The sequence below is a fragment of the Viridibacillus sp. NPDC093762 genome (genome assembly GCF_050279675.1).
GTDB lineage: Bacteria > Bacillota > Bacilli > Bacillales_A > Planococcaceae > Viridibacillus.
On record NZ_JBNNUK010000001.1, the window covers coordinates 534,371 to 592,041 of the forward strand.

At 37.4% G+C, this 57,671-nt stretch carries 62 protein-coding genes (2 of these 62 running past the window's edge); 61 read left to right on the forward strand and 1 reads right to left on the reverse strand.

The features are described from left to right. The 10 genes in view from def to spoVM are tightly spaced (at most 14 nt apart) and all read left to right on the forward strand, a layout consistent with a single transcriptional unit that may run on beyond the window. Window positions 1-124 carry the end of a peptide deformylase gene (def, locus tag ACQKM9_RS02530; RefSeq protein WP_427732362.1) on the forward strand. 377 nt of this gene lie to the left of the window's left edge, so the window shows 124 of its 501 coding nt (coding positions 378-501); its start codon lies off the left edge, out of view; it ends in the stop codon at window positions 122-124. Then, window positions 121-1,062, forward strand: coding sequence for a methionyl-tRNA formyltransferase (gene fmt / locus ACQKM9_RS02535; protein WP_427732364.1), 942 nt, complete (start codon window positions 121-123; stop codon window positions 1,060-1,062). The genes def and fmt overlap by 4 nt, the downstream gene beginning before the upstream one ends. After that, a complete protein-coding gene (rsmB, locus tag ACQKM9_RS02540; protein WP_427732366.1) occupies window positions 1,059-2,426 on the forward strand; it encodes a 16S rRNA (cytosine(967)-C(5))-methyltransferase RsmB in 1,368 nt (455 codons plus the stop codon). Before fmt ends, rsmB begins: the two co-directional genes overlap by 4 nt. After that, window positions 2,426-3,526 (forward strand): 23S rRNA (adenine(2503)-C(2))-methyltransferase RlmN, encoded by a 1,101-nt coding sequence (gene rlmN, locus ACQKM9_RS02545; protein ID WP_427732368.1) that lies wholly within the window; start codon window positions 2,426-2,428, stop codon window positions 3,524-3,526. The genes rsmB and rlmN overlap by 1 nt, the downstream gene beginning before the upstream one ends. A gap of 14 nt (window positions 3,527-3,540) precedes the next feature. Further along, window positions 3,541-4,290, forward strand: a complete 750-nt coding sequence (locus tag ACQKM9_RS02550) for a Stp1/IreP family PP2C-type Ser/Thr phosphatase (protein ID WP_427732370.1) — start codon at window positions 3,541-3,543, stop codon at window positions 4,288-4,290. A gap of 2 nt (window positions 4,291-4,292) precedes the next feature. After that, the gene (pknB, locus tag ACQKM9_RS02555; protein WP_427732372.1) at window positions 4,293-6,275 is read left to right on the forward strand and encodes a Stk1 family PASTA domain-containing Ser/Thr kinase; all 1,983 of its coding nucleotides are present in this window, start codon (window positions 4,293-4,295) and stop codon (window positions 6,273-6,275) included. Between the two features lie 11 nt (window positions 6,276-6,286). Next, window positions 6,287-7,168, forward strand: coding sequence for a ribosome small subunit-dependent GTPase A (rsgA, locus tag ACQKM9_RS02560; RefSeq protein ID WP_427732374.1), 882 nt, complete (start codon window positions 6,287-6,289; stop codon window positions 7,166-7,168). A gap of 2 nt (window positions 7,169-7,170) precedes the next feature. Then, on the forward strand, window positions 7,171-7,836 hold the full coding sequence (gene rpe / locus ACQKM9_RS02565; RefSeq protein ID WP_427732376.1) for a ribulose-phosphate 3-epimerase: 666 nt from the start codon (window positions 7,171-7,173) through the stop codon (window positions 7,834-7,836). Beyond that, window positions 7,833-8,489 carry a thiamine diphosphokinase gene (locus ACQKM9_RS02570; protein ID WP_038183976.1) on the forward strand — a complete coding sequence of 219 codons (657 nt, stop codon included), beginning with the start codon at window positions 7,833-7,835 and terminating at the stop codon, window positions 8,487-8,489. The genes rpe and ACQKM9_RS02570 overlap by 4 nt, the downstream gene beginning before the upstream one ends. A 14-nt stretch (window positions 8,490-8,503) precedes the next feature. Further along, window positions 8,504-8,656 carry a stage V sporulation protein SpoVM gene (gene spoVM / locus ACQKM9_RS02575; protein WP_427732378.1) on the forward strand — a complete coding sequence of 51 codons (153 nt, stop codon included), beginning with the start codon at window positions 8,504-8,506 and terminating at the stop codon, window positions 8,654-8,656. Between the two features lie 33 nt (window positions 8,657-8,689). Here the strand turns inward: spoVM and rpmB are convergent, their stop codons facing one another. Then, window positions 8,690-8,878, reverse strand: coding sequence for a 50S ribosomal protein L28 (gene rpmB / locus ACQKM9_RS02580; RefSeq protein WP_038183978.1), 189 nt, complete (start codon window positions 8,876-8,878; stop codon window positions 8,690-8,692). Window positions 8,879-9,108: 230 nt separating this feature from the next. On the opposite strand from rpmB, the gene ACQKM9_RS02585 reads away from it, so the two are divergent. From ACQKM9_RS02585 to fliY, 51 genes are all read left to right on the forward strand, one after another. After that, entirely contained in the window at window positions 9,109-9,471 is a 363-nt protein-coding gene (locus ACQKM9_RS02585; protein ID WP_427732380.1) for an Asp23/Gls24 family envelope stress response protein, read from the forward strand. 18 nt (window positions 9,472-9,489) lie between these two features. After that, window positions 9,490-11,151, forward strand: coding sequence for a DAK2 domain-containing protein (locus tag ACQKM9_RS02590; RefSeq protein ID WP_427732381.1), 1,662 nt, complete (start codon window positions 9,490-9,492; stop codon window positions 11,149-11,151). A 178-nt stretch (window positions 11,152-11,329) separates the two neighbouring features. Beyond that, window positions 11,330-11,992, forward strand: coding sequence for an L-serine ammonia-lyase, iron-sulfur-dependent subunit beta (gene sdaAB, locus ACQKM9_RS02595; RefSeq protein ID WP_427732382.1), 663 nt, complete (start codon window positions 11,330-11,332; stop codon window positions 11,990-11,992). A gap of 11 nt (window positions 11,993-12,003) precedes the next feature. Continuing rightward, window positions 12,004-12,900, forward strand: coding sequence for an L-serine ammonia-lyase, iron-sulfur-dependent, subunit alpha (gene sdaAA / locus ACQKM9_RS02600; protein WP_053417496.1), 897 nt, complete (start codon window positions 12,004-12,006; stop codon window positions 12,898-12,900). A 46-nt stretch (window positions 12,901-12,946) separates the two neighbouring features. Then, window positions 12,947-14,941: an ATP-dependent DNA helicase RecG gene (gene recG / locus ACQKM9_RS02605; protein ID WP_427732795.1), complete on the forward strand. Its 1,995-nt coding sequence runs from the start codon at window positions 12,947-12,949 to the stop codon at window positions 14,939-14,941. Between the two features lie 128 nt (window positions 14,942-15,069). Further along, window positions 15,070-15,645, forward strand: a complete 576-nt coding sequence (gene fapR, locus ACQKM9_RS02610) for a transcription factor FapR (protein WP_038183987.1) — start codon at window positions 15,070-15,072, stop codon at window positions 15,643-15,645. Beyond that, window positions 15,646-16,632, forward strand: a complete 987-nt coding sequence (plsX, locus tag ACQKM9_RS02615; protein WP_427732384.1) for a phosphate acyltransferase PlsX — start codon at window positions 15,646-15,648, stop codon at window positions 16,630-16,632. A gap of 2 nt (window positions 16,633-16,634) precedes the next feature. Then, a complete protein-coding gene (gene fabD, locus ACQKM9_RS02620) occupies window positions 16,635-17,597 on the forward strand; it encodes an ACP S-malonyltransferase (RefSeq protein ID WP_427732386.1) in 963 nt (320 codons plus the stop codon). Beyond that, a complete protein-coding gene (gene fabG / locus ACQKM9_RS02625; protein ID WP_427732388.1) occupies window positions 17,578-18,324 on the forward strand; it encodes a 3-oxoacyl-[acyl-carrier-protein] reductase in 747 nt (248 codons plus the stop codon). Before fabD ends, fabG begins: the two co-directional genes overlap by 20 nt. A 58-nt stretch (window positions 18,325-18,382) precedes the next feature. Beyond that, on the forward strand, window positions 18,383-18,619 hold the full coding sequence (locus ACQKM9_RS02630) for an acyl carrier protein (RefSeq protein ID WP_038183995.1): 237 nt from the start codon (window positions 18,383-18,385) through the stop codon (window positions 18,617-18,619). 130 nt (window positions 18,620-18,749) lie between these two features. After that, window positions 18,750-19,511 carry a ribonuclease III gene (rnc, locus tag ACQKM9_RS02635; RefSeq protein WP_370588372.1) on the forward strand — a complete coding sequence of 254 codons (762 nt, stop codon included), beginning with the start codon at window positions 18,750-18,752 and terminating at the stop codon, window positions 19,509-19,511. A 2-nt stretch (window positions 19,512-19,513) separates the two neighbouring features. Beyond that, window positions 19,514-23,092: a chromosome segregation protein SMC gene (smc, locus tag ACQKM9_RS02640; protein ID WP_427732390.1), complete on the forward strand. Its 3,579-nt coding sequence runs from the start codon at window positions 19,514-19,516 to the stop codon at window positions 23,090-23,092. A 2-nt stretch (window positions 23,093-23,094) separates the two neighbouring features. Continuing rightward, window positions 23,095-24,369 carry a signal recognition particle-docking protein FtsY gene (ftsY, locus tag ACQKM9_RS02645; RefSeq protein ID WP_427732391.1) on the forward strand — a complete coding sequence of 425 codons (1,275 nt, stop codon included), beginning with the start codon at window positions 23,095-23,097 and terminating at the stop codon, window positions 24,367-24,369. A 167-nt stretch (window positions 24,370-24,536) separates the two neighbouring features. Next, the gene (locus ACQKM9_RS02650; RefSeq protein WP_427732393.1) at window positions 24,537-24,872 is read left to right on the forward strand and encodes a putative DNA-binding protein; all 336 of its coding nucleotides are present in this window, start codon (window positions 24,537-24,539) and stop codon (window positions 24,870-24,872) included. Between the two features lie 12 nt (window positions 24,873-24,884). Next, window positions 24,885-26,240, forward strand: a complete 1,356-nt coding sequence (ffh, locus tag ACQKM9_RS02655; RefSeq protein ID WP_038184008.1) for a signal recognition particle protein — start codon at window positions 24,885-24,887, stop codon at window positions 26,238-26,240. Window positions 26,241-26,345: 105 nt separating this feature from the next. After that, window positions 26,346-26,618, forward strand: a complete 273-nt coding sequence (rpsP, locus tag ACQKM9_RS02660; RefSeq protein ID WP_038184010.1) for a 30S ribosomal protein S16 — start codon at window positions 26,346-26,348, stop codon at window positions 26,616-26,618. A 14-nt stretch (window positions 26,619-26,632) separates the two neighbouring features. Further along, window positions 26,633-26,866, forward strand: a complete 234-nt coding sequence (locus ACQKM9_RS02665) for a KH domain-containing protein (RefSeq protein ID WP_427732394.1) — start codon at window positions 26,633-26,635, stop codon at window positions 26,864-26,866. A gap of 109 nt (window positions 26,867-26,975) precedes the next feature. Then, window positions 26,976-27,491, forward strand: a complete 516-nt coding sequence (gene rimM, locus ACQKM9_RS02670; protein WP_193738700.1) for a ribosome maturation factor RimM — start codon at window positions 26,976-26,978, stop codon at window positions 27,489-27,491. Beyond that, the gene (gene trmD / locus ACQKM9_RS02675; protein ID WP_427732797.1) at window positions 27,491-28,222 is read left to right on the forward strand and encodes a tRNA (guanosine(37)-N1)-methyltransferase TrmD; all 732 of its coding nucleotides are present in this window, start codon (window positions 27,491-27,493) and stop codon (window positions 28,220-28,222) included. Before rimM ends, trmD begins: the two co-directional genes overlap by 1 nt. A 125-nt stretch (window positions 28,223-28,347) precedes the next feature. After that, window positions 28,348-28,692, forward strand: coding sequence for a 50S ribosomal protein L19 (gene rplS / locus ACQKM9_RS02680; protein WP_038184017.1), 345 nt, complete (start codon window positions 28,348-28,350; stop codon window positions 28,690-28,692). 108 nt (window positions 28,693-28,800) lie between these two features. Continuing rightward, window positions 28,801-29,364 (forward strand): signal peptidase I, encoded by a 564-nt coding sequence (gene lepB, locus ACQKM9_RS02685; RefSeq protein ID WP_427732396.1) that lies wholly within the window; start codon window positions 28,801-28,803, stop codon window positions 29,362-29,364. An 18-nt stretch (window positions 29,365-29,382) separates the two neighbouring features. Next, on the forward strand, window positions 29,383-30,243 hold the full coding sequence (gene ylqF / locus ACQKM9_RS02690; protein ID WP_427732398.1) for a ribosome biogenesis GTPase YlqF: 861 nt from the start codon (window positions 29,383-29,385) through the stop codon (window positions 30,241-30,243). Between the two features lie 98 nt (window positions 30,244-30,341). Further along, window positions 30,342-31,115: a ribonuclease HII gene (locus tag ACQKM9_RS02695; RefSeq protein WP_427732399.1), complete on the forward strand. Its 774-nt coding sequence runs from the start codon at window positions 30,342-30,344 to the stop codon at window positions 31,113-31,115. A gap of 36 nt (window positions 31,116-31,151) precedes the next feature. Beyond that, a complete protein-coding gene (locus ACQKM9_RS02700; protein ID WP_427732401.1) occupies window positions 31,152-33,254 on the forward strand; it encodes a hypothetical protein in 2,103 nt (700 codons plus the stop codon). Continuing rightward, complete coding sequence (locus ACQKM9_RS02705) at window positions 33,251-33,538, forward strand: EscU/YscU/HrcU family type III secretion system export apparatus switch protein (protein WP_427732403.1); 288 nt, start codon at window positions 33,251-33,253, stop codon at window positions 33,536-33,538. Before ACQKM9_RS02700 ends, ACQKM9_RS02705 begins: the two co-directional genes overlap by 4 nt. A 180-nt stretch (window positions 33,539-33,718) precedes the next feature. Continuing rightward, window positions 33,719-34,879, forward strand: a complete 1,161-nt coding sequence (gene sucC / locus ACQKM9_RS02710) for an ADP-forming succinate--CoA ligase subunit beta (protein ID WP_427732405.1) — start codon at window positions 33,719-33,721, stop codon at window positions 34,877-34,879. Between the two features lie 18 nt (window positions 34,880-34,897). After that, a complete protein-coding gene (sucD, locus tag ACQKM9_RS02715) occupies window positions 34,898-35,800 on the forward strand; it encodes a succinate--CoA ligase subunit alpha (protein WP_427732407.1) in 903 nt (300 codons plus the stop codon). 72 nt (window positions 35,801-35,872) lie between these two features. Continuing rightward, window positions 35,873-36,763: a DNA-processing protein DprA gene (dprA, locus tag ACQKM9_RS02720; RefSeq protein WP_427732409.1), complete on the forward strand. Its 891-nt coding sequence runs from the start codon at window positions 35,873-35,875 to the stop codon at window positions 36,761-36,763. 188 nt (window positions 36,764-36,951) lie between these two features. Then, entirely contained in the window at window positions 36,952-39,027 is a 2,076-nt protein-coding gene (topA, locus tag ACQKM9_RS02725; RefSeq protein WP_053417478.1) for a type I DNA topoisomerase, read from the forward strand. A gap of 28 nt (window positions 39,028-39,055) precedes the next feature. Continuing rightward, window positions 39,056-40,369: an FADH(2)-oxidizing methylenetetrahydrofolate--tRNA-(uracil(54)-C(5))-methyltransferase TrmFO gene (gene trmFO / locus ACQKM9_RS02730; RefSeq protein ID WP_427732411.1), complete on the forward strand. Its 1,314-nt coding sequence runs from the start codon at window positions 39,056-39,058 to the stop codon at window positions 40,367-40,369. Between the two features lie 346 nt (window positions 40,370-40,715). Then, window positions 40,716-41,615 (forward strand): tyrosine recombinase XerC, encoded by a 900-nt coding sequence (gene xerC, locus ACQKM9_RS02735; protein WP_427732413.1) that lies wholly within the window; start codon window positions 40,716-40,718, stop codon window positions 41,613-41,615. Between the two features lie 20 nt (window positions 41,616-41,635). Next, window positions 41,636-42,178 (forward strand): ATP-dependent protease subunit HslV, encoded by a 543-nt coding sequence (hslV, locus tag ACQKM9_RS02740; protein ID WP_427732415.1) that lies wholly within the window; start codon window positions 41,636-41,638, stop codon window positions 42,176-42,178. A 2-nt stretch (window positions 42,179-42,180) separates the two neighbouring features. Beyond that, window positions 42,181-43,575: an ATP-dependent protease ATPase subunit HslU gene (gene hslU / locus ACQKM9_RS02745; protein ID WP_427732417.1), complete on the forward strand. Its 1,395-nt coding sequence runs from the start codon at window positions 42,181-42,183 to the stop codon at window positions 43,573-43,575. Window positions 43,576-43,663: 88 nt separating this feature from the next. Next, on the forward strand, window positions 43,664-44,443 hold the full coding sequence (gene codY / locus ACQKM9_RS02750; protein ID WP_427732419.1) for a GTP-sensing pleiotropic transcriptional regulator CodY: 780 nt from the start codon (window positions 43,664-43,666) through the stop codon (window positions 44,441-44,443). A gap of 712 nt (window positions 44,444-45,155) precedes the next feature. Continuing rightward, on the forward strand, window positions 45,156-45,548 hold the full coding sequence (flgB, locus tag ACQKM9_RS02755; RefSeq protein WP_427732421.1) for a flagellar basal body rod protein FlgB: 393 nt from the start codon (window positions 45,156-45,158) through the stop codon (window positions 45,546-45,548). Window positions 45,549-45,550: 2 nt separating this feature from the next. Beyond that, a complete protein-coding gene (gene flgC / locus ACQKM9_RS02760; protein ID WP_427732423.1) occupies window positions 45,551-46,012 on the forward strand; it encodes a flagellar basal body rod protein FlgC in 462 nt (153 codons plus the stop codon). Between the two features lie 24 nt (window positions 46,013-46,036). Beyond that, window positions 46,037-46,342 (forward strand): flagellar hook-basal body complex protein FliE, encoded by a 306-nt coding sequence (gene fliE, locus ACQKM9_RS02765; protein ID WP_427732425.1) that lies wholly within the window; start codon window positions 46,037-46,039, stop codon window positions 46,340-46,342. Between the two features lie 62 nt (window positions 46,343-46,404). Further along, entirely contained in the window at window positions 46,405-48,006 is a 1,602-nt protein-coding gene (fliF, locus tag ACQKM9_RS02770; protein WP_427732427.1) for a flagellar basal-body MS-ring/collar protein FliF, read from the forward strand. A 14-nt stretch (window positions 48,007-48,020) separates the two neighbouring features. Continuing rightward, window positions 48,021-49,034: a flagellar motor switch protein FliG gene (fliG, locus tag ACQKM9_RS02775; RefSeq protein WP_427732429.1), complete on the forward strand. Its 1,014-nt coding sequence runs from the start codon at window positions 48,021-48,023 to the stop codon at window positions 49,032-49,034. Beyond that, a complete protein-coding gene (gene fliH, locus ACQKM9_RS02780; protein ID WP_427732430.1) occupies window positions 49,018-49,806 on the forward strand; it encodes a flagellar assembly protein FliH in 789 nt (262 codons plus the stop codon). The genes fliG and fliH overlap by 17 nt, the downstream gene beginning before the upstream one ends. After that, window positions 49,806-51,131, forward strand: a complete 1,326-nt coding sequence (fliI, locus tag ACQKM9_RS02785; RefSeq protein WP_427732799.1) for a flagellar protein export ATPase FliI — start codon at window positions 49,806-49,808, stop codon at window positions 51,129-51,131. The genes fliH and fliI overlap by 1 nt, the downstream gene beginning before the upstream one ends. Then, window positions 51,132-51,581 carry a flagellar export protein FliJ gene (gene fliJ / locus ACQKM9_RS02790; protein ID WP_427732432.1) on the forward strand — a complete coding sequence of 150 codons (450 nt, stop codon included), beginning with the start codon at window positions 51,132-51,134 and terminating at the stop codon, window positions 51,579-51,581. Further along, complete coding sequence (locus ACQKM9_RS02795) at window positions 51,538-52,179, forward strand: MotE family protein (RefSeq protein WP_427732434.1); 642 nt, start codon at window positions 51,538-51,540, stop codon at window positions 52,177-52,179. Before fliJ ends, ACQKM9_RS02795 begins: the two co-directional genes overlap by 44 nt. Window positions 52,180-52,209: 30 nt before the next feature. After that, complete coding sequence (locus ACQKM9_RS02800) at window positions 52,210-53,556, forward strand: flagellar hook-length control protein FliK (RefSeq protein WP_427732436.1); 1,347 nt, start codon at window positions 52,210-52,212, stop codon at window positions 53,554-53,556. Window positions 53,557-53,560: 4 nt separating this feature from the next. Continuing rightward, complete coding sequence (gene flgD / locus ACQKM9_RS02805) at window positions 53,561-54,271, forward strand: flagellar hook assembly protein FlgD (protein ID WP_427732438.1); 711 nt, start codon at window positions 53,561-53,563, stop codon at window positions 54,269-54,271. Window positions 54,272-54,289: 18 nt separating this feature from the next. After that, window positions 54,290-54,679: a TIGR02530 family flagellar biosynthesis protein gene (locus ACQKM9_RS02810; RefSeq protein ID WP_427732440.1), complete on the forward strand. Its 390-nt coding sequence runs from the start codon at window positions 54,290-54,292 to the stop codon at window positions 54,677-54,679. Between the two features lie 81 nt (window positions 54,680-54,760). Then, window positions 54,761-55,555 carry a flagellar basal body rod protein FlgG gene (flgG, locus tag ACQKM9_RS02815; protein WP_427732442.1) on the forward strand — a complete coding sequence of 265 codons (795 nt, stop codon included), beginning with the start codon at window positions 54,761-54,763 and terminating at the stop codon, window positions 55,553-55,555. A 70-nt stretch (window positions 55,556-55,625) separates the two neighbouring features. Next, a complete protein-coding gene (locus ACQKM9_RS02820) occupies window positions 55,626-55,847 on the forward strand; it encodes a flagellar FlbD family protein (RefSeq protein WP_427732444.1) in 222 nt (73 codons plus the stop codon). Then, entirely contained in the window at window positions 55,837-56,262 is a 426-nt protein-coding gene (gene fliL / locus ACQKM9_RS02825; protein ID WP_427732446.1) for a flagellar basal body-associated protein FliL, read from the forward strand. Before ACQKM9_RS02820 ends, fliL begins: the two co-directional genes overlap by 11 nt. Before the next feature lie 30 nt (window positions 56,263-56,292). After that, window positions 56,293-57,291, forward strand: coding sequence for a flagellar motor switch protein FliM (fliM, locus tag ACQKM9_RS02830; RefSeq protein ID WP_427732448.1), 999 nt, complete (start codon window positions 56,293-56,295; stop codon window positions 57,289-57,291). Beyond that, on the forward strand, window positions 57,284-57,671 hold the start of the coding sequence (gene fliY / locus ACQKM9_RS02835; RefSeq protein ID WP_427732450.1) for a flagellar motor switch phosphatase FliY. It continues 794 nt past the right edge of the window; the window shows 388 of its 1,182 coding nt (coding positions 1-388); the start codon lies at window positions 57,284-57,286; its stop codon lies off the right edge, out of view. Before fliM ends, fliY begins: the two co-directional genes overlap by 8 nt.

Below are 57,671 nucleotides of genomic sequence, written 5' to 3' on the forward strand. Positions count from 1 at the left end.
CGCACGTGTGATTCAACATGAAATTGACCATTTGTTTGGTGTGTTATTTGATAAAAAAATTACGCGTATTTATACGCTTGAAGAATTAGATGCCATGGCCGAAGCAGAGGAGGAACAGGAATGATTTCCATTGTCTTTATGGGGACGCCTGCCTTTTCGGTACCAGTTTTACGTATGCTTCATGAAGAAGGGTACGATATTAAAGCAGTCGTAACACAACCGGATCGTCCTGTTGGTCGTAAACGTGTGTTAACGCCACCACCTGTCAAAGAAGAGGCCGTTCGTTTAGGGTTACCGGTAATTCAACCAGAGAAACTTCGTGGGTCTGAAGAGTTGCAAGAAATCATAGCTTTAAATCCTGATTTGATCGTGACAGCGGCTTTTGGTCAAATTTTACCGAAGGAATTATTAGATACACCGAGACTTGGTTGTGTGAATGTTCATGCTTCATTACTACCAGCTTATCGAGGTGGTGCACCTATTCATCAATGCTTAATCGATGGGCAAGAAAAAACGGGTGTTACGATAATGTATATGGCAGTTAAACTTGATGCAGGTGATATTATTTCACAAGCAGAACTCACTATTGACGAGCAAGATCATACAGGTCTATTGTTTGATAAATTAAGTATTATCGGTCGCGACCTACTAAAAGAAACGTTACCCTCTATTATCGAAGGTACTAATGATCGCATCCCGCAAGAAGAAGCAAAAGTGACTTTTGCTCATAATATTTCACGTGATCAGGAGCTAGTCAATTGGCAGCAAAATAGCACAGAAATTTATAACCAAGTAAGAGGTTTACATCCATGGCCGGTAGCTTATACGAAATTGAATAGTGATAATGTTAAAATTTGGTGGGCGCAAAAGTCGGATAAAAAACATAGTGAAGATCCTGGTACTGTTATTGCAATTGATAAAGAATATTTTACAGTGGCAACAGGTAACGGAGAAGCAATAAATATTTTAGATTTACAGCCAGCTGGCAAAAAGCGTATGACTGCGATGGATTACTTAAGAGGTACCGGGTCAAAATTACAGATTGGGGACCGTTTTGAATGACAAAAAAGAAAGATAAAATTTGGGATGGTAATGTTCGCGACGCAGCATTAACTATTCTTCTTGCAGTAGATAAACAGCAAGCATATAGTAATTTACTTCTTCATCAAACAATTGAAAAATATAATATTAAGCCGAAAGACCGTGCTCTTTTAACGGAAATTACTTACGGTACACTTCAATACAAAATGACTTTAGATTATTATTTAGAGCCTTTTGTTCGCGGGAAATTGGATGATTGGGTGAGATGGTTACTACGCTTGTCTTTATATCAAATTGCATACCTATCTAAAATTCCTGACCATGCAGCAGTAAATGAAGCCGTTGAGATTGCAAAACACCGAGCACGCCATCAAGGTGTCTCTAAAACGGTAAACGGCATTTTACGATCAGTCTTACGTGACGGAATTAGAGATACGACGAATATTAAAGATCCCATTGAACGGCTTTCTATTGAAACGAGTCACCCGATCTGGTTAGTACGCCGTTATGTAGAAGCTTACGGCATTCAAAAAACATCTGATATGTTATTTGAAAATAATCTACCTCCACAACAAACTATTCGAGTAAATACAGCAAAAGTAACGACAGATCAAGCGCTTGAAAGCTTATGGGGCGAGAAATTTGAAGTTGTGCGTAGTAAAGTTTTGCCGGAATGCTTGCATTTATTAACTGGTCAAGCTGCTCGTACAGAATCGTACAAAAATGGTCTAATTACCATACAAGATGAAAGCTCTATGATTCCGGCTTACGCTTTGCAAGTAGAGCCAGGAATGAGAGTATTAGACATGTGTGCTGCACCGGGTGGGAAAACAACACATATTGCTGAGAAAATGAAAAACGAAGGCGAGTTAATCGCAACTGATTTACATGCTCATAAACTTAAGCTTATTAAGAGCAATGCAGAACGACTAGGTCTAACTCTTATTGACGCACAAGTATTAGATGGTAGAAAAGCAACTGAGCAATTTGAAAAGCAATCATTTGATCGTATTTTAGTCGATGCACCGTGTAGTGGATTAGGTGTTATTAGACGTAAACCGGATATTAAATATACAAAAAAAGAAGAAGATTTCTCATCACTACAACCAATACAATTACAATTACTGGATTCAGCTTACGAATTATTAAAAAATGAAGGCAAAATGGTTTACAGTACTTGTACAGTTGATAAAATTGAGAACGATGGAACTGTTTCTACATTTTTAGAAAAACATCCGGATATGGAACTTGAACCTGTACCAAATGTGCCAGACGTACTAAAAGAGCTTCAAACAAACGGAATGATGCAAGTCTTTCCACAAGACTTTAGCAGTGATGGCTTTTTCGTTGCTGCCTTTAGGAAAAAAGGAGAATTTACAAACTAATGGATCAAGAAATACAAAAACCAGTAAGAGTAAAAAAAGAAAAACCACAGTTACGCCAATCGATCTATTCATTATTACCAGAAGAAATGCAAACCTGGTTAAAGGACAACGGTGAAAAACCGTTCCGTGCTGGCCAAATTTTTGACTGGTTATATATAAAACGTGTAACAACATTCGATGAAATGTCTAACTTATCAAAAGAATTACGTGATAAATTAGCTGCCGACTTTGAACTTAGTACATTAAGTACTTTAATCAAACAAGAATCTAAAGATGGTACCATCAAGTTCTTGTTCCAATTACAAGATGGCTATTCAATTGAAACGGTGTTAATGCGTCACGAATATGGGAACTCTGTTTGTGTAACGACACAAGTGGGCTGTCGTATCGGATGTTCATTCTGTGCATCTACTTTAGGAGGATTAAAACGTCATTTATTAGCTGGTGAAATTGTTGAACAAGTTGTCAACGTTCAAAAAGCATTAGATGAAGTTGGCGAACGTGTAAGTCATGTCGTGATTATGGGAATCGGTGAACCGTTTGATAACTACGATGCCATGATGAGCTTCTTAAAAGTCATTAATCATGAAAAAGGATTGAACATTGGTGCGCGCCATATCACAGTATCAACTAGTGGTATTATTCCTTCAATTTATAAATTTGCAGATGAACAATTACAAATTAATTTTGCCTTGTCATTACACGCACCTAACCAAGAATTACGTCTACGTTTGATGCCAATAGCAAAAGCGTACAAATTGCCAGATCTAATTGAAGCAATTCGTTATTACACTGAGAAAACAGGTCGTCGAGTTAGTTTTGAGTATGGTCTATTTGGCGGAGTCAATGACCAAGTAGAACATGCTGAAGAATTAGCAAGATTAATCAAAGGTATTAAATGTCACGTGAACTTGATTCCAGTAAACTATGTTCCAGAACGTGACTATGTACGTACACCAAAAAATGATATTTTCTCTTTTGAAAAAACATTAAAAAATCATGGTATTAATGTAACGATTCGACGCGAGCACGGTTCAGATATTGATGCTGCATGTGGTCAATTACGTGCGAAGGAGAGAAAGCAAGAAACGACGAATTAATGGGGTGACTGGCTGTGGAATATATAGTAGCGAGTGATATTGGAAGGAAAAGGACGGTAAATGAGGACCGGGCTATATTCATTGAACGCGAAGATGCATATAAAATTGCCATTGTCGCTGATGGTATGGGTGGACACAATGCTGGAGATATAGCTAGTGGTATGGCAGTTTCTGGATTTGAACAGTTATTTTTGCAAGCAGATGCAGAGGCATTTCAATCAACTGAATTGAAAAAAGAATGGCTATTAGCTTCTGTTCAAGAACTCAATGAATCGATTTATCAATATTCTTTATCACACGAAAATTGTCACGGCATGGGAACAACTTTAATAGCCGTTTTGATTGATGCAGGCGAATGTATTATTTGTCACATCGGAGATAGTCGTGTGTATTTCAGCACTGCAACTAATTTGCAACTTATTACAAGAGATCACTCTTATGTGAATGTACTCGTCGATAATGGGGAAATTAGTGAAGAAGAAGCCGAAAGTCATCCTAAGAAAAACTACATCATTAAATCTTTAGGAACAGAAGCGACGATTGCACCAGATTTTTATTCGGTGCAATTCGTTTCTGATTCATATTTATTAGTTTGTTCAGATGGTCTAAGTAACAAATTAACTAAACAAGAAATGCAAGCAATTATTCATCTGCCATTACCTATTCAGGAAAAGGGTGACCAACTGATACAACTGGCAAATGAACATGGCGGAGAAGATAATATCTCGCTTATTTTGTTTGCAGATAATATGAAGGAGGTGTAAGAATGCTTGTTGGAAAAAGATTAAGTGGCCGTTATAAAGTTCTTGAATGGATTGGCGGCGGCGGTATGTCCAATGTTTATCTTGCACACGATATGATTTTAGATAGAGATGTAGCAATTAAAGTACTACGATATAGCTTTTCCGATGAAGAGGAGCTTCATCGACGTTTCCAAAGAGAGGCATTATCTGCCACAAGCCTTACACACCCTAATATTGTAAGTATTTACGATGTTGGTGAAGATGCTGATATGCATTATTTGGTTATGGAATACGTTGAAGGCAAAACTTTAAAGCAATACATACAGGAATTTGCGCCGTTATCACCGGTGAAATGTGTCATGATAATGGAGCAATTAACGTCAGCTATTGCACATGCTCACCAAAATCAAATTGTTCATCGTGATATTAAGCCACAGAATATTTTAATGGATCAAGAAGGTAATGTGAAAATTACGGATTTTGGTATTGCTATTGCATTAACAGCAACATCTTTTACACAAACAAATTCGGTTTTAGGCACAGTCCATTATTTGTCACCTGAGCAAGCACGTGGAGGTACAGCAACTAAAAAATCGGATATTTACGCTTTGGGAATTGTGCTTTATGAATTATTAACAGGCAAGCTACCGTTTATGGGTGAATCAGCAGTGGCAATTGCACTGAAGCATTTACAATCTGAAACGCCTTCAGTACGTGCTATTGTACCCTCTATCCCACAAAGCTTAGAAAACGTAGTCTTTAAGGCAACTGCAAAAGACCCTGCACACCGCTATTCTACTGTTGAGGAACTACAGGAAGATTTATCTACAGTTCTTGAAGAGAATCGAAGTCATGAATCCAAATTTATGCCTCCTGTTGACCATGATGAGACAAAAGCAATGCCGGCCATTACGAAGTCCCAAATGATTCAAAATGCGGACATAGAAAAGACAAAGGCAATACCAGTGGTAGAAGATAATAAAAAGAAGGAAAAAAAGGGCGGTAAAAAGAAATCCAAGAAAAGAAAATTACTACTACTTGTTAGTGGTATTATTACTTTTCTTTTATTGTTTATCTTAGTCCTAGTCCTATTCCCTAATCTATTCCAAGAAAAGAAAGTAGAAGTTCCAGATGTTGCTGGACAAGAGTTAGTTAAGGCCATTGATTTACTTGAAGAGAAGGGCTTTGAGATAGGTAGACAAACTGAAGAAACTTCTGAAGATATTGAGGAAGGGCATGTTATTTCAACGAATCCGGCTGCTAGTAGAGAGCTGAAAAAAGGTTCAGAAATCGATATCATGGTAAGTTCAGGACAGAAAAAAATCTCATTGATCGATTATAGAGGCCGTGACATAGAACAAGTAAAAAAAATACTAGCCAAGTATAAGTTTAAAGACATTGAAACAAAACCTAAGCACTCTGATCAAGCACCGGGAACTATTTTAGATCAGACACCTGATGCGAGTGATGAGGTCGTACCAGCAGACACTATTCTCGTTTTTACTGTTAGTGAGGGGCTTGAGCAGGCACAAGTTGGAAATTTAGAAAGATATGATAGAGCAGCTCTAGATAGTTATGCGAAATCATCTGGTTTTAACGTCCATATTGCAAAAGAGGATTACTCAGAAACCATTCCAAAAGGACAAGTTATTTCTCAAACTCCTCAAGCGGGTAATATGGCTAGTGTTGGCTCTAGAATAAATGTAGTTATTTCAAAAGGACCACAACAAAAACAAGTAAAACTTTATAATGCTACAATTGATATTCCATACGACCCTGAAGAAGAGGGTAAGGAGCAAGAAATCCGGATTTACATCCAAGATCGTACACGCTCAATTGCAGATGTTGATCAGCAGTTTAACATTTATGATTCAAAAAAAATACGACTTCCATTAGAAGTTGAAGAAGGACAAAAAGCAATTTATCGTATTGTCCGTGATGATAAAATAATTATTGATGAGACAATAACTTATGAACAATTAGAAAAAATGGAAAAATCACGATAAGGAGGAATCGCATGGCGAAAGGTCAAATCCGAAAAGCGTTAAGTGGATTTTATTATGTTCACTCAGATGGTGAACTGATTCAATGTCGCGGTCGCGGTGTATTCCGAAATAGAGGTATTTCACCACTTGTTGGTGACTTTGTGGACTTTGTAGTTGAAGGAGACAATGATGGTACGATCACCGCCGTTCATGATCGGCATAATGAGCTAGTACGCCCACCGGTGTCAAATATTGACCAAGCAATTCTTGTCTTCTCAGCCAAGGAACCAGCTTTTAATACAATATTATTGGATAAATTCTTAGTAGCATTAGAGTCTTTCCATATCCACCCGATTATTTGCTTAACAAAAACAGATTTATTAACTTCTGAAGAAAATGATGGTATTCAACAGTATATTAAAGATTATCAAGAAATAGGTTATGAAATGATTCAAACCTATAAAGGAGATCCAGAAATACTGGTGAAAATTCAACAGGTTTTAGAAGGTAAAACAACTGTATTAGCAGGACAATCTGGTGTTGGGAAATCCACTTTGTTGAATACAATTATGCCATCATTAGAATTAAAAACCGGGGTAATATCAGAAGCGCTAGGACGAGGGAAGCATACGACAAGACATGTTGAATTAATCCCACTAGCTGGCGGATTAATTGCTGATACACCTGGATTTAGCTCTTTTGATTTCGATACACTTGAAAAAGAAGAATTAACATCTTGTTTCCCGGAATTACAACGTTTATCAGAGGATTGTAAATTTCGTGGATGTTTACATTTAAAAGAACCAAAATGTGCTGTGAAAGCTGCAGTAGAGAACAAAGAAATTAAGCAGTATCGCTATGATCATTACCTGCAGTTTTTGCAAGAAATAATTGATAGAAAGCCGAGGTACTAACGATGATTAAAATCGCACCATCTATTTTAGCTGCTAATTTTTCAAAATTAGCTGATGAAGTAAAAGAAGTTGAAGCAGCAGGCGCAAAATTAATTCATATCGATGTAATGGACGGACATTTTGTACCGAATATTACAATGGGCCCAATCGTAGTGGAAGCGCTACGTCCGGTAACAGATCTACCACTTGATGTACATTTAATGATTGAAAATCCAGACCAATATATCGAAGACTTTGCAAAAGCCGGTGCAGACTATATTACAGTACATGTAGAAGCATGCCGTCATTTACATCGTACAATCCAATTAATTCGTTCACATGGTGTGAAACCAGGTGTCGTATTAAATCCTCATACACCTATCGAAACAATTCAACATGTTTTAGAAGATATTGATATGGTGTTATTCATGACAGTTAATCCAGGCTTTGGTGGACAAAAATTCATCCATTCGGTAGTGCCTAAAATTGAACAACTTTCAACAATTATTAAAGAAAAAGGCTTGAATGTGGAAATTGAAATCGATGGTGGTATTAATACAGAAACAATTATTCCATGCGCAAAAGCCGGTGCAACAATATTCGTAGCAGGATCGGCGATTTACGGTAAAGAAGATCGTTCAAAAGCTTTACAAGAGATTCAATTAGCTGGAGAACAAGCAATCCAATGAAAACTATTGTGATTTGCGCTGGAGGTCCTGAGCAAGAGATCGTGTCCAACGATTTCTTGCTTTCGTTTTCTGATGCTTTTTTCATTGGAACAGACCATGGGACGATGTATTTATTAAACAGAGGAATTGTTCCAGATATGGCTGTTGGCGACTTTGATTCGATAACAAATGAAGAATGGCAAGAAATTTCCGAGCGAGTACCTCATATTGAACGTTACTCACCTGAAAAGAATGAGACAGATACTGAACTCGCAATTATTAAAGCGCTATCATTGGAGCCAACTACAGTATATATTACTGGCGTAACAGGTGGACGTTTAGATCATTACGAAGCAAATTTACACACAGTATACCGCTTACAATTAGCATATCCACAACTACATATTAAAATAGTAAATCGTTCAAATGAACTACAATTTTTACTCCCTGGTGAACATACAATGGTACAGGATGATCATTATAAATATATGTCCTTCTTTGCATTCAAAGGCCCTGTAGAGAATATGACGTTGCGCGGTGTTTTATATGAAACCACCAATGAAGTAATTGAAGTAGGAACCTCTCGTTTTACGAGTAATGAAATATCTGACGGAATCGCGTCTATTTCATTCACAGCAGGCATATGCTTAATGATAAGAAGTATAGATGACTAGCGAGGAGTGGAGAGTTGAAGGTATACACGTTCCAATTGCCAAAATTCGTCAGTGGATTTGCAAGGGTTTGTTTACAAGCATTTCAAAAAGAAACATCAGCATCAGCATCAGCAACTGCTACAGCTAAATCTAAACAGAGAAAGAAAAAAGAAAAAATGCCAGGGTGACGATAAGTCAACCTGGCATTTATTATGAGTGCATTATACGCGCTCAACTTTTCCTGATTTCAAAGCTCGTGCAGAAACCCATACACGTTTCGGTTTACCGTCAACTAGAATACGGACCTTTTGTAGGTTTGCACCCCATGTACGCTTGTTAGCGTTCATTGCGTGGGAACGAGCGTTGCCGGAACGAGTTCTACGTCCAGTAATTACGCATTTTTTTGGCATTTTTATATTCCCTCCTCACAAAAAGAAGCTGAAAGATTATAATTTCAGTTCGGTATTTCACATACTTTAATAATTTAACATACACTTTTATGCATTGCAACTGATTTCGATAGACTTTCAAGAAAAAAACCTTTACAGTCTATACTAGACGAATGTATAGGTTTTCTTTTATAATCGAATTTTGTATAGTACAATAAGAGTTAGTCAAAATGGAGTCAGGAGGCATTTTTATGTCAGTTGAATTAAAAAACGAATTCGGAAGCATTGATATTTCTAATGATGTTGTCGCACAAATGGCTGGTGGAGCCGCTCTTGAATGTTACGGCATTGTAGGTATGGCAAGTAAACACCAAATTCGTGATGGACTAACAGACATTTTACGCAAAGAGAATTTTGCGAAAGGTGTTCTTGTACGCCAACAGGGCGAAGATTTACATATTGATATGTATGTAATTGTTAGCTACGGCACTAAAATCTCTGAAGTAGCATATCAAGTCCAATCAAAAGTAAAATATACACTAGATAAAACACTCGGAATGGCAGTGAAATCAGTCAATATCTATGTGCAAGGTGTTCGCGTAGCGAACGTGTAAGAGGAGGAACTCATTCAAATGAAGTCATTAGACGGGATTAAATTTGCCGAAATGGTGCAAATGGGATCACATCACCTATTCCAAAATGCAGATTATGTGGATTCTTTAAACGTATTCCCTGTGCCAGATGGCGATACAGGTACAAATATGAATTTATCGATGACATCAGGTGCAAAGGAAACTGAAGCAAATGCTGTGGAACATATCGGTAAAACAGCCCAAGCCTTATCAAAAGGATTATTAATGGGAGCGCGTGGTAACTCAGGTGTTATCCTATCTCAACTATTCCGAGGCTTTGGTAAAGCAATCGAAAAAGAAGCTACAGTCGATGCCATCCAATTCGCGCAAGCATTCCAATACGGCGTGGATACTGCATATAAAGCAGTTATGAAACCTGTAGAAGGTACTATTTTAACGGTTGCAAGAGAAGCTGCAGCTCATGCTGTGGAAGTAGCCAAAACAGAACAAGATATCATCGTTGTGATGGAAGAGTTAGTCAAAGCAGCGCAAGCATCACTAGCTAACACACCTGAATTACTACCAGTGCTGAAAGAAGTTGGAGTAGTCGATAGTGGTGGACAAGGCTTAGTATTTGTTTATGAAGGCTTTATAGCATCACTTAAAGGTGAAGCACTTCCAGAAAAAACTGTAGCATCTTCAATGGACGATTTAGTAAATGCTGAACATCATAAAGTACAAGACTTCATGGATACATCAGAAATTGTGTACGGTTACTGTACTGAATTTATGGTTCGTTTCGAAGACGAGAAATTAGGTGGTAAATCTTTTGATGAAGCAAAATTCCGTGAAGATTTAAGTCATTATGGAGATTCTTTACTGGTCATTTCAGATGATGAAGTCGTGAAAATTCACATTCACTCTGAACAACCAGGTGAAGTAATTGCATACGGACACCAATTTGGTAGCTTGATTAAAGTGAAAGTCGACAATATGCGTCAGCAACATACAGACATCGTTGGCGAAGGTCACACTAATGAATCAGCTAAAAAAGTACAGAAAAAACATCCATATGCAATTGTTACAGTGGCAATGGGATCGGGTGTTGCTGAGCTTCTTGAAAGTGTTGGCGCTTCTTATGTTATCGAGGGAGGACAAACAATGAATCCTTCAACTGAAGATATCGTTAACGCCATTAAAGCAGTAGGTGCAGAACGCGTACTAATTTTACCGAATAATAAAAACATCGTAATGGCAGCAGAGCAAGCAGCTGAAGTGTTAGACATTGAAGCTGCGGTCGTACCGACAAAATCAGTGCCTCAAGGAATGGCAGCAGTTCTTGCGTTTAATCCTGATGCTTCAGTTGAAGAGAATAAAGCAAATATGACATCGGCTTTTGCTCATGTGAAAACTGGACAAGTGACATTTGCTGTTCGTGATACTTCTATTGATGGCGTTGAAATTCATAAAGGCGACTTTATGGCTATTTCTGAAGGTAAAATTGTGGAAGCAACAACTTCACTAGCATCAGCTTCAGAAACTTTAATTCAATCAATGATTGATGAGGATTCGGAAATCGTAACAGTTCTTTATGGACAAGATGCAGCTGAATCAGAAGTTAATACATTTACAAGCTTTATCGAAGAAAACTATCCAGATGTTGAAGTGGAAGTTCATAACGGTAAACAACCATTATATCCATTTATTCTTTCTGTTGAATAAAGAGTACCGTAAAGCTTTTTCGGGAATTGTGGTATTTAAATTAAACAGTTATTCAAAAGTAGCGCGCTATTAGAGTGTGCTACTTTTTTGCGCTGTATCAAATACTTGGTATAGTCTTAAATTATCATGTAGAATGGTGTTACGACTAACAACGATTAAGCAAGGGGGCAGTTTTTTTATGAAATACACATCGGTATTCGATATTATAGGCCCGGTTATGATTGGGCCATCCTCATCACATACAGCCGGTGCAGCACGAATTGGTCGCGTCGCACGTGACTTGTTTGGGGGCCAACCAAAATGGGCGAAAATACATTTATATGGCTCTTTTGCAGAAACTTATAAAGGGCATGGGACAGATGTTGCAATTATCGGAGGTCTACTAGACTACGATACGTTTGATGAACGCATAAAAACGGCTTTTGCTGATGCAGAAAAAGCTAACTTAACATTTGAATTTATTCCAGAAACAGCGCATACAGAACATCCAAATACAGCGCGCCTAGTAATTGGAAACGATGAATCAGAAATGTCGATGGTAGGTATTTCGATAGGCGGGGGAAGTATTGAAATTATAGAATTAAATGGTTTCCCACTTCGGTTATCTGGGGGTATGCCGGCAATTCTAGTTGTGCATGATGACCGAGCAGGCTGTATAGCGGCGGTTGCAAACTGTTTAGCAGGTTATAATATTAATATTGGTCATATGGAAGTTTCACGAAAAGAACGTGGCAATATGGCATTAATGGTTATTGAAGTTGACCAAAATATCGACAAATCCATTTTAGATGAAATGTCAACTCTACCGAATATTACTAAAGTAACACGCATTAAAAACTAGGAGGTAGAAAAATGGAAGTTTTATTTCATAATGTTAGAGAATTAGTGGCATTAGCTGAAAGTGAAAATAAACAAATTTCAGAGATTATGATAGAGCAAGAGATGTTAATAACTGAACGTACACGTGAAGAAATTATGACTCAAATGACTCGTAATTTAACTGTTATGGAAGAAGCAGTTGAACGCGGTCTAAAAGGTGTGCATTCTGTAACTGGCTTAACGGGAGGGGATGCGGTCTTACTTCAGAAATACATTGCAACAGGAAAATCTTTAGCGGGAGATCTTTTATTAGACGCTGTAAGTAAAGCTGTTGCAACAAACGAAGTGAATGCAGCGATGGGTACTATTTGTGCAACGCCAACAGCAGGTTCGGCAGGTGTAGTACCAGGTACACTTTTTGCGGTGAAAAATAAACTAAATCCAACGAAGGAACAAATGATTCGTTATTTATTCACTTCAGGAGCATTTGGATTTGTTGTAGCAAATAATGCATCCATCTCAGGTGCAGCAGGTGGATGTCAAGCTGAAGTAGGTTCTGCTGCTGCAATGGCTGCTGCTGCAATCGTTGAAATGGCAGGAGGTACTCCTCAACAAAGTGCGCACGCTTTTTCGATTTCATTGAAAAACATGCTTGGACTTGTTTGTGATCCTGTAGCGGGATTAGTAGAAGTACCATGTGTTAAACGTAACGCTATGGGAGCAGCGAATGCGATTGTGGCTGCTGATATGGCCTTAGCAGGTGTGACTAGTAGAATTCCCACAGATGAAGTCATTGATGCTATGTATCGTATTGGACGTACAATGCCTTCTGCACTAAGAGAAACTGGACAAGGTGGCCTAGCAGCTACGCCGACAGGTAGAGCATTGGAGGCTAAAATCTTTGGAGGGGCAGTGCTGCAAAGTGAATGATCTTTTGCTCCAGCCTGTCACGAATTTAAAAGGTGTCGGAAAAGGAATGGGAGAAGCGCTTCATAGTATGGGTATTGAAACTTTCAATGACTTACTTTGGACCTTTCCTTATCGACATGAAGATTTTCGATTAAAGGATTTAGCAGAAACACCACATAATGAACGTGTTACGGTTGAAGGGCGTATTGAAAGTGAACCAGTTGCCCTCTTTTTAGGGAAAAATAAATCGCGTCTACAAGTTCAAATGCTTGTAGGGCGCCATTTAATAAAAGTCGTTTTCTTCAACCAATTATACTTAAAGAATAAAATGATACCTGGTTCTATAGCGACAGTAACGGGGAAGTGGGATCGCGGCCGTCAAGTCATTAATGGCACCCAAATTACATTTGGCCCGAAAGTAGATCATGCTGACTTTGAGCCAGTTTATAGCTTGAAGAGCGGTATGCATCAAAAAAAATTCCGTAATTATATGCGTCAAGTACTAGATGAATCGAAATTAGAAATTGTAGAATCTTTGCCTAGTCAATTAAGAACTGCATATAAATTATTACCTGTTGCAGATGCGCTAGAAGGTGTTCATTTTCCAATAGATGCAAACCATGCCAAGCAAGCAAGAAGGCGTTTCGTATATGAAGAGTTGCTGCAATTCCAATTACGAATACAGGCCTTACGAAAAATTCGCAAAGAACAAGAGCAGGGTTTATCCATTCATTATGATTTAGAGAAATTAAAAAAGTTTTTTCTAACTTTGCCATATGAATTAACGAATGCGCAAAAGCGTGTCGTCAATGAAATATGTCGAGATTTACTAGAACCTCATCGTATGAATCGTCTGTTACAAGGGGATGTTGGTTCTGGGAAAACTGTTGTAGCAGCCATTGCATTATACGCCGCTGTGACTGCGGGTTTTCAAGGTGCACTAATGGCTCCAACTGAGATTTTGGCTGAGCAACATGGAGAGTCACTTGATGAATGGCTAAGGCCATTAGGAGTGGAAGTGGCTCTTCTATCGGGCTCAACCAAAACAAAGGCTCGTCGTATACTTCTGGAACGATTAAAAAACGGTGATATTGATATTTTAATTGGAACACATGCATTAATTCAGCCAGATGTGGAATTTCATAAACTTGGTCTTGTGATTACAGATGAACAACATCGATTTGGTGTAGAACAGCGTCGTATTTTGCGTGATAAAGGAGAAAGTCCAGATGTGCTATTCATGACAGCGACACCAATTCCTCGAACTTTGTCGATTACAGCTTTCGGCGAAATGGATGTGTCAATTATTGATGAATTACCTGCTGGGCGAAAAGAAATTCAGACAAATTGGGCTAAAAAGGAACAATTTAATCAAGTGTTAACCCAAATGACAAATGAACTAGCAATGGGTCGACAAGCATATGTAATTTGTCCTTTAATCGAAGAATCGGATAAACTAGATGTGCAGAATGCAGTCGATGTTTACACACAACTGACTACATTATTCGGAGAGAAATATAAAGTCGGGCTCATGCATGGTCGCTTACCTGCAGAAGAAAAGGATGCGGTAATGCGTGAATTTAGTGAAGGGCAGTTGCATGTTCTTGTTTCAACAACTGTTGTAGAAGTTGGAGTGAATGTGCCAAATGCAACATTTATGATTGTCTATGATGCAGAACGTTTTGGTTTGGCTCAGCTCCACCAATTGCGAGGTCGTGTGGGGCGGGGTGAGCATCAATCCTATTGTGTATTATTGGCAGATCCAAAATCAGAAGATGGCAAAGAGCGGATGATTTCAATGACGGAAACAAATGACGGTTTTCGTTTAGCGGAAAAAGATTTAGAACTACGTGGACCAGGGGATTTCTTTGGTAAAAAACAAAGTGGTTTGCCTGAATTTAAAATGGCTGATCTCGTACATGATTATAGAGCGCTAGAAGTGGCGAGACAAGATGCAGAGAAGCTCCTATCAACTGAAGAATTTTGGCAAGCAGATGACTGTGAGCAGCTACGTAATATGTTAGCAGAGTCTGGTGTATTAAATGGCGATCGTATCGATTGATATGAATTATTTTTGTTGAAAAAGGAGAGAATGCGAAAAAGAGTTAAAAACAACTCTTGCATTCTCTTTTTTTAATTTATATACTGATATTAGTACCAAGTGCTAATTTTTGAAAGGTGGCGAAAAAAATGAAGTACTCTAAAAAAGAACGACAAAAATTATTGCAGCAAACAATAATCGATAATCCATTCGTCACCGATGAACAGCTAGCCAGTCAATTTAATGTGAGCGTACAAACGATTCGATTAGATCGAATGGAGTTATCGATACCAGAATTACGTGAACGAATTAAAGGTGTGGCTGCTCATAATTTTGAAAATGATGTAAAATCTTTACCAATTGATGAAGTGATTGGTGACATTATAGATATTGAATTAGACGAAAGAGCCCTTTCCATTTTTGACGTGAAAGAAGAGCATGTCTTCCAGCGTAATGGTATCGCGAGGGGGCATCATCTATTTGCTCAAGCAAATTCACTCGCTGTAGCAGTGATTGATGATGACTTAGCGCTAACTGTACATTCAGAGATCCATTTTGTGAAACCAGTACGAGCAGGTGACAGAGTAATTTCAAAAGCACTTGTCACTGGCAAGGATGACAGCAAAAGTCGAACATTTATCGAGTTAACCTCTACTGTTGAAAATGAAGTTGTTTTCGCTGGTAAGTTCGAAATGTACCGTACGAAAGGAAAAGGTGAAAAGTAAATGAAAATAGCAATTGACGGTATGGGTGGAGACAATGCACCGCAAGCCATTATCGAAGGTGTATATAGAGCGTTAGAAGCTTCTGCAGATATCGAAATCCAATTATTTGGCCAACAACAGGCAATGCAACCATATTTAAAAGAACATGAGCGCTTAACTGTGATTAATTGTGAAGAAGTAATAGAAGGTGACGACGAACCGGTTCGTGCAGTACGTCGAAAGAAAGATGCTTCAATGGTGAAAATGGCAGAAGCTGTTAAGAATGGTGAAGCAGACGCTTGCGTATCAGCAGGGAATACAGGTGCATTAATGGCCGCAGGATTATTTGTAGTAGGACGCATTAAAGGTATTGATCGACCTGCATTATCAACTACATTGCCAACTTTAGATGGTAAAGGTTTTGATATGTTAGATCTTGGATCAAATGCCGATGCAAAACCAGAGAATTTGGCTCAATTTGCAATTATGGCTAGCATTTATGCACAACAAGTACGCAATATTCAAAATCCAACAGTCGGATTATTGAATATCGGGACAGAAGATAAAAAAGGAAATGAGCTTACAAAAGCTGCTTTTGGTTTATTGCAAGAAGCGCCAATTAACTTTATCGGTAATGTTGAAGCACGTGAATTATTAAATAGTGCTGCAGATGTTGTCGTGACTGATGGGTTTACAGGTAATATGGTGTTAAAAACAATTGAAGGTACAGCTGGTAGCATCTTTTCAATGTTAAAAGGAGCATTTATGGCTTCAGGGAAAACAAAAGTTGCAGCGTTAATGATGAAGAGTAATTTAAAAGAAATTAAAACAAAAATGGACTACACAGAGTATGGTGGAGCCGCTTTATTTGGTTTAAAAGCACCAGTAGTAAAAGCACATGGTTCGTCAAATGCAAATGCTTTTGCTAGTGCTATTCGCCAAGCAAATATTATGGTTAAACACAACGTATGTGCAACGATTGATTCTACAATTTCAAAGGAGAACTAATCATGACGAAAATCGCTTTTATCTTTCCAGGACAAGGTTCACAATCAGTTGGTATGGGAGCAGAATTTGTGGCTGAGCACCAAGCGTGCAAAGCCTACTATAATAAGGCTGATGAATTATTAGGTTATTCATTATCAAAGTTAATGCTTGAAGGTCCGGCTGAAGATTTGACATTGACTTACAACGCGCAGCCTGCATTGTTAACGACAAGTGCAATGATTGCTGATAAACTGACAAAAGCAGGTATTACACCAGATTATACTGCAGGACATAGCTTAGGTGAATACACAGCGTTAGTGGCATCAGGTGTAATGTCATTCGAAGATGGCGTACAAGCCGTACATAGTCGAGGAATGTTTATGAACGAAGCAGTACCAGCAGGTGAAGGAGCTATGGCTGCTATTTTAGGATTGGACCGCGATGCGTTGAAAGCTGTGACGGATGAAGTAACAGCATTAGGAGAAGTTGTGCAGCTCGCTAACTTAAATTGCCCAGGTCAAATTGTGATTTCGGGTACAAAGGCTGGAGTAGACAAGGCGAGTGTTAAGGCGAAGGAAGCAGGAGCAAAGCGTGCACTTCCTTTAGTAGTGAGCGGGCCTTTCCATTCTGAATTAATGCGTCCAGCTGCTAGCAAATTGCAGGAGAATTTACAGCAAAAAGCAATGCAAGATGCTAAAATTCCAGTTATCTCAAATGTTACTTCTAAACCTGTAACTGAACAAACTGAAATCCAGCAACTATTAGTCGAACAATTGTACTCACCTGTATTGTGGGAAGATTCTGTTCGAAAAATGATTGACCTGGGTGTGGACGTATTTATTGAATGTGGTCCTGGAAAAGTATTAAGTGGACTTGTAAAAAAAGTAGATCGTCAAGTGAAAACGTATTGTGTATATGATGAATCAACGTTTGAACAAGTTATAGAAGCGTCGAAGGAGTGGTCTCATGAAGAAACTAGAGGGTAAAACAGCTGTTGTAACAGGTGCTTCAAGAGGAATCGGACGTGCCATAGCATTAACATTAGCAGAACAAGGTGCACGTGTTGTTGTCAATTATAGCGGTAGCCAATCTAAAGCTGAAGAAGTCGTAGCAGAAATTACTGAAAATGGTGGCGAGGCGATTGCAGTCCAAGCCAATGTAGCTGATGCTGATGAAGTAACAGCTTTAATGAAAGCTGCAACAGATATTTTTGGTAGTCTTGATATTTTAGTAAATAATGCCGGGATAACACGTGATAATCTATTAATGCGTATGAAAGAACAGGACTGGGATGACGTAATGAATACAAACCTAAAAGGTGTATTCCTATGTACGAAGGCTGTCTCACGCCAAATGATGAAACAACGCGCGGGTCGTATTATTAATGTTGCATCGATTGTTGGTGTTTCTGGTAATGCCGGTCAAGCTAACTATGTTGCGGCAAAAGCAGGTGTTATTGGTTTAACAAAAACAACTGCAAAAGAATTAGCAGCGCGTAATATTTATGTTAATGCTGTAGCACCTGGGTTTATTGCGACAGAAATGACAGATGAACTGCCTGCTGAAGTAAAAGATCAAATGCTTGGACAAATTCCATTAGCGAAGCTAGGAGATCCAAAAGACGTTGCAAAAGTTGTACTATTTTTAGCGTCGGATGATGCAAGTTATATTACAGGACAAACAATCCATGTAGATGGAGGAATGGTCATGTAATTTATGTCTATGAACAAACGGGCTTTTTATGTATAATCATTGAGGGGAGGTGACAGATTTGGCAACTGTTATAGAACGTGTAACTAAAGTTGTTGTTGACCGTTTAGGTGTCGACGAGAGCGAAGTGAAATTAGAAGCTTCTTTCCGTGATGATTTAGGTGCGGATTCACTAGATGTAGTAGAACTAGTAATGGAACTTGAAGAAGAATTCGATATGCAAATTGACGACGAGGATGCAGAGAAAATTGCAACTGTTGGAAACGCGGTATCATTCATCGAAAGCAAAATTGGCTAATTATACATTGCTAGGGGCACTTCTTTCATAATTTTGAAGGAAGTGTCTCTTTTTGCTTTTGCACATTGTAAGAGAAAAAGGTAAACTAAACAGGAGTATCAAAAGGAAGATAAGAAGGTTGATGACGATGATGAAAAAAAAGGGACTCTCACAAAAAAATGGTGCAATTTCTGAGAAAGCACGCCTCCAATTTGAGGAATTATTAAATAATTTAGGACTGCATTTTGATAATGCAAGTTTACTTTACAATGCATTTACGCATTCATCATATGTGAATGAGCATCGTCGTAAACTATTTGAAGATAACGAACGACTAGAGTTTTTAGGAGATGCTGTGTTAGAACTATCTGTCTCTAAATTTCTTTTCCTTAAATTCCCGAAAATGAGCGAAGGTGAGCTTACAAAATTGCGTGCAGCAATCGTTTGCGAACCATCATTAGTCATTTTTGCAAATGAACTAAACTTTGGGAAATACGTTCTACTAGGAAAAGGTGAAGAATTAACAGGTGGTCGGGAACGTCCAGCCCTTCTTGCAGACTGTTTTGAAGCATTTGTTGGTGCACTATATTTAGACCAAGGATTAGAAACAGTCGTTGGATTTTTAGAACGCGTCGTTTATCCAAAAGTAGAAATCGGTGCTTTTTCGCATGTGATGGATTTTAAAAGTCAGCTACAAGAAATGGTGCAACAAGCCAATTCTGGTGTGCTCCAATATGAGATTATTAATGAAAACGGACCAGCACATAATCGTACATTCGTGTCACATGTATTATTGAATGAACGCGAATTAGGCGTTGGTCACGGAAAATCGAAGAAAGAAGCTGAACAAAGAGCTGCTCAAAGTGCAATGATTGAATTGCAAAAACAGTCAGCTGACAATCAGGAGGTATAATTTTGTTTCTTAAACGGCTTGAAGTGATTGGTTTTAAATCTTTCGCCGATCGTATTGGTATTGACTTTGTACCGGGAGTTACTGCTGTCGTTGGTCCAAATGGCAGTGGAAAAAGTAACGTAACGGATGCAATTCGATGGGTACTCGGAGAACAATCCGCAAAATCTCTTCGTGGTGCAAAAATGGAAGATGTCATTTTTGCTGGAAGTGACTCGCGCAAACCGCTTAACTTTGCAGAAGTATCATTGATATTAGACAACGAGGATGAACGATTACCAATCCCGTATAACGAAGTAAGTGTCACTCGTCGAGTATACCGCTCGGGCGATAGCGAATATCTATTAAACAAACAACAATGTAGATTAAAAGATATAACGGATTTGTTCTTAGACTCTGGTCTAGGAAAAGAAGCTTTCTCGATTATTTCACAAGGTCGAGTAGATGAAATATTAAACAGTCGTCCGGATGATAGACGCTCTATTTTCGAAGAAGCTGCCGGTGTATTGAAATATAAGCAACGTAAGAAAAAAGCTGAGCATAAATTATTTGAAACAGAGGATAACTTACATCGAGTGCTTGATATATTGCACGAATTAGACAATCGTATCGAGCCTTTGAAAATACAAGCGTCTGCTGCTGCAGATTATTTAAAGATGTCCAAAGAATTAAAGGACATTGATATTGCGGTTATCGTCCATGATTTAAGTGTGTTGCAACAAACACTTGAAACAATTATGCAGGATAAAAAGCAATTTACGGTGACTGAGCAAGAACATATACACAATATGGAAAATAAAGAGTCACAAGTAGCTTCTATTCGAAAACAAATTACTAAGCTAGATAATTTACTAGACCAATCGCAACATCAGCTTGTGGAAGCAAGTTCAGAAGTTGAGAGGTGGGAGGGGCGTAAAGTATTAATGGCTGAAAAACGCCATAATGCCAGTGCGCAACTAGAAAAATTACAACAATCACTTGAAAAAGCCCAAATCGCTGAGCGAGAGTGGCACTTACAACAAGTAGATAAACAAGAACAATTAAAGATAAGACAAAATACGTTTCAATTATTGAAAAAAAGTGTGAAACAGCTAGAAGATAACTTAAATCGTTCATCAACGGACATCGAAAAAGATATCGAAAACTGGAAAAACACTTATATTGATCGTCTCAATGAGGAAGCAACGGTTAAAAATGAATACAAAAATATTACACAACAGCTAGAACAACAAGAACAAGCTTCGTTCAAAATCACTAACCAATCGTCAGAAATGGCAGAGGAATTAGCTCAGTTAACGAAGGAACAACAGGTTGTTGAAAGTAAATTAAACGATGTGAAGCAACAGCTAGAAGAAAAACTGGCTGCTTATTCAGCTTGTCAATCAGAGCTAGCGAGTGCGACGAAACAATTTGAAAGTAAACAAGATTTGCTGTTTAAAGGCTATCAACATTTACAACAATTAAAGTCTCGAAAAGAAACTTTGGAAGAACTTGAGGCAGACTTCTCAGGCTTTTTCCATGGTGTAAAAGAGATTTTAGTGGCTAGAGAAAATAAAAAACTTTCTGGAATTCACGGTGCTGTTGCAGAGTTAATTCAAGTAAGTGGAGAATATACAAAAGCACTTGAAACAGCATTAGGTGCAGCTTCTCAACATATTGTGACTGAAACACAGCAGGATGCTCAAAAAGCAATTGCATGGCTAAAAGAAAAAAGAGCAGGTCGTGCAACGTTTTTACCGAAAAATGTTATGAAATCACGAAAAATATCACTTGATGCACTTGGAGCAGCTGCAACTCATCCATCGTTTATTAATACAGCAGATGAGTTAGCGACATTTGACCCTACCTTTAAAACGATTGCAGAAAATTTATTGGGTAATGTATTAGTTGCAAAAGATTTACAGAGTGCAACACAAATCGCCAAATCATGCAATTATCGTTATCGTGTAGTAACGTTAGATGGGGACATAGTAAATGCCGGCGGTTCTCTAACGGGTGGTTCTACTAAACAACAAACATCGTTATTTACTCGTAAAGCTGAACTTGAAGACTTAACTGGTCAGCTTGTTCAAATGCAACAAACAATTGAACAAGCTGAAAAAGTTGTTGCAGAGCAGAAAAACTTTGTTTCTGCTAAAACGCTTCTTCTAGAGGACTTACGTAAGCAAGGTGAAGTGTTACGTGATGAAGAATTTGAACTAAGTGGGCATTTCCGTGAATTAGAAGCAACGACAAAACGACTTGCCTTACGCGTTACTTTAGTAGCTACTGAAAAAGAAGATGCCACCGATCGCTCTTCAAACTTACAAGAAAATCAGGTTTCTGCTAAAAAACGTTTGCAAGAGTTAACGGAAGAACTTTCAGAAATTAATACGACAATAGAACAATTAAACGTACTTAAAGTACAGAGTGAAACAGCTCAAGATGCATTGAAAGAACAATATGCAGAGAAGCGTTCAGAGCTTGCTGTAATTCAAGAACAGGTAACGCAACTAAAACAAGCTTCTGAAGAAGTAACCGTCCAATACGACAAGGCGAAGTTGGAAGTCAATAACATTAGTCAAGAAATCAAATGGCTAACGAATGACGAAAGTCGAAATGGACCGTCTGATGAAGAAATAACTGCAAACATTACTACTTGGCAATTGAAAAAGACGGACCTAATTTCGACCATTGCTACAAGTAAGGAAGAAAGAACGCAGCTACAAGTTACTTTGGATAGCTGTGAAGTGGAACTGAAGGAATTACAACGAGTGCATAAAGGTTTATTAGACGGCTTGCGCAATTATGAGGTAAAACTGTCTCAACTGGAGTTTTCTAAGCAAGCTTTACTAGACCAACTTGCTGAAGACTATGAGTTTTCTTTAGACGAAGCCATACGGGAAGTAAATGAAGATATAGATGTTGAGATATCAAGAAGAAAAGTAAAATTATTAAAACAATCTATTATAGAATTAGGTCCCGTTAACTTAAATGCAATTGAAGAATTCGAAACAGTTTCAGAACGACATACTTTTTTAACGGAGCAAAGATCAGATCTCATGGAAGCAAAAGAAACATTACATGAAGCAATTCGTGAAATGGATGAAGAAATGTCAACACGCTTTAATGAAACATTCTTGAAAATCCGTGAACACTTCCAAATTGTTTTCCGAGAATTATTTGGTGGCGGGCATGCAGATTTACAACTAGTTGAGCCTGACGATATACTTGAAACAGGGATTGAAATTGTCGCTCAACCACCAGGTAAGAAATTACAAAGTTTAAGCTTACTATCAGGTGGAGAACGTGCTTTAACGGCAATTGCATTACTGTTTTCTATTCTAAAAACGCGCCCTGTACCATTCTGTATACTAGATGAAGTAGAAGCTGCTCTTGATGAATCGAATGTTACTCGTTATAGTCAGTATTTGAAAAAATTTAGCCAAGAAACACAATTCATCGTTATCACACATCGTAAAGGTACGATGGAAGGTGCGGATGTATTGTACGGTATTACGATGCAAGAATCAGGTGTATCGAAACTAGTATCAGTGAAATTAGAACAAGAAGAACCTGTTCTAGTAGGACAAAGGAGCGAATAACAATGAGCTTTTTAAAGCGTATGAAAGAAAAACTAATGGGCGCGAAGCCTGAAGAGCTTGAAGTACAATCGGTAGAGACGATCGTTGAAAAACAGGTTGACGATGTAATAGAACCTACAGAGCGAGAAGTAGCTGATCAAACTGTAGTTAATCCAGAAGTTGGAGAAGAACCTATAGTATCTGAACAAGCTCATCAAGAGGGGGAATCACAACCTAAAGAAGAAATCGTTGTTGAAGACCCCACTACTGAAGTTGTAAAAGTGGAAGAATCTCAAGAAGAGAAAAAATCAAAATGGGGATTCTCAGCATTTTCTATTACAGAAAAATTCAAAGCGGGTTTAGAGAAAACACGTGATTCATTTACATCGAAAGTGAACGATTTAGTAGCTCGTTACCGTACAGTAGATGAAGATTTCTTTGAAGAATTGGAAGACTTATTACTACAAGCGGACGTTGGTTTTGAAACTGTAATGGAGCTAATGGATAAATTACGCTTTGAAGTTCAACGTCAAAATATTAAAGATACGAGCGGTATCCAATCAATTATTTCAGAAAAGCTTGTTGAAATTTACGAATCTAGTGATGAAGAGTCAATCGAGTTAAATATTCAAGATGGTGAATTAACAGTTATTCTTTTTGTTGGTGTTAACGGTGTTGGTAAAACAACAACAATTGGGAAATTAGCGCATCGCTTAAAACAAGAAGGGAAATCAGTAATACTTGCAGCAGGTGATACATTCCGTGCAGGTGCGATTGATCAACTTCAAGTTTGGGGAGACCGTGTTGGTGTGGAAGTTATTAAGCAAGCAGAAGGGTCTGACCCTGCTGCAGTAATGTATGATGCCATTCGTGCAGCCAAAACCCGTGGAGCGGATGTACTTATTTGTGATACAGCTGGACGTCTGCAAAATAAAGTTAATCTAATGAACGAATTAGAAAAGGTACATCGTGTAATTTCCCGGGAAATTCCGAATGCTCCGCATGAAGTTTTATTAGCTTTAGATGCAACTACTGGTCAAAATGCACTAGTGCAGGCGCAGACATTTAAAGAAGCAACAAACGTGACAGGTATTGTATTAACGAAACTAGATGGTACTGCAAAAGGTGGTATTGTACTTGCAATTCGTAACAAATTGCATATTCCGGTAAAGTTTGTTGGTTTAGGTGAGAAAATGGACGATTTACAACCGTTTGATACAGAACGTTATGTATACGGCTTATTTGCTGACGCACTTGATCAACAGCTAGCAAAAGAAGAGGAATTAAACGAGCAATAATTAAATAAATGAACTATGCATAGCTTTTTAGCTATGCATTTTTCGTCTATGTATATTAGGGGTTATATGAGGATTAATATGTAATTAGACAAGTATATTTACTTGACAGAAATCCGATTATTCCTTATGATACTAAAAGAATGTGTAAAATAGGGGAGAGATTACTTATGCTACTTGAAAAAACGACACGCATGAACTTTCTCTTCGACTTTTATCAAGCATTGTTGACTGATAAACAACGTAGCTATATGCAACTTTATTATTTAGATGACCATTCTCTTGGTGAAATTGCTGAAGCTTATGGAGTATCGCGTCAAGCAGTTTACGATAATATTCGTAGAACAGAAGCGATGCTTGAAGAATATGAAGACAAACTTCGATTATTCGAGAAATTTCAAAACAGACAACAAATAATTGCAGAGCTATCAAAAAAAACTACTGACAATAGTGCCTCGCAAACTGTGTGGCTAGAACTTATTGAACAGTTAAAGCAATGGGATTAGGAGGCGGCATGCATGGCATTTGAAGGATTAGCGGAGCGACTCCAAGGTACGATTTCGAAGATTAAAGGCAAAGGGAAAGTGACGGAACAAGACGTTAAAGAAATGATGCGTGAAGTCCGTTTTGCCTTAATAGAAGCGGACGTTAACTTAAAAGTTGTAAAATCTTTTATTAAGCGCGTTAGTGAACGAGCAATCGGTCAAGACGTCATGAAAAGTCTAACACCCGGTCAACAAGTTATTAAAATCGTAAAAGACGAACTGACAGAATTAATGGGTGGCGAACAAAGTCCTATTAAGTTCTCTCAAAAACCACCAACTGTTATTTTAATGGTAGGTTTACAAGGTGCCGGTAAAACAACAACTACTGGTAAACTTGCTAATGTTTTGCGCAAAAAGTACAATCGTAAACCATTACTTGTAGCGGCGGATGTCTACCGTCCAGCAGCGATTAAGCAATTGCAAACATTAGGTGATCAGCTATCTTTGCCGGTGTTTGCTCTTGGTACGGAAGTATCTCCTGTGGATATTGTCCGTCAAGCGCTGGAACATGCAAAGGAAGAGCATCATGATGTTGTATTAATCGATACGGCAGGTCGTCTTCATATTGATGAAAACTTAATGCAAGAATTGAAAGACATTCGTGCATTAAGAGAACCAGATGAAGTCTTTTTAGTTGTCGATTCTATGACAGGTCAAGATGCTGTTAATGTAGCTAATAGCTTCAATGAAGCAGTAGGTATTACGGGTGTAGTTCTAACGAAGTTAGATGGGGATACACGTGGTGGTGCGGCTTTATCAATCCGCTCTGTTACAGAAAAACCAATTAAATTCGTCGGTATGGGTGAGAAAATGGATGCTTTAGAGCCATTCCATCCAGAACGTATGGCTTCACGTATTCTTGGTATGGGCGACATGATGTCCTTAATTGAGAAAGCGCAAGCAAACGTTGACGAAGAAAAAGCAAGAGAAATGGAAGAAAAGTTCAGAACACAGAGCTTTACTTTCGATGATTTCTTAGATCAAATGAGCCAAGTGAAAAAAATGGGACCTTTGGATGAGATTCTAAAAATGCTTCCAGGTGCCAATAAAATTAAAGGCTTAGAAAATGCGAAAATCGATGATAAACAAATTGGTCATATAGAGGCCATTATTCTCTCGATGACCCCAGCTGAAAAAACGAATCCTGAGATCATCAACTCGAGTCGTAAAAAACGAATTGCAAAAGGTTCAGGTTGTTCTGTTCAAGAAATAAACCGACTTTTAAAACAATTTGAAGATATGAAGAAAATGATGAAACAAATGACGGGTATGACGCAAAAAGGGAAGAAAAAAATGAAACTTCCTGGTTTGGATTCACTGTTTAAATAATTTTTTAAACTAAAAATTAGTGTGTTAAGAAAAAACACTTTACAAACAATCCAAAGCTTGCTATTATACTATCTTGTGTGAAACTATTCGGAGGTGCAATTAAAAATGGCAGTAAAAATTCGCTTAAAACGTATCGGGGCAAAAAAGGCTCCTTTCTATCGTATTGTAGTAGCAGACGCTCGCGCACCACGCGACGGCCGCTCAATTGAAACAATTGGTACATTCAATCCTTTAACTACTCCAGAAGAAGTTAAGATTGATGAAGAAAAAGCATTAGCATGGTTAGCAAATGGTGCAAAACCATCTGATACAGTACGCAACTTGTTCTCATCACAAGGCATTATGGAAAAATTCCATAATTCAAAAATCAGTAAATAATCGGAGGTGACAGCATGAAGCAGCTGATTGAAACAATCGTTAAACCTTTAGTCGATTATCCAGAAGAAGTTCGTATTACAACCGAGGAGAGTCCGAATCGAATTGTATATAAACTTTCTGTTCACCCTAGTGATATGGGAAAAGTAATTGGTAAACAGGGCCGTGTTGCAAAAGCGATGCGTACAATTGTTTATTCAGCAGCGGGCAGTCATCATAAGAAGAAGACATATGTCGATATTCTAGATTAGTCAAAAAGGGGGGAGCTTTAGTTCCTTCCTTTTTTGTTACGATTAAAATTAAATTAATCCTCTAATAATGTATTGAGGATGTTCACATATTTATTAAGAGGTGATTTAGATGGAATGGTATAACGTAGGTAAAATCGTTAATACACATGGTATAAGAGGTGAGGTGCGTGTTATCTCACAAACAGACTTCCCTGAAGAACGCTATGTAGTAGGAGAACAAATTGCACTGTTTAAAAAAGATTCTAAAAAACCATTACGACTAACAATCGCATCGGCCCGTGCTCACAAAAACTTCATTCTACTATCGTTTGAAGGATATCCAAATATAAATGATGTAGAAGACTTCCGTGACGGTATTTTAAAAGTGTCAGAAAAGCAACTAAGTGAATTAGCAGATGATGAATACTATTACCATGAAATCATTGGCTGTACTGTTTTTGATGAAGAGGGTACAGAAATTGGACAAGTAAAAGAGATTTTCGAAACCGGTGCTAATGATGTCTGGACTCTAAAAGGAGTTAATGGTAAGGATCAATATATTCCGGTAATAGACGATGTCATTAAAGAAATCGATGTTGACGAGAAGAAGATCATCATTCATGTGATGGATGGTTTGTTATCATGATGAATATCCACGTACTATCGCTATTCCCGAATATGTTTGAAGGCGTATTTGGTTCTTCTATTTTAAAAAAAGCTCAAGAAAAAGGGGCTGTTACGTTAGGTGTAACAGATTTCCGTGAATTTTCGATTAACAAACACAACCAAGTAGATGATTATCCGTACGGTGGTGGAGCTGGTATGGTATTAAAGCCAGAACCCCTTTTTAACGCCGTAGAAGCGCTTGTAAGCGAAGGTAAAAAGCCACGTATCATTTTGATGTGTCCACAAGGAGAACGCTATACACAAGCTAAAGCAGAGGAATTAGCGCAAGAAGAAGACTTAATCTTCCTTTGTGGTCATTATGAAGGTTATGATGAGCGAATTCGTCAGTATCTTGTAACGGATGAAATTTCTATTGGGGATTATGTCTTAACGGGTGGTGAGCTGGGAGCAATGACAGTGATTGACAGTGTCGTTCGCCTGTTACCTGGAGTTTTAGGCAATAATGATTCGCCAGTATTAGATTCTTTTTCAACTGGTTTACTAGAGCACCCACATTACACTCGTCCTGCTGAATTCCGTGGTATGAAAGTGCCAGACGTTTTATTGTCTGGTAATCATGCGAAAATTGACGAATGGCGTGAGCAACAATCTATAAAAAGAACATTTGAGAGACGCCCGGATCTGCTAGATAAAATGGAGTTAAATCCGAAGCAACAAAAGCACTTGAATTTATTAAAATCGGGTAAATAATTATTGCATAGTATCACAGTATATGATAATATTAAAAATGCATTTCTATGAGAAATGCCGAATTACGGTGTTCCGCTGTATCATCAAGAGGAGTTACAAGAACATCTGTCTAAGGAGAGAAAATAATGTCAAACATCATTACAGAAATCACTAAAGAACAACTTCGCACAGACATTCCTGCGTTCCGCGCTGGAGATACTGTAAAAATCGACGTTAAAGTAGTCGAAGGAACTCGCGAACGTATCCAAGTATACGAAGGAGTAGTTATTAAACGTCGTGGTGGCGGTATTAGCGAAACTTTCACTGTTCGTAAAATTTCTTACGGCGTAGGTGTTGAGCGTACGTTCCCAGTTAACACTCCAAAAATCGCTAACTTACAAGTAGTACGTCGCGGTAAAGTACGTCGCGCTAAACTATACTACCTACGTAACTTACGCGGTAAAGCGGCTCGTATTAAAGAAATTCGATAATACATTTTTTTGCCGAAGAGAGAGCTTGTATTACAAGCTCTCTTTCTTTTTGCTTGAAATGACAAATCCTTGTACAATAAGAACAGAATAGTCAAGGGGGACATCGAAATGGAAAAAACAAAAAAAGAGAAAAATGAGTTATGGGAATGGACAAAGGCATTAGTAATTGCTTTTGCATTAGCTGCAATTATTCGTTATTTTTTATTCACGCCGATTGTAGTAGATGGCGAGTCTATGATGCCAACCCTTGAAAATGGCGACCGCATGATTGTAAATAAGATTGGCTATAAAATTGGTGACTTGCACCGATTTGATATAGTTGTATTCCACGCACCGGAAAAGAAAGATTATATTAAACGTATTATTGGTTTACCAGGAGATCAGCTAGAATATAAAAATGATCAGCTTTATATCAATGGCAAGGCAATTGCTGAGCCTTACTTACAACAATATAAAGATGAAATTACAGATGAAGGTACATTAACTGAAGACTTTACACTTGCGGATATCGAACAACTGGATAAAATCCCAGATGGTTATGTTTTTGTAATGGGAGATAATCGTCGTTATAGTAAAGATAGTCGTCATATAGGGATTGTAAAAATAGATGATATTATCGGTAAAACAAGTATTGTTTTTTGGCCTTTTGATCAAATTGGTACCGTGAAATAACGAACAGGAGTGAATCACATGACCATTCAATGGTTTCCGGGACATATGGCGAAGGCTCGTCGTGAAGTAACCGAAAAACTGAAATTGGTTGATATTATTTTTGAATTGATTGATGCGCGCTTGCCATTATCTTCAAGAAATCCAATGCTAGATGAAGTAATACATCAAAAAACGCGTTTACTAATTTTGAACAAAGCAGATATGGCTGATGAAATTCAGACGCGTAAATGGATAGATTATTTTCAATCAAAAGGGCACCGTGCTGTAGCTATTAATTCATTAGATGGAAAAGGCCTTAACAAAGTAACGAAGGCAGCACAAGAGTTATTAAAAGAGAAATGGGATCGTATGCGTTCGAAAGGTATGAAACCTCGTGCAATTCGTGCGATGATTGTTGGTATACCAAACGTTGGCAAGTCGACATTAATTAATCGACTTGCTAAAAAGAATATTGCTAAAACAGGAAATACACCTGGAGTAACTAAATCACAACAGTGGATCAAATTTGGTAAAGAGCTTGAACTGTTAGATACACCCGGAATTTTGTGGCCGAAATTTGAAGATCAAGAGGTAGGTTATAAACTTGCTTTAACAGGGGCTATTAAGGATACCATTACAAACATGGATGATTTAGCAGTATACGGATTAAACTTTTTGAGTAACCACTATAAAGGCCGTATGGAAGAACGTTATAAATTAACTGAAGTCAGTGAAAACCTTGAAGAGACATATAATCATATTGGTCAATTACGTCGAGTTTTCGCTACTGGTGGTGAAATTGACTACGATCAAGTTGCAGAGCTAATTGTAAGAGATATACGTAACCAGCAATTAGGTAAGCTAACATTTGACTTTGTAGAAGACATAATCGAAGAATAAAAACTAACCTTTTTTACCTTATGGTGAAAAAGGTTTTTTTCTAGATTTTTTAGAAATAGTGCCGATAGTATAAATAGATACAAAAGGGAGTCTTATTTTTGAAAACGATAAAAGACATTAAAGAAGCATTAAATAATGAGCAGCAATACCAACCTTGGATGGCGGAAATAGAATCGGATGAACGCTTAGGCGTACAAAAAGTATGGCAACAATGGCTTCGAAAAAAAGCGAAGTTAGACAAACTAATAGCAGAGCATGAGGAGAAACTGGAATTCGATAATTCTTATCGCACACACCCTACTGCAAATATTGCAGGTACGGATGAAGCAGGCAGAGGCCCATTAGCGGGTCCTGTTGTGACAGCAGCAGTTATTTTACCTAAGCATTGTCCGGAGCTTGTTGGGTTAAATGATTCCAAACAGTTATCAAAAGAAACTAGAGAATCATTTATGGAGAAAATTATGGAATGTGCTATCGCAACCTCTATACATTTTCAGTCGGCAGAAGTAATTGACGACCTCAATATTTACGAAGCAACAAAACAGTCCATGAAAGCTTCTATAGAGACGCTACAAGTAAAACCAGATTTTGTGTTAGCGGATGCAATGACTTTACCGATCGATATTCCACAAGCTCCTATAATAAAAGGTGATGCCAAAAGCTTAGCAATCGCAGCGGCTTCTATTTTGGCGAAGACAGCGCGTGATAACTATATGGAAGAAATGAATGTAAAATATCCCCAATACGGGTTTGCGCAACATGCAGGTTACGGTACAAAACAACATTTAGAGGCTTTACGTAAATTTGGCCCTACAGACATTCATAGAACAACGTTTGAACCAATCAAATCAATGATTCATAAGAAAGGGTGAATAGTATTGGCCTATACTTCGTTTTCGTCCATACAAATGCAACAAAATCAAAGTATAAACACGCAACAGCCAGTGTCTTTAAAACAAGGTCAAGTATTTCACGGTACGATTAAACAGCTGTTCCCTGACAACCAAGCAGAGGTGCAGCTAGGTGGCCATCGTTTTATGGCAAGGTTAGAAATGCCAATGCAAGCTGGTAATGCACACTATTTTCAAGTAACAGGCATAGAGCCAGACTTACAACTTAAAGTCGTATCGGGTCCGATCAATCAAACAGGAACATTAACACAACAAATTAATCAATTATTAGATTCTATGCAACTTCCGAAGACATCCGAAATGCAACAAATTGCAGCCTATTTCTTAAAGGAAAACGTGCCGATGTCCAAAGAACAGTTAATGCAAGCAGAACTGTTGGTAAAACAATTACCTGCTGGTGTTACGATGAAGGATGCCTTACATGCTTTACAAAAAATAATTGACTTGAAAATGCCAATGAAACAAGACACGTTTCAAGCGCTTATTCAAGGTGGGATGAAACAAGGTTTTACACAAACGATTGATGCTTTACGACAACTATTACAACAGGATACTACCTTATCACCAGCTATTCGCGACCAATTATTACAACAATTGCAATTGCTAGCTAAACCGTTTGAAACGGAAACAGGTGGTGCAATTTTAGCGAAAATCATTCAATCTCTAACAGACGTAAATATATCATCTACTGATAAAAATATCCTAATCCAAATGCTAAAAGAGGTAGGTATCCTACCAAAAAACGCGAATATTTTTAATTGGTCGACAACTGTTATGCGAGGACCATCTGTACCGTATTCCAACTCAATTGGACATTTATTACAACAAATTCAAACGGCAACACCAAAGGAAGCTACACAACTTATCTCTCAATTACAAACGGCTATTACGAGTAACGCCAATTTGACAGATTCTCAAAGAGCAGAGCTACAGCAAAATTTGATGAAATTCAATGCTGCTCAATCGTCACAGCAGGCGTTGTCAACCTTTGTAAGGGATTTGCAGGGTCAATTAGGGAGAATGAGTCAAATGAGCATTGCAGTACCTTCTACGTCGCAATTACTGCAAAGTATTCAGTCTGTTAGTCAAAAAGATATGCCAGACTTCATCACCCAGCTAAAGGTATCTATTGAATCGCAAAGTATATTATCGGCATCACAGAAAGAAAACCTTATTAATACCCTTGGGAAATTTTCACTGACAAACAATACACCTCAATCTATTCAAATTTTGATTAAGGAATTACAAGGTCAGCTAATGCAAGCATTTAGCCAAATAGCAGAACAACAGCCTTTCAAGATGGATGAACAAAATATAACAGCTAAACAACATTTAATGACTTTAATGAATGTGGCTAATACAACGACTGATGATATGACACTTAGAGGATTGACACAAATCACTAGTAAGTCTGCGGAACCTTTCATTCAGCAACTAGTATCGCAAGCTGAGCAGAATGTGCATAATGCAATTGATAGCAAAGCTTTAGAATCTGCTATGAAACAAACTTTGCAACACCTAGGATTAAGCTATGAAGCAAAATTACTAGATAAAACAGCAGATATGCAGCAACTTGCTGGGCAATTGAAACCACAGTTATTGTCATTGATACAAGATCCAACTGCCTCAAATGCTACAAAAGCAGTGGCTGAGCAAATTGTTGCTCGTATGAATGGCATGCAATACTTATCAGGAGAAAATGGGCCTCAACATCAACTGATCATGCAAATGCCATTGGAGTTTTTTGGACGGAAAACAGATGCTACATTGCAGTGGAATGGTCGTATGAAGGACAATGGGAAAATTGACGCAGATTATGCGAGGATATTATTTTATTTGCAATTGAATTCACTCCAAGAAACGGTAGTTGATATGCAGGTTCAGAGTCGCGTTGTCACTGTAACTGTTTACAATGAGAATCATCAGTTGAAAGAGTTAGCAGAGCCACTTAAAATAGCATTAAAAAAAGGATTATCGTCCCATGATTATCAATTATCAGGTGTCTTTATGAAAAAATTCGTTGAAAATAAACCAGTGAAAACAACTCTAATAGCAAAAACTTCCAAGGATGATAACGGGGGAGTTGATATCCGAATATGACAGTAGAAAAACAACATGAACGGAAAGAAGCTGTTGCCCTTTCCTTTAATCCGGGTGGATATGAAGCTCCGAAAGTGGTAGCCAAAGGTAAAGGGAAAATAGCGGAAAATATTTTAGAACAAGCAAAAGATAACGATATTCCTATTCAAGAAGACCCAACTCTTGTCCAATTATTAGGTCAGCTTGACTTGAATGAGTCGATTCCTGAAGAACTTTACCAAGCTGTTGCTGAAGTATTTGCATTCATTTACCGTTTAGATAAAGATTATGAAAATTCAAAATAATGGTCAAAAAAAGTCGATATTAGTCGCCCTCAAAACATTGATATATGTATATTTCGAGCGAATTTGCGGATAATTAAAGGTGAAAGTCGAAATAACAAGAATGTAGACATAGTGAATCAGATTATATACAATGGTTATGTAATAGTAAAACTCTATGGGATTTTGATGGGAGGAAGTTAGATGAATATCCATGAGTACCAAGGAAAGGAAATTCTAAGACAGTATGGGGTATCAGTTCCAAATGGCCGAGTAGCGTTTTCACCAGAGGAAGCTGTAAAAGTAGCAAAAGAATTAAGTACAAGTGTAGTCGTTGTTAAGGCTCAAATCCATGCAGGTGGACGTGGTAAAGCAGGTGGCGTTAAAATTGCCAAAAATTTGGACGAGGTACGTTCGTATTCGAAAGAATTATTAGGGAAAATCCTGGTCACTCACCAAACTGGTCCAGAAGGTAAAGAAGTCAAACGCCTCTACATAGAAGAAGGCTCTGATATTAAAAAAGAGTACTATCTGGGTTTTGTAGTAGATCGTGCAACTTCTAGAATTACTTTGATGGGGTCTGAAGAAGGCGGGATGGACATTGAAGAGGTTGCTGAAGCAACTCCTGAGAAAATTTTCAAAGAAATAGTTGATCCAGCTATCGGATTAACAGGTTTCCAAGCACGTCGTCTTGCGTTTAATATGAATATTCCAGACAAATTAATAAATAAAGCTGCATCACTTATGCTCGGGATTTATAAAGCATTTACTGAAAAAGATGCTTCTATTTTAGAAATCAACCCGCTTGTTGTGACAGGTGATGGTAACGTAGTGGCGTTAGATGCAAAATTCAACTTTGATGGAAACGCTTTATATCGTCATAAAGATGTTGTTGAATTACGAGATTTCGAAGAAGAAGATCCAAAGGAAATTGAAGCTTCAAAATATGATTTAAGCTATATTTCATTAGACGGTAGCATTGGTTGTATGGTCAATGGTGCTGGACTTGCTATGGCTACAATGGATACAATTAGTTATTATGGCGGATCACCCGCAAACTTCCTGGACGTTGGGGGCGGTGCAACTGCTGAAAAAGTAACTGAAGCCTTCAAAATTATCCTTTCTGATGCAAATGTAAAAGGTATATTCGTTAACATTTTCGGAGGTATCATGAAATGTGATATTATCGCAGAAGGTGTTATTGCAGCGGCAAAAGAGGTTGGTTTAAATGTACCATTAGTTGTTCGCTTAGAAGGTACGAATGTTGATCTTGGTAAAGCGTTGTTAAATGAATCAGGTATTAATATCGTTACAGCAGATTCAATGGCTGATGGTGCAAGAAAAATTGTAGAACTTGTAGGCTAAGAAGGGCGGGGACTTGAAATGAGCGTTTATATTAATAAAGAAACTAAAGTACTTGTACAAGGGATTACAGGGTCAACGGCTCTTTTCCATACAAAGCAAATGCTAGAATATGGTACAAAAGTTGTGGCAGGGGTTACGCCGGGTAAAGGTGGTACAACTGTAGAAGGCGTACCTGTTTTTAACACGGTGGTTGACGCTGTTAAAGAAACAGGCTGTAATGTTTCTGTTATTTATGTACCAGCACCATTTGCGGCAGACGCGATATTAGAAGCTGTAGATGCTGATTTAGATTTAGTTATTTGTATTACTGAGCATATCCCGGTACTAGATATGGTTAAAGTGAAACGTTATATGGAAGGTAAGAAAACGCGTCTAATTGGCCCGAACTGTCCAGGTGTTATTACTGCAGATGAATGTAAAATTGGTATTATGCCAGGTTATATCCATAAAAAAGGCCATGTAGGAGTTGTATCTCGCTCTGGTACATTAACTTATGAAGCAGTTCACCAACTTTCTCAAGAAGGTATTGGTCAAACAACTGCTGTTGGGATTGGTGGCGACCCAGTTAACGGTACTAACTTCATTGATGTTTTAAAAGAATTCAACGAAGATCCTGAAACTTATGGTGTCGTTATGATTGGTGAGATTGGCGGTACTGCAGAAGAAGAAGCAGCTGAGTGGGTCAAAGCGAATATGACAAAACCAGTTGTAGGTTTCATTGGTGGACAAACTGCACCTCCTGGGAAACGTATGGGCCATGCTGGTGCCATTATTTCTGGTGGTAAAGGCACAGCTGCTGACAAGATTAAAGCAATGAATGCAGCTGGTATCCAAGTAGCAGAAACACCATCTGTTATCGGTGAAACATTTATTAAAGTTATTAAAGAACATGGTTTATACGAAAAATGTAAAACCCATTAATATAGAAGGTGTAGCAAAGTCTTAATAGACAATGCTACACCTTTTAAGTAGTTATATGACTGGAGGGCAATGATGAATGAAGCACAATTGACTCAAAGACTATTAGCATTGCATTATGTATTTCCTGTACCACTAAACAGGTTAGCACCTTTGTTTAAAGAGGATATAGAACTTGCAAGATTTGAACAAATGTCCTCACAAAAAATTGCACAATTATTAAATCTCTCCTATGAAAAAGCTACTAGATTAAAAGTTGCTTATATAGAAGCAATGGAAACTCCCTTACTCCAAGCTTATGAGCAAAAATTGATTACCCCAATCCCGTTCTTTCATCCCTTATTCCCTAAAGAGTTATTCGAATTATATGATCCTCCTGTATGTCTTTATGTAAAAGGAATAGTAGATTTACTAGAAAATAAACGTAAGATTGCTATAGTTGGTTCTAGAAAGGCGACAGCCTATACAAAAAATGCATTACAGTATATTATACCGGCATTGGTAGAACACGATTATATCATCATCAGTGGCCTTGCGAAGGGGGCTGATCGAATGGCACATGAAAGTGCAATTGCAAACGGAGGTAAAACAATCGCAATTCTAGGGCATGGATTATTTCATCTATATCCGAAAGAAAATACAAAATTAGCCGAAATAATTAGCAAAGATCATTTATTAATGACAGAATATCCGCCATATATCGAGCCTAAACGATGGTATTTTCCAATGCGGAATCGTATTATTAGCGGTATGTCAAAGGCTATACTAGTTACTGAAGCGGCTGAAAAAAGTGGTACATCCAGTACAATGGAACACGCCTTAGAGCACGGGAAAGAAATTTTCGTTGTACCTGGAGATATCACATCAAAACTTTCATTAGGACCGCATAAATTGCTCGCAGAAGGTGCTACACCAGTCTGGAATGGATATCAAATAATAGCAGAATTAGAAAGATATTTTAATTGATGATGAAATATAACTTGCAAAAATTTCTTTTCTGTTATACATTTTGCAACAGGTATTCTTTTGTAAACGCTAAGAAAAAAAGTTATAGTTGAATGGTAAGTTTTTTAACAATATTTTCATGTACTTATTCAATTTTAACAAGTGAAACTAAAGAAAATGAAACATCACCTCTATAAGGGGGAACTCACATGTCGGATTATTTAGTAATAGTTGAATCGCCCGCAAAAGCAAAAACAATCGAGCGATATTTAGGAAAAAAATATAAAGTAAAAGCATCAATTGGTCACGTACGTGATTTACCTAGAAGTACAATGGGAATTGATACGGAAAATAATTTTGAACCAAGATACATTACCATTCGTGGTAAAGGTCCTGTTTTACAAGATTTAAAATCCGCAGCTAAAAAAGCCAAGAAAATCTATCTTGCGGCCGATCCAGATCGCGAGGGAGAAGCTATTGCTTGGCATTTAGCAACAGCTCTTAACATTGATATAAAATCGGACTGTCGTGTATTATTTAACGAAATCACGAAAGATGCTATTAAAGAGTCATTTAAGCATCCACGTCCTATTGATATGGATTTAGTTGATGCTCAACAAGCACGTCGTATTCTAGACCGTCTTGTAGGGTATAACATTAGTCCTCTTCTATGGAAGAAAGTCAAAAAAGGTTTATCTGCTGGTCGAGTGCAATCAGTTGCATTACGTATGATTATCGACCGTGAAAACGAAATTAAAAACTTCCAGCCTGAAGAATATTGGACAATCGAAGGTAACTTTGAAAAGGGTAAAAAGCAATTTGATGCTATTTATTATGGAAATAGTAAAGAGAAAATCAAATTATCCAATGAAGAACAAGTAAAAGATGTCTTGAAGCTAATGAAGGGGGAAGATTTTGAAGTTGCAAAAGTAGTGAAACGTGAGCGTAAGCGTAATGCAGCTCCATCTTTTACAACATCATCCCTACAACAAGAAGCCGCTCGTAAATTAAACTTCCGTGCGAAAAAGACAATGATGCTTGCACAGCAATTATACGAAGGTATAGATGTTGGTAAAGAAGGTACGGTTGGTTTAATTACGTATATGCGTACCGATTCGACACGTATATCTGAAACGGCGAAAAAAGAAGCATTTGAATATGTACAATCAACATACGGTAACGAATATACAACGCCTCTTGATCAACAAGCAAAAAAATCTGAAAAAGCGCAAGACGCACATGAAGCAATTCGTCCAACAAGCACATTGCGTACGCCTGATCAGTTAAAAGCAGTTTTATCTAGAGATCAACTCCGTCTTTATCGTTTAATTTGGGAACGCTTTATAGCGAGCCAAATGGCATCTGCTGTATTAGATACAGTAACAGCAGACTTACAAAATGGTGATGTATTCTTTAGAGCTACAGGTTCTCAAGTGAAATTCCCTGGTTTCATGAAGCTTTATATTGAAGGTTCAGATGACCAAAAAGAAGAAAAGGATAAGCTATTGCCGCCAATGGAAAAAGGCGATATTGTAAAATCCTTGAATATTGAACCAAAACAACATTTCACACAGCCGCCACCTCGCTTCTCAGAGGCACGACTCGTTAAAACGATGGAAGAAATAGGAATAGGCCGACCTTCAACTTACGCTCCAACATTGGATACAATTCAAAAGCGTGGTTACGTCACATTAGACAATAAACGTTTTGTACCTACAGAATTAGGTGAAATTGTTCACTCATTAGTTTTAGAATTTTTCCCTGATATTATTAATATCGAGTTCACTGCCAAAATGGAACACGATTTAGATAGTATTGAAGAAGGTAATACAAAATGGGTGAGTATCATTGATGAGTTCTACCAAGATTTTGAAAAACATGTACAACACGCTGAAGTGGCCATGGAAAAAGTTGAAATTAAAGACGAACCTGCCGGTGAAGATTGTGAACACTGTGGTTCACCAATGGTTTTCAAACTAGGTCGCTATGGTAAGTTCATGGCATGTAGCAACTTCCCTGATTGCCGTAATACTAAAGCTATTGTCAAAGCAATTGGCGTAACATGTCCAACATGTAAAGAAGGCGAAATAGTAGAACGTAAGAGTAAAACTAAACGCATTTTCTATGGCTGTAATCGTTATCCTGACTGTGACTTTGTATCATGGGATAAACCGATTAATAGACCTTGTCCAAAATGTAGTGAATTATTAGTAGAGAAGAAACTGAAAAAAGGCGTACAAATTCAATGTACGAAATGTGACTATAAAGAAACAGCATCACAATGATGAGTATAAGAAAGAGGTATATATAAGCATGACAACAATCGTAAATGTAATCGGTGCAGGTTTAGCAGGTAGTGAAGCAGCTTGGCAGATCGCGAAAAGAGGCATTCAAGTTCGCTTATATGAGATGCGTCCAGTCAAACAAACGCCTGCTCACCACACAGATAAATTTGCAGAATTAGTATGTAGTAACTCACTACGTGCCAATAACTTAACAAATGCTGTTGGCGTTATTAAAGAGGAAATGCGTATGTTAGATTCGGTAATTATAGAAGCAGCAGATCGCAGTTCAGTTCCTGCAGGTGGAGCGCTAGCAGTGGATCGCCACGAATTTGCAGGCTATGTAACAGAAAAAGTGAAAAACCATCCGCTTATTGAAGTAATTAATGAGGAAGTAACTGAAATTCCAGAAGAGGGTATAACAGTTATTGCTACAGGTCCACTAACTTCAAAAGCATTAGCAGAACAAATTCAAACGTTAACAGGTGAAGAATATCTTTATTTCTATGATGCAGCTGCACCAATTATCGAAAAAGATAGCATTGATATGGATAAAGTATATTTAAAATCTCGTTACGATAAAGGTGAAGCGGCATACTTAAATTGTCCAATGACTGAAGAGGAATTTAACCGTTTCCAAGAAGCATTAATTAACGCTGAAGTTGCACCATTAAAAGAGTTTGAAAAAGAAAAGTACTTTGAAGGCTGTATGCCAATCGAAGTAATGGCTGCTCGTGGTCCGAAAACTATGCTATTTGGTCCTATGAAACCAGTAGGCTTAGAAGATCCTAGAACAGGTAAACGTCCACATGCAGTTGTACAACTTCGCCAAGATGACGCTGCAGGAACGCTATATAACTTAGTAGGTTTCCAAACGCATTTAAAATGGGGAGCACAAAAAGAAGTATTTAGTATGATCCCTGGTTTGGAAAATGTGGAAATCGTTCGTTATGGTGTTATGCATCGAAATACATTTATCAACTCACCTAAAGCATTAGCACCAACTTATCAACTAAAAAGTCGTCCAAACATTTTCTTTGCTGGTCAAATGACAGGTGTAGAGGGCTATGTTGAATCAGCGGGGAGTGGTCTAATTGCAGGTATTAACGCTGCACATCTTGCAATGGAGAAAGACTTATTAATCTTCCCAGCAGAAACGGCATTAGGAAGTATGGCGCGTTATATAACAGAAGCCGATTCAAAACACTTCCAACCCATGAATGTGAACTTTGGTTTATTCCCTAAACTAGGTGAAAAAATTAAATCGAAGCAAGAACGCGGTGAAAAACACGCAGAGCGCGCATTGGCTGCTATTCAAAATTTTAAAAATACAACAAATATCTAATTGTTTTAAGCCTTTAAAATTGTTACAATTTTAAAGGCTTTTTTGTTTATAAATGAAAATAATTTCTCATAATGAAAAGAAGAGACAAATAGTGGTAATTTGACAGTAAGAATAATACATTTAAGTGTAACAAAGTTATCCAAAAGACGAGAATAAACTTTTCAAGAAAAACTTTATTTTGACTTATGAACTGAAGTGTCGAACAATTCACATGAGTGTGTTATACTCATATGTGCCTTAAACAACTAGGATTAACATTAGCTCTAGATTAGTAATCGTTTTTGCTTTATAAAAATGCTTAGAGTTAGATGGTTAAATTTGGAACTTTTATTAACGAGGTGTTCAAATGAACATACGATCTGAACAAGCACTTGAGCAATTTGTTATTTATATTCAATTAGAAAAAAATTTTTCACCATTAACAGTGCGAGAATATCAAACTGATTTACATGAATTTTTATCTTTCTTAAAAGTAGAAGGTGTAGTAGATTTAGCTGATGTTGAATATATACACGCCAGACTTTACGTAACAAAATTGTACGAAGAAAAAAAAGCGAGAACAACTATCTCAAGGAAAATTTCTTCAATCCGTTCTTTTTTTCGTTTTCTAAATAAAGAATATGGATTGGATGATACAGGCTTTCAAGCTCTTTATCATCCGAAGAAAGAAGATAGATTACCGCGCTTTTTTTATGAAGAAGAGCTTGCCAGATTGTTTCAGGCAAACGAAGGGGAAGATTCGAAATCTTTACGAGATACAGCCATTCTTGAATTGTTGTATGCCACAGGTATTCGGGTCAGTGAATTGACATCTATTGAAATGAAAGATGTTGATTTTTCAATATGCATTTTACGTGTGATGGGAAAAGGGAGAAAAGAACGTTATGTACCATTTGGACATTTTGCTTCGGAAGCATTGCAACAATACCTAGCAAATTCACGTCCTAAACTTATGAAAGGCCTTCAAAACCCTCAACTATTTGTCAATATGCGAGGTGGAGCCCTTACCGCAAGAGGTGTTCGTTATATTTTAAATGATATGATGAAAAATGCAGAGTTACATTCTAATATTTATCCTCATATGTTAAGACACACCTTTGCTACGCATTTATTAAACAACGGAGCAGATTTACGTACCGTGCAAGAATTACTCGGACACGCAAATTTATCTTCTACGCAAGTTTATACGCATGTGACAAAAGAACATCTAAGAAAAACATATATGAATGCTCATCCAAGAGCGTAACAATTGGGAGGAGGGTTATTATGGTTGAAATGCACGCAACCACAATTTTTGCAGTACAACATAAAGGGCAGAGCGCGATGGCAGGTGACGGACAGGTGACTCTTGGTAATGCAGTCGTGATGAAACACACAGCTAAGAAGGTGCGTCGTCTTTATAACGGTAAAGTACTAGCGGGGTTTGCCGGATCTGTAGCCGATGCGTTTACATTGTTTGAAATGTTTGAAGGGAAACTTATGGAATTTGATGGGAACCTTCAACGTGCTTCAGTCGAAGTAGCAAAGCAGTGGCGCGGAGATAAAATGTTGCAAAAGCTAGAAGCAATGTTACTTGTAATGAATAGTGAAACACTACTACTTGTTTCTGGTTCTGGTGAAGTCATTGAACCTGATGACGGTATCTTAGCAATTGGCTCAGGAGGAAACTATGCGTTATCAGCTGGCAGAGCGTTAAAGCAATACTCTGGTGAAACATTAACAGCAGAGGAAATTGCGAAAGCATCGCTTGAAATTGCAGCAGATATTTGTGTATTTACGAACCATAATATTATCGTGGAGGCACTGTAACTATGACACAACAACAAACGCCTAGACAAATGACCGAGTATTTAGATCGTTATATCGTTGGACAACGTGATGCTAAGCGTGCAGTAGCTGTTGCGCTTCGTAATCGTCATCGTCGTCAACTTTTAGATGAAGAGATGAAAAATGAAGTCATCCCAAAAAACATCTTAATGATTGGGCCAACTGGAGTTGGAAAAACGGAAATTGCTAGACGTATCGCACGTTTAGTTAAAGCGCCATTCATAAAAATAGAAGCGACAAAATTTACTGAAGTAGGTTATGTAGGTCGTGATGTGGAATCGATGGTACGTGACTTAGTAGAAGTGGCTAACCGACTCGTGAAAGAAGAAAAACATGAAGAAGTAAAGGATCAAGCAGAGCGACTAGCTAATGAACAAATTGTGAAATTACTTGTACCAAGTATGCGTAAAAAGCAATCATCGTCAAATCCTTTTGAAATGTTTTTCGGACAAAATTCCGAGAAAGAAGAAGAAACAACTACAGATGATACAGAAGTACGTTTAAAACGTTCACAAATTGCGGATGCTTTAAAAGCAGGCAAGCTTGAAGATGAGTGGATATCGATAGAAGTGACTGAGCAATCGCCATCAATGTTTGGTGGTTTTCCAGGAGCGGGCATGGATATGGGTGGCAGTAACATGGGTGATATGTTATCAAGCTTAATGCCAAAGCAAAAGAAAAAACGACGTCTACAAGTAAAAGATGCTAGACGTATACTTATAATAGAAGAAGCTAATAATTTAATTGATTCTGATGAAGTTTCTCAAGAAGCGATTACGCGTGCTGAGCAAACAGGCATCATCTTTATCGATGAAATTGACAAAATTGCCAATAAGAATGGTAATTCTGGTTCTGCGAATGTATCAAGAGAAGGCGTTCAACGCGATATTTTACCAATAGTTGAAGGTTCTACTGTTAATACAAAGTATGGTCCTGTCAAAACAGATTATATGCTATTCATCGCTGCAGGTGCATTTCATATGTCTAAGCCATCAGATTTAATCCCTGAGCTACAAGGGCGCTTCCCAATTCGCGTTGAATTAGAAAAGCTTACGAAGGAAGACTTTGTTCGTATTTTAAAAGAGCCAGACCATTCATTAATTCTTCAGTATAAGGCATTATTAAATACTGAAGGTGTTGAAATTGAGTTTACAGAAGAAGCAATTGATCGTATTGCGGAAATTGCAACATTTGTAAACCAAGAAACAGATAATATCGGAGCACGCCGTCTCCATACGATTTTGGAACGTCTTTTAGAAGAGTTGTCATTTGAAGCTGCAGAAATCGCACCAGCTCACATTGATATTACACCATCGTACGTAGATCAAAAACTTGGAGAAATTGCGAAGAACAAAGATTTGTCTCAATTTATCTTATAGTTTATAATCTAGGTTATTGTATGAAAATTTTAAAAGTTATGAAAATTAAATAAACTATACAAAAAATATTACAGGAGGCTAAATAAAAATGAATTTATTAGCTAAAACACGAAAAATTAACTCAATGCTTCAAGCATCTGCTGGGAAACCAGTTAACTTTAAAGAAATGGCTGACACATTAGGAACAGTCATCGAAAGTAACGTATATATCGTAAGTCGTAAAGGTAAATTACTAGGTATTTCAATTACTCAACAAATTGAAAACGAACGCCTTAACAAAATGTTTGAAGAGCGTCGTTTCCCTGAAGAATATACTCAAAATTTATATGACTTCTCTGAAACTGTTCCAAACCTTGATGTACATGATGAGCATAGTGCATTCCCTGTTGAAAACAAAGAGCTTTTCAAATCGGGTCTAACTACAATTGTGCCGATTATTGGTGGTGGCGAACGTCTAGGAACTTTGATTTTAGCTCGTCTAGCTGGTACTTTTGAAGATGACGAATTAATCCTTGCTGAATACGGTGCAACTGTAGTAGGTATGGAGATTCTTCGTGAAAAAGCTGAAGAAATCGAAGAGGAAGCTCGTAGCAAAGCAGTAGTACAAATGGCAATCAACTCATTATCATACAGTGAATTAGAAGCTATTGAGCATATCTTCGAAGAACTAGATGGTAGCGAAGGATTACTAGTCGCTTCTAAAATTGCTGACCGCGTAGGTATTACACGCTCAGTAATCGTCAACGCTTTACGTAAACTAGAATCAGCTGGTGTTATTGAATCACGCTCTCTAGGTATGAAAGGTACGTACATTAAAGTATTAAACGATAAATTCCTAAATGCATTAGCAGAAATCAAAATGCGCTAATAATTCCGACCTAACTATCCCAAAGTCTATCAAAGACTTTGGGATAGTTTTTTTATACCTATACACCAGTAATTGTACCTAGTGAATTATGGGTGTATATTTGTGAAATCATTATAAGACAACGAAAAAATGAAAATATTGTCAATAAAAATGGTGAATTAACAAAATCAGCTGAATATGATGAAAAAAACATAATTCTTTTGTAAGGAAATGATATAAAATTTATGGTTACCATTTTACTGTTAAAAAAGGGTGGGGAGTAATGAAAAGGTAGTTATTTTTAGATTAAATTAGTAAAGAACTATTATTATATATGAAGTCTGTTATAGTAATACCGAGTTGAATTATCTGAAAATTCCACTAAATATATCAAATGAATATGTGTCTATTTGGTGTTATTAGGATAAAATAACTTTCTAATAATATTGAACAACTAAGAAATCCCTATAAACTCAATAGCGGCACAAGTAGTAGATATTACAAAGAATTAATTTTATTAACACTATTGTTATAGTGAATATTACCTTTACCCCTTATAGGATAAGCGGTTTAGAAGTTTTGAAAGAAAAGGTGAGTAAAGTGAAAAAAATGGGTTTTTGTACCTATTAAAAAGAACCTAATACAGATAGACACTAGGATACATCTCTAATACAATTAGATAGTAAAAATAAAATTGAAATTTGGTAGTATATATCGAATTGGGGTGAAATATTTGGATTTATTTAGTGGAACGATAAGCAATTTGGAAAGTGGCCTCGCTTATGCTACGGTGAAGAATAAAACAATCGCTCAAAATATAGCGAATAATGACACGCCAAACTATAAAGCGAAAGACGTTAGTTTTAAAAAGATGTTAACTGAGGCACAAAATACATATATTCAAGCAAACAGAACTGATCAAAGACACTTTGATTTTACTACTAAGAATTCGACACCAGGTGTTTATAGTTATTCTAATCTTCGCTACCGAGAAAATGGTAATGGTGTGGATATGGATAAAGAACAAGCGAGTTTGGCGGAAAATACAATTTACTATAATACCTTGGTTGACCGTATTAACGGTAAATTAAATACATTACAAACTGTTATTAAAGGGGGTAACTAATTTTGTCTATCTTCCATAGTATGAATACGACTGGATCGGCTCTTACTGCTCAGCGTTTAAGAATGGACGTCATTTCGTCTAATATGGCAAATGTCGATACTACACGAGCGACAATGGAAAATGGCGAGTGGGTTCCGTATCGTCGTAAAACAGTAACGTTAACTTCGAAAGAAGGACAATTTTCTAATTATTTAAATACGGCAATGGGTTCAACAAGTAAACAAGGAGTTGGCAATGGTGTCAAAGTAACAGGGATTAATAATGATACTGAAACACCATTCAAACTTATTTATGATCCAACACATCCAGATGCTAATGATGAAGGGTATGTGCAAACTTCAAATGTTGATCCTTTGAAAGAAATGGTAAACCTAATATCGGCTACAAGATCATACGAAGCGAACGTAACGGCATTTAATGCAAATAAATCGATGCTAACAAAAGCTCTAGAAATAGGGAAATAATTTCTACAAAGGAGGATGGAGTAATTGCCAGTATCACAAGTATCTGTAACGCAACCAGTTCAACCAACTATGACACAAAGAGTTGCTGAAACGATGCCTACAGAATCTAAGGGAAATTTTGGAACTATGTTGAAAGATGCTATCCAATCTGTAAACGATAGTCAAATTGCTTCTGATAATATGACAAATAAGTTGATAAACGGAGAAAATGTTGAGCTTCATGACGTTATGATTACTGCTCAAAAAGCGAGTGTAACATTGAATACGGCATTACAAGTACGTAATAAAGTAGTAGAGGCGTATCAAGAAATTATGCGAATGACAGTTTAATTCGAACGGTTAGTGCGGATTTAACCACGTATTAGAACATTCACTATAACCGGAGGCTTAAAATGAATGAAAGACTGACAAAAATCAAAACCGACTCCACAAGGTTTTGGGGAAGTCGTACGAAAGCACAAAAAGGTACGTTAATAGGTTCCCTTCTTGGAATTATTATTTTCGCAGCGGTTATTACATACTTTGCAACTCGAGTTACGTATGCGCCACTTTATTCAGATTTATCGACTGCTGAAGTAGGGAAAATAAAAGAAACCCTTGATGCTCAAGGGGCAAAATATAAGATTGCACCAGGTGGAACATCTATCTTAGTCCCAGAAAACCAAGTCGATGCACTATTAGTGCAATTAGCATCAGAAGGTTTTCCGCAATCTGGTAAAATAGATTACTCATTTTTCTCTCAAAACGCTGGATTTGGTATGACTGATAATGAATTTAGCGTTCTGAAATTAGCTTCTACACAAACAGAACTAGCTAATTTAATTAAAGGTATTAAAGGTGTAAAAGACGCGAAAGTAATGATTACTTTACCTGAAGAGGGTGTATTCGTAAGTGATACACAGCAGCCAGCTAGTGCATCGATAGTTTTGAATACGGAACCAGGTTATCAATTTACTGAAACGCAAATCCAAACACTTTATAATCTGGCATCTAAAAGTGTTCCAAATCTAGCGCCTGAAAATATCGTAATTACTAATCAATACTTTGAATATTACGATTTACAGTCCAATAATACCGCAGCAGCCGGAGCTAGTGGAGCGGATGTCAATCAACAATTGGCAATTAAAAAGCAAATTGAACGTGATTTGCAACGCCAAGTGCAAACAATGCTAGGTACTTTAATGGGAGCCGATAAAGTAGCGGTAGTAGTGACTACTGATATAGATTTTACCCAGGAACAACGTGAAGAAAATTTAGTTGAACCAGTAGATAAAGAGAATATGACTGGTATCCAAATCAGTGCCCAGCGTATTAGTGAAACATTTACTGGTACTGGAGCTGCGGCTTCCGGTACACCTGAAGCTGAAAATGCTACTGATAATTTTACAAACTATCAATCAGGGTCATCAGGAGATGGAGATTACGAGAAAACTGAAGAGACGATTAATAATGAAGTGAATCGTATTAAACGTCAGATTGTAGAAAGTCCATATCGAATTCGTGACTTAGGTATTCAAGTAATGGTAGAACCACCAACTGCTGACGATGCAACTACATTACCAACGAATATACAACAGGATATTCAAAATATGCTTGCATCAATCGTCCGCACTTCAATTGATAAAGACGAAGCTGGACAATTAACAAATGCTCAAATTGATCAAAAGATAAATGTGACTGTTCAACAATTGAATGGTAAAACTCAATTAGCTTCAACAGAGACAAGTAAAATTCCATGGTGGGTATATGTAATTGGCGGTATTTTAGTAGTTGCTATTATTTTACTAGCGTTCTTTATCTTGCGTTCTAGAAAACAAAATGCGACAGAAGAAAATATGATTCTAGAAGATCAAAAAGAAATAGTTGAAGTAGAAGATATTTCTACAGAAAAAGAAACAGAATCAACCGTACGACGTAAACAGCTTGAGAAGATGGCGAAAGACAAGCCAGATGATTTCGCGAAATTATTACGTACATGGATAACTGAAGATTAATGGGGGGAAAAGCTGTGTCAAGGAAAGAAAAAGGTTTATCTGGTAAACAAAAAGCAGCACTCCTGTTAATATCACTAGGACCAGAGGTGTCCGCTGCGGTATATAAACACTTAAGTGAAGAGGAAATAGAACGTTTAACGTTAGAAATTTCAGGAGTTAAAAAAGTTGAACCAGAGATAAAAGAGGAAATTATCGAAGAGTTTCATAATATTGCACTCGCACAAGACTACATTTCTCAAGGTGGAATTGGTTATGCGAAAACTGTATTAGAAAAAGCTCTTGGATCGGATCAGGCGCAAACAATTATCAATCGATTAACATCTTCTCTACAAGTAAGACCTTTTGATTTTGCGAGACGCACCGATCCTGCACAAATTTTCAACTTTATTCAAAATGAACATCCGCAAACAATTGCGCTAATACTTTCATATTTAGAGCCACAGCAAGCGGGTATTATACTTTCATCATTACCTCAAGAGGTACAAGCTGATATAGCAAAACGTATCGCAATGATGGATTCAACATCGCCAGAAGTTATTAGTGAAATTGAGTCGGTATTAGAACGCAAATTATCATCAACAGTGACGCAAGATTACACCGAAACTGGTGGCGTTGACGCAGTTGTGGAAGTCCTTAATGGTGTTGATAGACAAACAGAAAAAACAATTCTGGATGCACTTGAAATTCAAGATCCAGAACTTGCAGAAGAAATCAAAAAACGTATGTTTGTTTTCGAAGATATCGTTACACTGGATAACCGCTCAATTCAACGTGTTATACGTGATTGTGAAAATGAAGATTTACTTCTTGCAATGAAGATTTCGAGCGAAGAAGTAAAAGAAATCATTTTCAAAAATATGTCCCAACGTATGGCTGAGACATTTAAAGAAGAGATGGAAGTAATGGGACCTGTTCGCCTGAGAGATGTTGAAGATGCACAAATGAGAATCGTTGCAGTAACACGACGCTTAGAGGATGCAGGTGAAATCATTATCGCTCGTGGTGGAGGAGATGACGTCATTGTCTAGAATCATTCGATTCGATGATACTCTATCATCCAAAGAGAAAATTAGAACGATTGAAATACGCGAGTTTAAATTGCCTGAAGATCAGCAAGAAGTCGTAGAGGATTATTCCTTAGAAGAAGTTTTAGCCGAAAGAGAACGTATTATTGCTGAAGCACAATCTGAAATTACTACGCAACAACAACAATTCTTAGCCCAATGCGAACAACAACAGCAGGTACTTGATTTTGCTAAAGAGCAATGGGAACAAGATAAGCTTATTCTTCAACAACAAGCTTACGATGAAGGTTTTCAGCAAGGCTTAGAAGAAGGACGTTTAAAAGCTGAAGACAATATGTCAGAAGCAGTTCATATAGCTAATGAAACTACTATCAGTTCACAAGAAAATGCTCAACTATATCTAGAAAGTCAAGAAAGAGTCATTTTAGAACTGGCTTTGAATGCAGCGACTCGCATATTAGGGACAGCCTTAGAAGAAAATGGAGAGCTGTATTTAAATGTGGTCCGTCGAGGTTTAAAAGAGGCAAGAGAGATGAAAGAAATTAAACTGTATGTGTCACTTACTTATCATAAGCTAGTTTCAAGTCATCGAGATGAATTAGCTTCTATTTTCCCAGTGGATGTACCATTCATGATATTCGTAAATGAAGAATTAAATGATACGGATGGCTATATCGAAACAAATCACGGAAGAATTGTCGTGAGTATTGATGAACAGCTTAATGAATTACGATTAAAACTAATAGAAATATTAGAAAGCGTGGATCAGAAATGATGAAAGCGTCGCAGTTGATTGAGCATATTCCATCAATACAAACATTTAAAAAGTATGGTCGTATAACTCGTGTAGTTGGTCTAATGATTGAGTCTCAAGGTCCTGAAAGTTCTGTTGGTGATGTTTGTAAAATTCATGTGCAATCTTCAAAAAATGGACATTCAGAGATTTTAGCTGAAGTTGTCGGTTTTAAAGATGAAATCGTTGTACTAATGCCGTTTACATCAATTAGAGAGATTTCGATAGGCTGTTTAGTTGAGGGAACGGGGTCACCTTTAGAAGTGAAAGTAGGGCCTGAACTTATTGGTAAAGTATTGGACTCAATGGGATTACCTATTGATGGACACAACTTACCAAAGGGCCTTGCTACTGTGCAAACAGAAGAGGACCCTCCAAATCCTTTAACTAGACCACCTATAAATGAAACCCTTGAAGTGGGTGTAAAAGCAATTGATGGAATGTTAACGGTCGGTAATGGTCAACGTGTTGGTATATTCGCTGGTTCAGGTGTTGGTAAAAGTACTCTCCTAGGAATGATAGCGAGAAATACAGAAGCAGATTTAAATGTTATCGCACTTATTGGAGAACGTGGTCGTGAGGTTCGTGAATTCATCGAACGAGATCTTGGCCCCGAAGGCTTGAAGCGCTCAATCGTTATCGCTGCTACATCTGATCAACCTGCTCTGATGCGTATTAAAGGGGCGTTTACAGCTACAGCGATAGCAGAATACTTCAGAAATAGAGGATTAAATGTCATGCTCATGATGGATTCTGTCACTCGTGTTGCTATGGCTCAACGAGAAATTGGTTTGGCGGTTGGAGAACCACCAGCTACGAGAGGTTATACACCTTCTGTATTCTCTATTTTGCCAAAGTTATTAGAACGAACAGGTACAAATGAACATGGTTCTATAACAGCTTTCTATACGGTTTTAGTAGACGGGGATGACATGAATGAACCAATAGCAGATACTGTTCGAGGTATTTTAGATGGACACATCGTACTAGATCGAACACTGGCGAATAAAGGACAATACCCAGCTATTAACGTTTTAAAAAGTGTCAGCCGTTTAATGAATCATATCGTTTCTAAAGAACATGTACAGGCTGCAGAACGGTTACGAGAACTTTATTATACGTATAACAAATCAGAAGACTTGATAAATATAGGTGCCTATAAGCGAGGAACATCCAAAGAAATTGATCAAGCTATTCATTATGAGCCTCTAATTACAGCATTTTTGAAACAAGGTTATTTAGATAATGTTAGTATGCAGCAGAGTGTGAATGAATTAATCAGTTTATCGAATGGTGGTGGGCTGTAAATGAGCGCATATATATATCGCTTTGAAAAAGTTATGACAGTGAGAGAGCAAGAAAAAAATGAAACAGAAATTGCTTTCAAAGAATCTGTCAGAGTTTTTGAAGAAGTAGCTACCAAACTTTATAATCTACTAAAGAAAAAAGAAGACCTAATCGGCTTTCAACAACAACGAATGTCTACTGGTTCTAGTATCGATGAAATTCATCATTATTCAAGATTTATTGATAGTCTTGAAAAGACAATAGTAGATGTACAGCAAAAGGTTATTCAAGCTCGCTCTAAAATGGAGTGGCATGAACAGAAACTGCTAGAAAAAACGTTGGAATTTCGAAAATATGAAAAGATGAAAGAAAAAGATCTTGAAACTTTTAAAGAAGAACAAGAAAGACTTGAAGCAATTCGACTAGATGAACTATCATCAGTCGCATATTACAACAAAGAAATCAGGTGATGGCATGGCGAAAAAAAATTTGGAGCATACAAAAGCTTCGGAAGTAAAGGCACCTAGTACGCTTCAAAGACTTTTTTATTGGGTGATTATACCATTACTATTTACAACTGCCGTTCTCCTGATCATTGCACATTTATTAAACGTAAATGTTTTTGAAAAAGCAAAAGAATGGACAAGTGGTACAGCCCAAAGTACTAATGAAAAAGTGTTAAATGAAAATGATGTAAAAGAAAATGCCAAACAAACGGTGGAGCTAAAAGCCCAAATTCAAGAAAAAGAAGCTGAAATTGCGCAATTACAAGGTCAAATAGAAGACTCGAAAAATGAAAAATCTAAACTTGTTATTGAACAAGACCGACTAATAGCTGAAATCGATAAGCTAGAAAAGGGCAAAGCAGAAACACAAAAAGAATTTAGTAGTATAGTTTCAACCTTTGAAAAAATGACGCCAAAAGCAGCAGCTCCAGTCATCATAAATATGAGTGATTCGGAAGCAATTAAAATACTAGCTAGCCTAAAACCCGAAACGTTGGCGAAAGTATTAGAGAAGATGCCAGCAAAAGATGCTGCCCGATATACTGCATTGTTAGCGAAATAAAAGTTCTATTAGTCGGAAGGAGGTGAAATCATGAATATAGATTCGATACAAATAGAAGCACCCAAAGCAAGTAGTCAATCAAAAAATTCAACTGATAGCTCGTCTAACACTGGATTTTCGGATTACTTGTTATCTTCTAATAAGAATGAACCGCCAACTTCATCTACAACAAATAGTAATCAAAGTAATGTAGATAAGTTGAATAATCAGTCCATTAAGGAATCCACAAATAGCTCAAATAGATTATCTATCGATCTATCAAGAGGTCTAGAAGGTTTGCTTGGACAAGTACTAAAAAGCAATGCTACCAGAGATCAAGAACAAGCAATCACTATAGAAGATATGTCAAACATCCTTGGTGTAACTTCACTAACAGATTTAAATAAATTGCTGAACAGTTCAATCGATGAAGCTACTCTAAGTACTGAAAGTATATCACTTGATAAATTAGGCGAGTTGTTAGGAGTAAACGTTGAAGATTTACAAGCTGCGATTCAGAAGTTAACAAGTGATGATACGCAGGCAAAAGATGTTTGGGATTTACTTGCCGGTATTGATCAAAATGCTTTTGCATTTATGCAGAATTTGATGTCTTCTATTAGTGGAGAAAAAGGGGCAACAGTATCTCAAACTCAGGCTTCAGATGTACTGGGATTTTTAAAATTAGTTGAGCTTGCAGCACCTAAAACAGATTTAGTCTTAAGTCAAGAATTACAAGTATTTCAAGTGAAAGAATGGATGTCTGCTTTATCAACAAAAGTAGAACAGCTCCTAAATCAAGCATCGAGCAGTCAACTTCCACTTGTGAAAACTAAAGATGTACAACCATTATTGATTAATTTAACTGAGGCCAGTGCCAATGAAAGTGTTACAACAAGTGTTGCAACAACTCTTACAGAAACAAAAGGTACAGCTAACACAACTGTGACATTAACATTACCAACAAATAAGGCTTCTCAGGCTGAAACTTTTGTCAAAGAGTTCCAAGCAATTATGAATCGTAGCCAAATTTCAAATGCACAAGGAATGACGAAGCTTTTAATCAAACTATACCCAGAAAATTTAGGGACGATTCGCGTAGAACTTGTACAAAAAGATGGGGTTATGACAGCTAGATTGCTAGCCTCTACAGCAATTGGTAAAGAAATGTTAGATAGTCAGTTAAATTCATTAAAACAAGGTTTAGTCAACCAAAATATACAACTTGACCGTATTGATGTTACACAAGCCTTAAGTGATGCAAATCGCCAAGAAAAAGGACAACATCAATTCAATCAATCGTTTAAGCAACAAGCACATGACCAAGACGATCAAAACAAAGGCGAGCAAGATGAAGAAATAACATTTAGCGATTATTTAATGGAAATGGAGGTGTAGGATTATGGCAGATACAACGAAAATTCCAGATAAAAAGAGTATATTAGATGATTACAACATTACCAATCAACCATCTAAACAAAGGCAAACAGGTAACTCTACTTTAGGTAAAGATGCATTCTTGCAATTGCTAATTACACAATTACAAAACCAAGATCCAACAAACCCTATGGATGATAAAGAATTTATTGCACAAATGGCTCAATTCTCAACTCTTGAACAAATGACGAATATGACAACAGCACTAGAGAATTTAACGCAATTACAACAACAATCGCAGTTAATTGAATTTAATTCATTCATAGGCAAAGATGTGCAATGGCATGAAATAACTGATGAAAAAGGTGAAGATGGTAAACCGATTGTTAATGAAGGAACTGGCACTGTAGTTCGAGTTAAATACGGTGTTGAGGGAGTTATCTTCGTATTAGCAGACGGGAAAGAATTAACACCTTCGAATATTTCAGAGGTTATTAATGGAGCTACAGGTAGTGCTGGAGGATCGCTAGTAGAAGCGAGTATGTTAATAGGAAAAAATATTACGTACAAAGTGACTGAGGATAAAGATGATAATGAAGAATCTGAGAAACCGCCAAATGAAATAACTAATGAAGCAACTGTCCAATCCGTTTCTAAAAAAGATGGACAAATCAAATATATCCTTAGTAACGGTGATGAAGTAACAGCTGATCAAATATTATCTATATCTCAATAAGCGAGCTGAGGTGTTTTGATGGATAAAATAAGATTTCAGCAACATATACAACCACTTCAACCAACATTACGGCAACAACCAGTTAAAAGACCGAGTGTTTCTACAAGCAAACAATCCTTTAGTCAAGAGTTAGAAAAGGCAACTAGTAGCCATCAGTTAAAGATAAGTAAACACGCTTCAGTTCGACTTAACGAACGAAATATTCATATTGATGAAAAACAATGGCAAAGAATTACTGAAAAAGTATTCGAAGCACGCTCAAAAGGTGTGAATGATTCACTTGTTTTAACTGACCAGGCAGCACTCATAGTTAGTGCAAAAAACGCCACAGTAATTACAGCAATGGATCGTCATGAAGCACAAAATCAAATATTCACCAATATCGACGGCACAATTGTGCTGACATAAGGCAGGACCTTTTAAGGGTGCCTTAGTACTGCCAAATGACAGAAGCAGTACACTCTAAAATCGAAGGGAGAAAATTAAGTTATGCTACGTTCAATGTATTCAGGCATCAGTGGTCTTAAAAATTTCCAAACAAAATTAGATGTTATTGGTAATAATATCGCCAACGTTAATACTTATGGTTTCAAAAAAGGTCGTGTTGTGTTCAAGGATATGATGTCACAAACATCTGCGGGAGCTTCAGGGCCAACAGCTACAACTGGTGGTACAAACCCTAAACAAATTGGATTAGGGTCTTCAATTGCAGCAATTGATACGATGCATGAAGGTGGGTCACTGCAAAATACTTACAGAGGTCTAGATTTAGCGATTTCTGGTGATGGATTCTTTGTTGTTATGGATAAAGATGGGACAAACCTGAAATATACACGTGCTGGGAATTTTTATATGGATAAAAATGGTGATTTGGTTAATGCGGAAGGTAAGTATATAAAAGGAACTGCTGGAGTAATAAATATACCTACAACTGCTCAAAGTATGTCTATCGGTAAAGATGGGACTGTTAATTATGTTGATGAAACAGGTGCATCACAAAAAGCAGGTCAATTAGAATTAGCTAAGTTCCCAAATTCTGGTGGGTTATCTAAGGAAGGTTCTAACTATTATAATGAAACACCAAACTCAGGGAAAGCTACAATAGGAACTGCAGGGCAAAAGGGAATTGGTGAAATCGTATCAGGAGCTCTTGAAATGTCCAACGTCGATTTATCAGAAGAATTCACTGATATGATCGTAGCGCAACGTGGTTTCCAGGCGAATACACGTATTATCACAACATCTGATGAAATTTTACAAGAGCTTGTTAACTTAAAACGATAAGTTTTTGCTAAATAACTTTCATTAAAAGGAGGGGGCTGGGTCGGCTCTCAAGACTCGGCCCTTATTTCCTATGATTACAGTAACTAAATTAAATGGTAAACCATTCTCATTAAATGCTTTATACATAGAATCGGTCGAGGAGTTTCCTGATACGACGATTACGTTAACGACCGGACGAAAATATGTTGTATTAGAAACTGGGGAAGAAGTTAGTAAACGTATGATTGCTTTCTATCACAGTGTACAGCTCCTATCAAACCCGCACTTAAGAGGTGAAGAAAATGAAGAATAACAAACTATTAACCATTATGTTAATTATTTTAGTTTCGATTACACTACTTGGTGTGATTGCATTGGTAACTGTCAATCAGTTGAACAAAGGAAGTGCCAAAGAGCCAACTATTGACGAAATTATCGAAGCTTCCGTAGATGTTCCTGAATTGACAACAAATCTAGCTGGAACAAATTTTGTTAAAATTTCGCTTAAAATTCAAACTGATAGCAAAAAAGCTGCTGAAGAAATCGGTAAACGTGATTTCCAAGTAAAGAGTATTGTGATTGAGGAAATGTCAGAGATGACAAAAGGCGATTTAGAAGGAAAAAAAGGAAAGGAAATGCTCGAAACAACGTTAAAAACAAGGTTTAATGAACTGATGAAAGACGGTAAGGTACAAGAAGTTTACATTACGTCCTACATCATTCAGTAAGGTCAATTATTTTGAAATGGAGGTGGGAAAATGGCAGGAGATGTGTTATCCCAGTCCGAAATTGATGCGCTTTTATCAGCGTTATCAACGGGTGAGATGACGGCTGATGATATTATGAAAGACGAAGAGGCTAGAAAAGTTAAAGTTTATGACTTTAAACGAGCTCTTCGTTTTTCAAAAGATCAAATCCGAAGTTTGACCCGAATACATGAAAATTTTGCACGTCTTTTAACGACGTTTTTCTCAGCTCAACTTAGGACGTATGTGCAAATAACTGTAGCATCTGTGGATCAGATTCCATTTGAAGAGTTCATTCGTTCAATTCCGAATATGACACTCATAAATGTATTCGAAGTACCACCTTTAGATGGCAATATCCTAATGGAGATTAATCCGAATATTGCGTATTCAATGCTAGATCGTTTAATGGGAGGAACAGGCGCAAGTCATAGTAACGTCGATAACTTAACTGAAATTGAAACGAAAATTATGACGAATTTATTTGAACGTTCGTTCGATAACTTGCGTGAAGCATGGGTAAACATAGCTGATATTGATCCAGCTTTATCTGAGCTTGAAGTGAATCCGCAGTTCTTACAAATGATTTCCCCAAATGAAACGGTTGTTGTTATTTCATTCAACTCAATTATAGGAGAAACAAGCGGCATGATTAATATTTGTATCCCTCATGTCGTATTAGAGCCGATTGTACCGAATCTATCGGTTCGCTATTGGATGCAATCTAATAAAAAAGAAGTTTCACCAGAACAAACTGCAATTCTTGAAAATAGTGTGAAACAATCTAATTTACCAGTTATAGCGGAGCTTGGTAATGCTGAAATTTCAATTGAAGATTTCCTTCTATTGTTACAAGGTGATGTTATTCAACTGGATCAGAAAATTAGCCAACCACTTACATTAAAAGTTGGCGATATACCTAAATTTACTGTTCAACCAGGGAAACTGAAAAAACGAATGGCTGTTCAAGTTATAGAGTCTTTGAAAGGAGGAGACGAAGTTGATGAGTGATGAAATGTTATCGCAAGAAGAAATTGAAGCCCTATTAAGAGGCGAATCTCCCGAACTAGAAAATAAGAAGTCTTCTCAAATTGAATACAAAGTAGAGGAATATTTAGATGCATTATCTCAAGATGCACTAGGTGAAATCGGTAATATTTCCTTCGGTAGTTCTGCAACGGCGTTATCATCGTTACTAGGACAAAAAGTTGATATAACAACACCGACAATCAGTATGATTAATCGTGATAATTTGGAGGAAGAGTTTCCTCATCCATATGTAGCGGTTCAAGTAGAATATACGACGGGCCTTGTGGGTATGAACTTATTGGTCATCAAACAATCTGATGCAGCAATTATTGCTGATTTAATGTTAGGTGGAGATGGTGCTA

Excerpts from the sequence above, each read along its gene's own strand:
- rnc (WP_370588372.1), top strand. The coding sequence starts at position 18,750 with ATGAAAAAAAAGGGACTCTCACAAAAAAATGGTGCAATTTCTGAGAAA.
- sucC (WP_427732405.1), top strand. The coding sequence starts at position 33,719 with ATGAATATCCATGAGTACCAAGGAAAGGAAATTCTAAGACAGTATGGG.
- fliI (WP_427732799.1), top strand. The coding sequence starts at position 49,806 with ATGAAAGCGTCGCAGTTGATTGAGCATATTCCATCAATACAAACATTT.
- ACQKM9_RS02650 (WP_427732393.1), top strand. The coding sequence starts at position 24,537 with ATGCTACTTGAAAAAACGACACGCATGAACTTTCTCTTCGACTTTTAT.
- rsgA (WP_427732374.1), top strand. The coding sequence starts at position 6,287 with ATGGCGAAAGGTCAAATCCGAAAAGCGTTAAGTGGATTTTATTATGTT.
- fliH (WP_427732430.1), top strand. The coding sequence starts at position 49,018 with ATGACGTCATTGTCTAGAATCATTCGATTCGATGATACTCTATCATCC.
- xerC (WP_427732413.1), top strand. The coding sequence starts at position 40,716 with ATGAACATACGATCTGAACAAGCACTTGAGCAATTTGTTATTTATATT.
- rpmB (WP_038183978.1), bottom strand. The coding sequence starts at position 8,878 with ATGCCAAAAAAATGCGTAATTACTGGACGTAGAACTCGTTCCGGCAAC.
- fliL (WP_427732446.1), top strand. The coding sequence starts at position 55,837 with ATGAAGAATAACAAACTATTAACCATTATGTTAATTATTTTAGTTTCG.
- dprA (WP_427732409.1), top strand. The coding sequence starts at position 35,873 with ATGAATGAAGCACAATTGACTCAAAGACTATTAGCATTGCATTATGTA.
- ACQKM9_RS02665 (WP_427732394.1), top strand. The coding sequence starts at position 26,633 with ATGAAGCAGCTGATTGAAACAATCGTTAAACCTTTAGTCGATTATCCA.
- rpsP (WP_038184010.1), top strand. The coding sequence starts at position 26,346 with ATGGCAGTAAAAATTCGCTTAAAACGTATCGGGGCAAAAAAGGCTCCT.
- ACQKM9_RS02810 (WP_427732440.1), top strand. The coding sequence starts at position 54,290 with ATGGATAAAATAAGATTTCAGCAACATATACAACCACTTCAACCAACA.
- lepB (WP_427732396.1), top strand. The coding sequence starts at position 28,801 with ATGGAAAAAACAAAAAAAGAGAAAAATGAGTTATGGGAATGGACAAAG.
- fliF (WP_427732427.1), top strand. The coding sequence starts at position 46,405 with ATGAATGAAAGACTGACAAAAATCAAAACCGACTCCACAAGGTTTTGG.
- pknB (WP_427732372.1), top strand. The coding sequence starts at position 4,293 with ATGCTTGTTGGAAAAAGATTAAGTGGCCGTTATAAAGTTCTTGAATGG.
- ACQKM9_RS02585 (WP_427732380.1), top strand. The coding sequence starts at position 9,109 with ATGTCAGTTGAATTAAAAAACGAATTCGGAAGCATTGATATTTCTAAT.
- rpe (WP_427732376.1), top strand. The coding sequence starts at position 7,171 with ATGATTAAAATCGCACCATCTATTTTAGCTGCTAATTTTTCAAAATTA.
- ACQKM9_RS02820 (WP_427732444.1), top strand. The coding sequence starts at position 55,626 with ATGATTACAGTAACTAAATTAAATGGTAAACCATTCTCATTAAATGCT.
- ACQKM9_RS02705 (WP_427732403.1), top strand. The coding sequence starts at position 33,251 with ATGACAGTAGAAAAACAACATGAACGGAAAGAAGCTGTTGCCCTTTCC.
- fabG (WP_427732388.1), top strand. The coding sequence starts at position 17,578 with ATGAAGAAACTAGAGGGTAAAACAGCTGTTGTAACAGGTGCTTCAAGA.
- rlmN (WP_427732368.1), top strand. The coding sequence starts at position 2,426 with ATGGATCAAGAAATACAAAAACCAGTAAGAGTAAAAAAAGAAAAACCA.
- sdaAB (WP_427732382.1), top strand. The coding sequence starts at position 11,330 with ATGAAATACACATCGGTATTCGATATTATAGGCCCGGTTATGATTGGG.
- ylqF (WP_427732398.1), top strand. The coding sequence starts at position 29,383 with ATGACCATTCAATGGTTTCCGGGACATATGGCGAAGGCTCGTCGTGAA.
- codY (WP_427732419.1), top strand. The coding sequence starts at position 43,664 with ATGAATTTATTAGCTAAAACACGAAAAATTAACTCAATGCTTCAAGCA.
- hslU (WP_427732417.1), top strand. The coding sequence starts at position 42,181 with ATGACACAACAACAAACGCCTAGACAAATGACCGAGTATTTAGATCGT.
- ACQKM9_RS02800 (WP_427732436.1), top strand. The coding sequence starts at position 52,210 with ATGAATATAGATTCGATACAAATAGAAGCACCCAAAGCAAGTAGTCAA.
- trmFO (WP_427732411.1), top strand. The coding sequence starts at position 39,056 with ATGACAACAATCGTAAATGTAATCGGTGCAGGTTTAGCAGGTAGTGAA.
- trmD (WP_427732797.1), top strand. The coding sequence starts at position 27,491 with ATGAATATCCACGTACTATCGCTATTCCCGAATATGTTTGAAGGCGTA.
- ACQKM9_RS02700 (WP_427732401.1), top strand. The coding sequence starts at position 31,152 with ATGCAACAAAATCAAAGTATAAACACGCAACAGCCAGTGTCTTTAAAA.
- fabD (WP_427732386.1), top strand. The coding sequence starts at position 16,635 with ATGACGAAAATCGCTTTTATCTTTCCAGGACAAGGTTCACAATCAGTT.
- sdaAA (WP_053417496.1), top strand. The coding sequence starts at position 12,004 with ATGGAAGTTTTATTTCATAATGTTAGAGAATTAGTGGCATTAGCTGAA.
- recG (WP_427732795.1), top strand. The coding sequence starts at position 12,947 with ATGGGAGAAGCGCTTCATAGTATGGGTATTGAAACTTTCAATGACTTA.
- flgG (WP_427732442.1), top strand. The coding sequence starts at position 54,761 with ATGCTACGTTCAATGTATTCAGGCATCAGTGGTCTTAAAAATTTCCAA.
- ftsY (WP_427732391.1), top strand. The coding sequence starts at position 23,095 with ATGAGCTTTTTAAAGCGTATGAAAGAAAAACTAATGGGCGCGAAGCCT.
- ACQKM9_RS02590 (WP_427732381.1), top strand. The coding sequence starts at position 9,490 with ATGAAGTCATTAGACGGGATTAAATTTGCCGAAATGGTGCAAATGGGA.
- ffh (WP_038184008.1), top strand. The coding sequence starts at position 24,885 with ATGGCATTTGAAGGATTAGCGGAGCGACTCCAAGGTACGATTTCGAAG.
- fmt (WP_427732364.1), top strand. The coding sequence starts at position 121 with ATGATTTCCATTGTCTTTATGGGGACGCCTGCCTTTTCGGTACCAGTT.
- rplS (WP_038184017.1), top strand. The coding sequence starts at position 28,348 with ATGTCAAACATCATTACAGAAATCACTAAAGAACAACTTCGCACAGAC.
- fliJ (WP_427732432.1), top strand. The coding sequence starts at position 51,132 with ATGAGCGCATATATATATCGCTTTGAAAAAGTTATGACAGTGAGAGAG.
- rsmB (WP_427732366.1), top strand. The coding sequence starts at position 1,059 with ATGACAAAAAAGAAAGATAAAATTTGGGATGGTAATGTTCGCGACGCA.
- hslV (WP_427732415.1), top strand. The coding sequence starts at position 41,636 with ATGGTTGAAATGCACGCAACCACAATTTTTGCAGTACAACATAAAGGG.
- ACQKM9_RS02795 (WP_427732434.1), top strand. The coding sequence starts at position 51,538 with ATGAACTATCATCAGTCGCATATTACAACAAAGAAATCAGGTGATGGC.
- flgD (WP_427732438.1), top strand. The coding sequence starts at position 53,561 with ATGGCAGATACAACGAAAATTCCAGATAAAAAGAGTATATTAGATGAT.
- sucD (WP_427732407.1), top strand. The coding sequence starts at position 34,898 with ATGAGCGTTTATATTAATAAAGAAACTAAAGTACTTGTACAAGGGATT.
- plsX (WP_427732384.1), top strand. The coding sequence starts at position 15,646 with ATGAAAATAGCAATTGACGGTATGGGTGGAGACAATGCACCGCAAGCC.
- fliM (WP_427732448.1), top strand. The coding sequence starts at position 56,293 with ATGGCAGGAGATGTGTTATCCCAGTCCGAAATTGATGCGCTTTTATCA.
- fapR (WP_038183987.1), top strand. The coding sequence starts at position 15,070 with ATGAAGTACTCTAAAAAAGAACGACAAAAATTATTGCAGCAAACAATA.
- ACQKM9_RS02570 (WP_038183976.1), top strand. The coding sequence starts at position 7,833 with ATGAAAACTATTGTGATTTGCGCTGGAGGTCCTGAGCAAGAGATCGTG.
- rimM (WP_193738700.1), top strand. The coding sequence starts at position 26,976 with ATGGAATGGTATAACGTAGGTAAAATCGTTAATACACATGGTATAAGA.
- topA (WP_053417478.1), top strand. The coding sequence starts at position 36,952 with ATGTCGGATTATTTAGTAATAGTTGAATCGCCCGCAAAAGCAAAAACA.